Source organism: Streptomyces sp. CB02959, from assembly GCF_002803155.1.
Taxonomy (GTDB): Bacteria; Actinomycetota; Actinomycetes; order Streptomycetales; family Streptomycetaceae; genus Streptomyces.
In genome coordinates this window covers 57,672-98,791 of sequence record NZ_NNBP01000035.1, presented here as the reverse complement: position 1 = coordinate 98,791, position 41,120 = coordinate 57,672, and the positions used below count along the sequence as shown (strand labels likewise).

Genomic DNA, 41,120 nt, shown 5'->3' with positions numbered 1-41,120 from the left:
TGGTTGCTGGTTGCTGGTTGCAGCCTCGTGGTTGCTGGCCGGTGGTCGGTGGCCGGTGGCCGGTGGCCGGTGGCCGCAGTCTGCCGTCTGCCGTCTGCCGTCTGCCGTCTGCCGTCTGCCCGGAGGCTGGGGGCTGGCGGGCTGGGGGCGGGCGGGGCTCGGCGCCTGCTCTCGGCGTGGTGGGGGGGAGGGCCTTGGTGGTGGGGTGGGGTGGGGCGGGGGGCGGGGCCCCGCAGGTGGGAGTGTGACGACCGGGCCCAGGGGTTGTCCGATCCCTGATCCGCTGGACCGGCGGGCCTAGGTGCTCCAGCCGCTCTTCTCGTGGGTGGGTATCGGATAGGGGCGGTGCGCGTCCTGCGGGCGGGTGGGTGGCCCGTGTTCGGCACACCCTCGCCCGAGCGGCCGCCCACGCTCAGAACCGGGGAGGGGGAGGGAGAGGTGGCGGGGGTGGGGGTGGTGGCCTCGGGCTTTGCGGTTCGGCATGGCTACCGGGCTTCCGTACGGGGGCGGGAAGGCCCACGCTAGGAGCGCTTCCGGCGTACGGCCTGCTGTGCGGCGCATCGGGGTGGGACCGGACCCGAGGCAAGGGAGCCGAGGCATGGGGCCCGAAGTGCGGGAGCCGAGGCATGGGGCCGAGGCGCGGGGGCCGACTTGTCGGACCGACGTGTGGGACCTGGCCAGTGTGTGCGGCGAGGTGTGGGGTGGTCGCTGGCCGGGGCCCGGTGCGGCACCTGGGCGGGTGCGGGCTGGGTTGTGGTGTGCCGGGTGCGGGGCCTGCCTGCGCGTAATGCGGCCCGGTGCTGCGGCGTCCCGGATGCGGTGCGTGGCGGCGTCGGTGAGGTGCCTGGCAGCGTTACGGCGGGGTGCTGTTGCCGGGTGTGGCGGCGGGCGGTGCAGTAGTGCTCGTGGTCGGGCCGGGCCAGCCGGGCAGCACATGCGCTCGGGCGGCACTCGCCGTAAGTGAGTGCCCCAGCAGGTAGGTGCCCCCGCAGGTACCTGCCCCCGTAGCCAGCGGTTCCCGCGCGTGCGCGCCCCCGCGCTAGAGGCTCCCTTATGTAGGGGCTCCGGCAGGTAGGGGATCCGGCGGGTGGGGTGCTTGTGGGCGGGGAGTTGCCCGTGGGTCAGTCGGTGGCGAGGGCCTCGTGCCACCACTTGTCGCGGCCGGGCTTCCAGGAGACCGGGCGGGAGCAGCGGTTCACTACGAGGACGGTGTGCGGCAGGCTGCTCGCGTCCATGGCGGCGCTCCGCGCCAGCGCGTGGTCCAGTACCGGCTTCACCGGCCGCACGGACCCGTCCCAGAACGCCGCGTCCGCCGTGATCAGCACCCGGATCCCCGACTCGCGTATGCGTGCGGCCAGTTCAGGGACGGTCAGCGAGACCGGCAGCGTGGCGCGTATCGCGTCCAGTCGGCCGCAGGCGAGCGTGGCGATCACCGACTCGGGCACCAGCGGCAGGTGCACCGCGACCCGGTCTCCGGCGCGCACCCCGAAGCGGGTGAGTGCGGCCGCCGCCCGTTCGGCCTGGTCCAGGAGCATGCCGTGCGTCAGCTCCTCCAGACGGCCCGGCTCCCCGCTCCAGGTGAGGGCGATCTGCGACGCATCCGGCTCTTGCACTTCCCGGGCGTCATCTGCATGCTCTGAGATCACACGGCGCAACATGCTCACAAGCATGGAGATCGGCGATCAACGATCGCTGAACGTCCGCTGTACGGGCCCACGGGGACCGTGCGGCTCCATGGGGCGGCGTCGGCCCCTTCTCGCACCCCGCACGGTAGCGCGGCACGTTCTCGCCCCGCCTCTTCCTGCCCCGGTCCGGTGCACTTCATCCCTCCCTCTTCTCCCTTCCTTTGTTCGAGTTGAGAGGCGGGTTGCCGCAACCATGTCCGTATCTGCGATGAACGGGCTTTCCCCCCAGGGCCGTTGGGCGCAGGCCGCGCTGGCCGTCGGGGCGTTCTGCGTCCAGTTGGATTCCTTCGCGCTCAATCCGGTGCTGCCCGTCGTCCGGGCCGATCTGCACGGTTCCCCGGCCGCGGCGCCGTGGGTGGTCAGTGGCTATCTGCTCGCCGCCGGGGCGCTGATGCCGGTGGCCGGGCGGCTGGCCGACCTTTGCGGGCGGCGGCGGATGCTGGCCGTCGGAGCAGTGCTCTTCGGGGTGAGCGCCGCTCTGTGTGCGGTGGCTCCGTCGCTGCCCTTCCTGGTGGCGGCACGGGTGGCGCAGGGGGCGGGCGGCGCGTTGATCATGCCCGCGGGGCTGGCGCTGCTCACCAACGCCTGCCCGCCGGGCCACGGGCGGCGGGCGACCGGGCGGGCGCTGGGCCTGGCCGGGCTGGCCACCGTGTGCGGCCCGTTCCTCGGTGGCGTACTGGCCCGGTCGGCGTCCTGGCGGGCCGTGTTCTGGATGACGGTGCCGCTGGCCGCGGCCGCGGTGTGGTGCGCTCGCCGGGCGGCCGAGTCCCGCGACCCGGCCGCCGCGGAGCTCCCCCTGGACGTGGCCGGTGCGGTGACCGCGACCGGAGCCCTGGTGTGCCTGGCGCGGTGGCTGGACCACGTCACCATCTGGGCCTGGGCGGCGGGTGCGCTGCTGCTGGGCGCACTGTTCGCACGGGCCGAACGGCGCGCCCCGGCCCCGCTGGTGGACCTCGCGCTCTTCCGCAACCTGCCCTACGTGACGCTGACCGCCGCCGGGGCGGTCGCCAACGCGGCGACGGTGGCCCTGCTGTACGTGGTCCCGCTGACGCTCCAACAGGGTTACGGGTGGACGGTGTTGGAGGCGGGGGTGGCGTTCCTAGTTCCGGCCGCCGCGTTGGCCGTCGGGGGCCCGGTGGCCGGGCGGGTCCGCCCGAGGGCGGCCGTACCGGTGATGGCGGCGTGCCTGGCCGGCGCCGGGGGCGCGCTGTGGGCGGCCGGGGCCGTTACCGGGGCGGCCGCTCTGCTGGCGGCCTCGACGGGCGCCGCGGCGGCACTCGGGGTGGCGGGCGGGCTGGCCCTTACGGGGACCCAGGCCGTGGTCCGGCGGGAGCGCGCGGGGGAGGCTTCGGGCGTCACCAAGTCCGTCCTGACCGTTACGGCGGGGCTGGGGTTGGCCCTTACGGGCGCGGGCGCCACGTCGGGGCCCGGAACTACCGGAAGTTCAGCGGGTTCGGGGAGTTCGGGGAGTTCGGGGAGTTCGGGGAGTCTCGTGGGTGCCGTGGGGTCGGTGGGGGTTTTGGGGCTCGATGGCTCTGTGCGGACGGCCGGTGGTGGAGTGCTGCCGTCGCTGGCGCTGCCTGCGGTGGGGTGTTTGGCGGGGGCGATTCTGGCGGCGGTGGTGGCGCTGCTGGTGGGGGCGGTGAGGCGTCGGTGACGGCCGCCGGACGGGCCGCGGACGCCCACGAAGAGACGAGGGGAACGCGGAAAGGGGTGGGGGGAGGGCCGGGGCCCTCCCCCCGGGGTCAGGCGGCGGCGGGTTCCTGGTAGCCGCCAGAGACGTCGCTCACGTCGACGAAGCCGTGGGCCTCCAGGAGTGCCGCCGCGATCATCGAGCGGTTGCCGCTGCGGCAGTAGAGGACGACCGGGCGGGCCGGGTCCAGTTCGTCGAGGCGGTCGAGGAGCGCGGCCAGCGGGATGTTGCGGGCGCCGGGCAGGGCGCCCGCCGCGTACTCGGCCGGATTGCGCACGTCGATCAGCTGAGGGCCGTCCACCGGGTCCAGCGGCAGCCGTTCGAGCAGGTCGGACAAGGGGAAGCGGTTGCTGCGGCGGGTGAGTTCCGGGGCGCCCGCCAGAACGCGGGCCGGGTCGGGGAGGTGGCCGAGCACCCGGTCGTAGCCGATGCGGGCGAGCCGGAGGCGGGCCTCGTGCTCCGCCCCTGGGTCGGCGAGGAGGACGATCGGGGTGCCGGGGGCCACCACGCTGCCGGCGTACTCCGCGAACCGGGTGGCCAGGCCGACATGCAGGGAACCGGCCAGGTGGGCGCGGGCGTAGTCGGCGGCCGGGCGGCAGTCGAGCAGTGCGGCGCCCTGCTGGTCGCGGGCCGTGAGCACCTCGTCCAGGGTGAGCGGGGCCGGCGGCGCGGCGTCCCGTAGGGGGTGGCCGTCGCGGTTGAGGGCCGCGTCGTGGGCGAAGTAGCCGGGGGCAGCCGGCTGTTCGGCGGTGACCAGCCGGACGAAGGCGTCCTGCGTCATGGGCTGGAGCGCGTAGTTGAGGCGGCGCTGGTCGCCGATGGTGGAGCTGGTCTCGGTGGAGATGCTGCGGCCGCAGGCCGAGCCGGCGCCGTGAGCGGGAAAGATCCGGGTCGCGTCCGGGAGGGGCAGCAGTTTGGAGTGCAGGGAGCGGTAGAGGCGTGCCGCCATGTCCTGCGGGGTGTGGCCGGCGGCGGAGAGCAGGTCGGGGCGGCCGACGTCGCCGACGAAGAGGGTGTCGCCGGTCAGGACGCCGAACGGCACGTCGTCGTCGGGGTTCTCCCGGATGACCAGGCAGATGGATTCCAGGGTGTGGCCGGGGGTGGCGAGGACGGTGAGGGTGACCCCGGATTCCGGCCCTGATTCCATCCCTGATCCCGCACCTGATGCTGCACCGGTTTCCGGCCCTGATGTCGGCCCTGGCGCTGTCCCGGACGGCTCTCCGGGCCCGGTGGCACCCAGGCAGATGCGTTCGCCGTCACGTAACCGCCGTATGGGGAAGCCGGTTTCGGCGGCCGCGCCGAAGGCGACCTCGGCGCCGGTCGCCCGCGCCGTCTCCAGGTGCCCGGAGAGGAAGTCGGCGTGAATGTGCGTCTCGATGACGAGTTCGATGCGCAGGCCGGCCGCTTCGGCGTCGGCCAGGTACTCGTCGATGTCGCGGCGCGGGTCGACGAGGACGGCGCGCCCGCTGTCCTGATCGCCGATCAGGTACGACGCCTGGGACAGGCAGTCGAGGTAGTACTGCGCGAAGTGCACGGTCGGGCCTCCAGGGGTGCGCGGCGCCCGTGCGCGGCGGTCGGCTCGCTCGGGCTGGGAGCGTGGACGGCTGAATGCACCGTGAATGCCGCTCCGTTGTGCGGATGCACGGATGTACGTACATTAGGTATCCGGTGGGCGGGGGACAAGCCGAGCCCCCTCCCCGCAGGCCGGACACAGGCCGAACGCAGGTCGAAGGCAGGTCGAAGGCAGGCCGGAGGCAGGTCGAAGGCAGGCCGGTTGTCGGCCGACGACAGGCCGGATGACGGACGAGAGGACCGAGATGACGCCGCCCCAGCCCGAACCACCGGGTGCGCACGGCCGGACGACCCCACCCGGCCGGACGGCCCCGCACCACGACGGCGTTGGCGACGGCAGCGGCAGCGGCAGCGGCAGCGGCAGTACGCACGGACCGCGCACGTTGGACCGCGGTTCCCCGCTGCCCCTGTGGGCGCAGCTGTTGGACGATCTGCGCCGCCGGATGGAATCCGGCGCGTTCACCGACGAGTTCCCGGCCGAGCACCGGCTGACGGGCGAGTACGAGGTCAGCCGGCACACCGTCCGGGAGGCGCTGCGCAAACTGCGCGCCGACGGCCTGGTGATCGCCGAACGCGGCCGCGCCAGCCGCCTCGACACCCGCCGCATACAGCAGCCGCTCGGCTCCCTCTACAGCCTCTTCCGCGATCTGGAGGGGCAGGGCGTGGAGCAGCGCAGCGAGGTGCTGCGGCTGGAGCGGACCGCGGACGCGACGGTCGCCGGACACCTGGGGCTGGTCCTGGACGCACCGCTGGTCGTCCTGGAGCGGCTGCGGCTCGCGGACGGCGAACCGCTCGCCCACGACACCGCCTACCTCCCGGCCGACCTCGCCGAGCCCCTGCTGGAGGCCGACTTCGGGCACACCTCCCTCTACGGTGAACTGTCCTGGCGCTGCGGGGTGAAGGTCACCGGTGGGCGGGAGCGGATCGCTCCGTTCCTCCCGGACATCCGGCAGGCGTGGCTGCTCGGACTGGCCGACCGGGAGGCGGCGTTCGCCATCGAACGGGTCGGACGGGCCGGGGACCGGCCGGTGGAGTGGCGCGAGACGGTGGTCCGCGGCGACCGCTTCGCGTTCGTCGCCGAATGGTCCGACGCCAGCCGGGCGGTCGCCCTCGCTCCGCGCGCCGCGGCGCCGTCCGCCTGACGGGCCGCCGTGTCCGTCCTCATAGCCGCGGCGGCACTGCCCTGCGGGTTGCTGATCGGTCTGCTGCTGGGCGCACTCGGCGGTGGCGGTTCGGTGCTGGCGGTGCCGGCCCTGGTCTATCTGATGGGCCAGTCGCCGCACGAGGCGACCGCGGGCGCCCTGGTGGTGGTCGCGGTCGGCGCGGTCAGCGGGCTGCTCTGCCACGCCCGGGCCGGCCGGGTCCGCTGGGCCGCCGGTGCGACGTTCGGGGCGCTGGGCACGGCCGGCAGCTTCGCCGGCTCCCGCTGGAGCGCGGCCCTGGACCCGGGGGTCCTGATGGCGGCGTTCTCGGTGCTGATGCTCGTGGTGGCGGCGGGGATGGTGACGCGCGGCACCCGGAAGAGCGAGCGGGCCGACGCGGAGGCCGGGTCCGAGAACCGGTCGGAGAACGCTTCGAAGAACCGGTCGGAGAACGGATCCGAGACCACGGCGAAGGAATCGCCACCCCGGGCGCACCCGGCACGCCTACGGGATGCGGTCTGCCTGAGGGAGGCGACCCGCTTGCGGCAAGCGGTCCGCCGATCCTCCTCAGGAAGACCCACCGGCCCGCACATATCCCGCACCTCCCCGGCCCCCCGCCCCCGCCCGCTCCGCACCATCGTGACCGCCTCCGCCGTAGGGCTGCTCACCGGCTTCTTCGGGGTGGGTGGCGGCTTCGTCGTCGTACCGGCGCTCACCCTGGTCCTCGGCCTGGAGATGCCCATCGCCGTCGGCACCTCGCTGCTGGTGATCCTGATCAACTCCGGTGTGGCACTGGCGACCCGGGCCGGTACCGGATCCCTGGACTGGCCGCTGCTGGCCACCCTCGCGGCCTGTGCCGCGGTCGGCAGCCACCTCGGCAACCGGCTCGCCGGCCACCTGCGCCCGCGGACCCTCACCACCTCCTTCGCCGCCCTGGTCGCCGTCCTGGCGCTGGCGATGGCGGCCACCACACTGACCGGCCTGTGAGGCCGCCACCCGAGCCCCCCGACGCCCCACCGCCCACGCCCGCCGGTTCACCCCGCACCCCCGACCCCCATGAGCCACCCACCACTCCCCACCGCTCCCCGCTACTCCCCACCACTCCCAACAGTCAGGAGACGCGCATGACCCCGCCCGCAGCCGCCCCGGACCCCGCGCCCGCCACCTCCCCCGTCCACCACCAGGTCCTGATAGTCGGCGGCGGCACCGCGGGCATCACCGTCGCCGCCCGGTTACGCCGCGCCGGCCTCCGCGACATCGCGCTGCTGGAGCCCGCCGAGACGCACTGGTACCAGCCGCTGTGGACCCTGGTCGGCGGCGGCCAGGCGCCGCTGCGGGCCGCGCTGCGCCCCGAGGCCGAGGTCATCCCGCCCGGCGTGCGCTGGCTCCGGGAGCGCGCCACCGCCGTCGATCCGGTGGCCCGTACGGTCACCACCGCCACCGGCCGGGTGTTCTCCTACGGGCGGCTGGTCCTGGCGCCCGGTCTGCGGCTCGACTGGGACGGCGTGCCGGGGCTGGCGTCGGCCGTCGGCCACGACGGGGTGAGCAGCAACTACCGGGCCGACCTCGCCCCGTACACCTGGGATCTGATCCGCCGGACGCGGCGCGGCACGGCGGTGTTCACCATGCCGTCCGGGCCGGTCAAGTGCGGTGGCGCGCCGCAGAAGATCGCGTATCTGGCGGCGGACTACTGGCGCAAGCGCGGCGTCCTGGGCAACATCCGCACCATCCTCGCCCTCCCGGAGCCGTCCCTCTTCAAGGTGCCGGTCTTCGCCCGGGCCCTGGAGGGGACCGCCCGCCGCTACGGCATCGAGGTGCGCCTCCAGACCGAACTGACCGCGCTGGACGGCCCGGAGCGCGCGGCCGTCCTCACCGACCACGCCACCGGCCGCGCCGAGACCGTCCGCTACGACCTGCTGCACGCGGTACCGCCGCAGCGCGCACCGCAGTGGCTCGCCGACGGCCCGTTGGCCGATCCGGGCTCTCCCCACGGGTACGTCAAGACGGACCCGCACACGCTCCAGAACCCGGATTTCCCCGAGGTGTTCGCCCTGGGGGACGTGGCCCACCTCCCCACGTCCAAGACGGGCGCCGCGATCCGCAAGCAGGCCCCGGTGCTCGTCGCCAACCTGCTCGCCGGGCTCCGCGGCCGCCCCGCCGCCGCCCGCTACGACGGCTACACCTCCTGCCCCCTGGTCACCGCCCGGCACAAGATGCTGCTGGCCGAGTTCGACTACGACCTCCGCCCCGCCCCCTCGTTCCCCTTCCTCGACACCACCCGGGAACGCACCGACATGTGGTTCCTCAAGCGCTACGGCCTGCCGCAGCTCTATTTCCAGGGGATGTTGAAGGGGCGGGCCTAGAGCCTGTCCGGCCCTGGTCCACCGGACCGGGACCGACCGCGGCGGCGGTCCGGCCGCGGCCCCGCTCCGGGGCCGCGGCCGGCGTCGTCCCCGGGGCCGGGGCGCCCCGCCTACGCCACCTCGCCCCCTTCCACCACATCCGCCACCACGCACGCCACGTTGTCCGGGGCGCCGGCCTCGTGGGTGAGGCGGACCAGTGCGGCGGCGGCCTGCTGGGGCGTGGCCGCGCCGGCGAGCGCCTCCTCGATCGCCTCGGGCGGGACGACACCGGTCAGGCCGTCGGTGCACAGCAGGTAGCGCTCACCGGGGCGGACGTCGAGCAGCTGGAGGTCCGGGGCGAAGTCGGTGCCGCCGTCCAGGGACCGCAGCAGCAGGGCGCGTTGGGGGTGCGACGGCGCCTCCTCCGGGGTGAGCCGGCCCTCGTCGATGAGGGACTGCACCAGGCTGTGGTCGTGGGTGAGGCGGATCAGCCCGGAGTCCCGCAGCACGTACGCCCGCGAGTCCCCGACGTGCAGCAGCGCCAGCCGGGAACCGGAGCGCAGCAGGGCGGTGAGGGTGCTGCCGGTCGACTCGTCGGCCCGCGGCGCGGTCCGGTGGGCGTGCAGCGCCGCCTCCTCCAGTACGGCCGGCAGGTCGGCCGAGGTCAGGTCCTGGTCCTCCAGGGCCTTCAGCGCCTCGATGGCGGAGGTGGCGGCCGGTCCCCCACGGGGGCCGTAGCCGTCGGCGACCGCCAGGAGGCGCGGGCCGGCATGGGCCGCGTCCTGGTTGGCGGGCCGGACCAGTCCCCGGTCGGTCAGGGCGGCGCAGCGCATCGTCAACGGGGTCGCGGGGTCCAGGGGTTGGGTCATCGCGGTGTCCTTCCGCTCCAGTTGGTCGACGAGGAAGGCGGCCAGGTCCCGGCGGGCGGCGACCTCGGCCTCGGCCTGCGCCCAGTACGCGGCGACCGCTCGGGCCGCGGCGTCCGGCGCCAGCCCGCACACCTCGCGGATGCGGGCCAGCGGCATCCCGAGCCGCCGCAGCCAGGCGACCAGCCGGGCGCGCTCCAGTTGGGCCGGGGCGTAGTGCCGGTATCCGCTGTACGGGTCGACGTGGGCGGGGGTCAGCAGACCGAGCTCGTCGTACAGGCGCAGCGCCTTCGGCGAGAGCCGGGACGCCCGTGCGAACGCCCCGATCGTCAGCGACTCCCCGTCCACCCAGTGCTCCTCTGCACTCCGTCGCCCCGCCCGGCACCCGCCGGGCGGCGTCCGTCCTCCTCGTACCGGGCGCCTCGCCCGGCCCCGCCGATGCTGGGCCTTCCCCCAGGGGCAAGGTCAACGGACCGGAGCGGCCCCCGCTACACCCCGGCCAGCCGGGTCAGCGCCGCGGCCGTCAGCGCCTGCACGCCGGTGGTCAGGGTCGGCCGGGCGACCGGCACGAACCGCGGCGAGTGGTTGGAGGGGATGTCCTGGGCCAGCCGGCCGGCGGCCAGTGCAGTGCGGAACTCGTCCGGGTCCCAGCCGCCCAGCCACCAGTAGTACAGCGGCGCCTCGGCGGCGCTCGCCAGCAGGCCCGCGTCCTCACTGCCGGTCGCCGGTTCGTAGGCGAAGACCCGCTGCTCGCCGAAGAGCCGGGTGAAGCCCTCGTTGACCTCCGTCAGCACCGCCGTGTCGTTGACCGTCACCGGGAAGGAGTCGAGCACCTTCGTCTCCGGCTCCCGCGGCGCGTCGGACGCGGCCGCCTCGGCCCGCGCGATCCGCTCGACGGCGGCCAGCACGGCGGTCCGCACGTTCTGGTCGAAGCTGCGGACGCTGAGCCGTACGACGGCCCGGTCCGGGATCACGTTGGCGGTGTCCCCGGCGTGGAACGAGCCGACCGTGACCACCGCCTGCTCCTTCGCCGCGATCTCCCGCGACACCACCGACTGGACCCGCTGCACGAACGCCGCCGCCATCAGGATCGGGTCCACCGTCGTCTCCGGCCGCGACCCGTGGCCGCCGGTCCCGTGGAAGGTGACCTCCAACGTGTCCGCGGCGGCCATACAGGCGCCCGGGCAGTACGCGATCAGCCCCGCGCCGAACGGGGCGACGTGCTGCGCCAGCACCACATCGGGCACCGGCACCAGCTGCTTGCTGTACAGGCCGTCGTCGAGCATGGCGCGGGCGCCGCTACCGGCCTCCTCGGCCGGCTGGAACAGCACGACCAGCGTGCCCGACCAGCGGTCGCGCCCCTCGGAGAGCAGGTCCGCGGCGCCCAGCAGGCAGGTCACATGGACGTCGTGCCCGCAGGCGTGCATCCGCCCCGGGACGGTGGAGGCGTACGGCACCCCGGAGTTCTCGGTGACCGGCAGCGCGTCCATGTCGGCCCGCAGCAGGACCACCGGGCCCGGTCCGTTGCGCAGCACACCGGTGACGCCGGTGACGCCGATGCCGGTCGTGACGTCGTAGCCGTACGCGGTCAGGCGGCGGGTCACCTCGGCGGCGGTGCGGGTCTCCTGAAAGGCAAGTTCGGGGTGGCGGTGCAGGTCTTCGTAGAGCGCCACGAGGTCCGCGAGGCGGGCGTCGAGCGGTTCCAGGACGGATGCGGGGAAGGGAAGGTCACGGTCGCTCATACGCGCATTCGACCATGCACGGCCGCCGCCGTCTGCCCCCCGGCGCACCCGATCGCACCACGGGCCGCGACCGTGCTCCCTGGCCGGTACGCAGCGGGTCGCCACCCCTCCCCCCGTGACACCACCGCCCCCGCCTGCAACCGTGGATCACCGTGCCTGCGACGTGGCGCAGGGACGACCAAGCCGACGACCGGAGGCTGACGTTGGCCACTTCATCCACCCGTCCGGCGGACGAGCCCGGCGACCTCGCGACCCACCTCATGGAACAGGCCCTGGGCCACCTCTTCTCCGCCGCGCTGCGCACCGCCGCCCACTACCGCATCGCCGACCGGCTCACCGCGGGCCCGCGCACCCCCGAACAACTGGCCGCCGCCACCGACACCCACGCCCCGCACCTGCGCCGCGTCCTGCGGTACCTCGCCGCCCGCGGCATCTTCCGCGAGGACGCCTCGGGCGCGTACCAGCTGACGCCGGCCGCCCGGCAGCTGCGCACCGACGTGCCCGACTCGCTGCACCCCGCCGTCATGATGCTGACCGACGACCTGTTCCTGCGGACCTCCGCCGGCCTGACCGAGGCGGTGCGGCACGGCGGCGCGGCCTTCGAGCGGCTGTTCGGCGCACCTCTCTTCGCCCACCTGGAGTCGGATCCGGCCAAGCGGGAGCTCTTCGACGACGGCATGGCGTCGCTGGCCGCCCCGGTGGACGACGCGGTGGCGGCCGCCTACCCGTTCCCCGGGACCGGCACCGTCGTCGACGTCGGCGGCGGCCGGGGCGGACTGCTGCGCGCGGTGCTGCGCCGCCACCCGCAGGCGACCGGCGTCCTCTTCGACCTGGCGCCGCCGCTGGCCCACCACCTCCTGGACACCGACGACCTGAAGGGCCGCTGGCGCACCCAGGAGGGCGACTTCTTCGCCGCCGTCCCGGAGGGCGGCGACGTCTACGTCCTCAAACACGTCCTGCACGACTGGCCGGACGAGGACTGCCGCCGCATCCTGCGCAGCTGCCGCACGGCGATGGCGGCCGGCCGCCGCCTGCTGGTCGTCGACTCCGTCCTGCCGCCGGGGAACGCGCCGCACTTCGGCAAAACGATGGACGTCGCGATGCTGGCGGTCCTCGACGGCCGGGAACGCAACGCGGACGACTTCGCGGCGCTGCTGTCGGCGAGCGACTTCCGGCTGACGCGGGTGCTGCCGACGGGCGGCTTCCCGTCGATCGTGGAAGCGGTGGCCGACTAGGTCGCATCGTCACCGGCGTGCGTGTCGTGGGCCCGGTGGGCGTGCGCCCCCGACACGCCGCGGCCCCGGCGCCGCCGCTGCCCCCCCGGCCCCCGCGCTCTACTGAGTGCCACCCCACCAGCGGTCGACGAGAGGGGCTGGGGCACCGTGCCGGTTCTGATGCGTGCGCGCAGTCGTGCGGAGGCGCACCGCGCCGCCACTCCACTGGAGCTGTTCTTCGACCTCTGCTTCGTCGTGGCGGTCGCCCAGGCCGGCCGCCAACTGGTGCACGCCCTCGCCGAGGGCCATCCGGGGCACGGCGTCACCGGCTATCTGATGCTGTTCTTCGCCATCTGGTGGGCGTGGGTCAACTTCAGCTGGTTCTCGTCGGCGTACGACACCGACGACGCGCTGTACCGCGTGGTGACCCTCGTTCAGATCGCCGGCGTCCTCATCCTGGCCGCGGGCGTGCCGCGGGCCTTCACCGCCGGGGACTTCCGCATCGTCTGGTTCGGCTATCTGGTGATGCGGCTGGCGCTGGTCAGCCAGTGGCTGCGGGCCGCCCACGGCACCCGGGGCACCGAACGGCGGACCGCGCTCCACTACGCCCTGGGGGTGACCGTCTGCCAGGTCGGCTGGCTGGCGCTGCTGTTCCTGCCCGCGGCCGACGCCCCGTGGGTGTTCATCGTCATGGGCCTGCTGGAGCTGTCGGTCCCGGCGGTCGCCGAACGGGACCGCCGGACCAGCTGGCACCCGCACCACATCGCCGAACGCTACGGCCTGTTCACCATCATCGTGCTGGGCGAGACGGTCTCCGCGGCGACCGTGGCGGTGCAGTCGGCGCTGGACGAGCACCACGACCTGGCCACCCTGCTGCCGATCGCGGCCGGCGGCCTGCTGCTGGTCTTCGCCGCGTACTGGATCTACTTCGCGGTCCCCATCCACCTCCACCTGCGCACCAGCCGCCAGGCGTTCCTGTGGGGCTACGGGCACTACCTGGTGTTCGGCTCGGCCGCGGCGATCGGTGCGGGCATCGAGATCGCAGTGGAGGAGTCGGCCGGCCGGGCCCACCTCTCGGCGTACGCGGCGGCGGCCTGCGCCACGGTGCCGGCCGCGCTCTACCTGTTCACCGTGTGGCTGATCCACTCCCGCCACCAGAAGCGCGGACCGGCCCAGCAGCTGGTCCTGCCGGTCGCCGCCGCACTGGTCCTGGCCTGCACGTTCGCTGGATCGGCGGCGGTGCCGGCGGCGGGCCTGGTGGCGGCGCTGACGGTCGCGGTGGGCGTCACCCTGACAGCCCGCCAGGGCACCGCCCTGGAGGAGGAGTAGCGGCCGCCGGTCGGCCCATCCCGGTTACGGGTGTGAGCGGCGCCCGGCCCGCGCCCCGTCCCCCATTAGCGTGCCGAACGGCCGTACGCGCGCCCGTCCCGCCCGCCCGACCGACCGCCCGCCAGGCGGCCCTGAGCACCCGCTCACCGAGGGCGGCATTCCCGTCCAACTCGGCTGGCACAGACCAGACTTGGGGCACATTCCGGCCAACTTCGGGCGCCCCTGACGCCCCCTCCGGAGCCGCCCGCACACCCCGTCCACCCGGCCAATCCCCGCAATCCCCGCAATCCCCTACCAAAGGTCCACCCGATGTGCGCCGCCGCCCTCGGGCCCTCTACCGTTCACCACAGCCCGCGGAAGCGGCTCCGCCGGAACGCGGTAGGGTGCAGATTGCCCTTTTTATGCCCGGGGGTCCGGCACATTCGCGGTGTCCCACGGGCCGTCCACCCGCCCGTAGCTGAGGAGACGCCAGACATGGCAGCCCGCCACGCTCAGTCCCGTGCGCGCAGGAGACTGTCCCGGCGCAGCAAGGCCGTCAGCGGCCTCGCGCTCTCCACCCTGGTCGGCACCGCCCTCTGGGCCTGGCCGGCATCGGGCGACGACCACAACGGCCGGCCGGACGCCAAGAGCGGTTCGGCCCGGACGGTGTCCAGCCCGAACACCCCCGCGCCCGCACAGGCCGCACCGGAGGCCGCCCGCGGCCTGCGCGCCATCCCCGAGCTCGGCGACGCCGCCCGAAAGCGCATACCGGCCAACGCCCGCCAGGTCCTCGTCGTCACCGGCAAGGGCCCCGACTCGTACGAGTCCAAGGTCGTCCTCTACACCCGCGCGGAAGGGTCGGACCTCTGGCAGGCCGGCCCCGGCTGGGCCGCGCACAACGCCGCCCACGGATGGACCACCCGCCACCACTACGGCGACCTGCGCTCCCCCCAGGGCGTCTACGCCCTCACCGACGCCGGCGGCCGCCTGCCCGCCCCCGACGGCACCAAGCTCCCCTACGACCACAACAGCAGCTTCGTCGCCCATGGCACCGGCGTCGAGGGCGAGCCGCTGGCCGGCGCCTTCGACTACGTCATCGCCATCAACTACAACCGCGTCCCGGGCACGTCCCCGCTGGACGGCCAGCGGCCGCTCGGCGACGAAAAGGGCGGCGGCGTCTGGCTGCACGTGGACCACGACGGCCCCACCCAGGGCTGCGTCAGCCTCAAGCCCCAGGTGATGCGCGAACTGCTGCGCACCCTCGACCCGGAACTCCACCCGGTCGTCGTGATGGGTCCGGCCGGCAACTGAGCGGCATCCGCGTGGTACGCATGGCCCCATGACTGACGCGCGGCAACACCAGCGGCACCAGGGGGGCGAGGACACCCCTCACCCCTCGGGCCCGCACGACGCCCTGACCGACGTCCCCGGCCTGCGGGTCGGCCACGCCCAGCGCATCGGCGACGGCTGGCTCACCGGCACCACCGTCGTCCTCGCCCCCGAAGGCGGCGCCGTCGCCGCGGTCGACGTACGCGGCGGCGGTCCGGGCACCCGGGAGACCGACGCCCTCGACGCCCGCAACCTCGTCCAGCGCGTCGAGGCCGTCGTCCTGACCGGCGGCTCCGCGTTCGGGCTCGACGCCGCGTCTGGTGTCGTCGCCTGGCTGGAGGAGCAGGGCCGCGGCTTCCGGGTCGGCCCGGATCCGGCCCAGGTCGTCCCCGTCGTCCCCGCCGCCGCCCTCTTCGACCTGGGCCGCGGCGGCGACTGGCGGGCCCGCCCGGACGCCGCCCTGGGCCGCGCGGCCGTCGAGGCCGCCGCCCGGACCACCCCCGGTTCACCCGTACCCCAGGGCAACGTCGGCGCCGGCACCGGCTCGGTCGTCGGCGGTTTCAAGGGCGCCGTCGGCACCGCCAGCGCGGTCCTGCCGTCCGGCATAACCGTCGCCGCGCTCGCCGCCGTCAACGCCGCGGGCTCCTTCGCCGACCCGCACACCGGCGCCCTGCACGGCGCCCGCGGCCCGCTCCCGGACCCCGAGGTCCACGCGGCCGCCCGGCGCCGCCTCGCGCAGGCCCGGGAGATCTCCGCGGCCCGGTCCGCCGCGTCGGTCCACCCGCCCCTGAACACCACCCTCGCGGTGGTGGCCACGGACGCCGACCTCACCCGCTCCCAGGCCCACAAGCTCGCCGGCACCGCCCACGACGGCCTGGCCCGCGCCGTCCGCCCCGCCCACCTCCTCAACGACGGCGACACGGTCTTCGCGCTGGCCACCGGCGCCCGCCCGCTCGCCACCGCGGAGGCCCTGGCCGACCCCGTCTTCAGCGTCCACCTGCAAGCCGGCGCCCTGAACGACATCCTCGCCACCGGCGCCGACGTCCTGGCCCGGGCCATCGCCAAGGCTGCCCGCGCCGCCACCACGGTGGACGGCCCCGGCGGCGTCTTCCCCTCGTACCCGGACCTGTACGGCCCGGCCGACAGCGGGCGGACAGACTCATAGGGCCGGACGACCGGCCCTAAACGCCCACCGCCCCCAGCAACGTCCCGGCCACGTACGTGACGCCCATGGCCAACGCGCCGCCCGCCACGTTCCGCAGCACCGACGGCCCCACCGGAGCCGGCCCCAGGCGTGCGCTGGTCCAGCCGCACAGGGCCAGCGCCGCGAGCACCGCGACCACCGTGATCCACAGTCGCGCGCCCGCCGACGGCAGCACGATGGCCAGCAGCGGCAGCAGCGCGCCCGCCGTGAAGGCGAGGAAGCTGGCGCCCGCCGCGTGCCAGGGGTTGGTGAGCTCGTCGGGGTCGATGCCCAGTTCCACCTCGGCGTGGGCGCGCAGCGCGTCGTGCTCGGTCAGTTGCTCGGCGACTTCCCGGGCCAGTTCGGAGCCGATTCCCTTGCCTTCCAGCAGTTCCGTCAGTTCCTGGAGTTCGGCCTGCGGTTCGGTGGCCAGTTCGCGTTTCTCCAGGGCCAGTGCGGCCTTCTCGGAGTCGCGTTGGGTGGAGACCGACACGTACTCGCCGGCCGCCATGGACATCGATCCGGCCAGCAGTCCGGCGAGCCCGGCGGTGAGCAGGGTGGCCCGCGAGTCGGTGGCGCCGGCCACGCCGACGACCAGTCCGGCGGTGGAGACCACCCCGTCGTTGGCCCCGAGGACCGCCGCCCGCAGCCAGTTGAGGCGGCTGCCCAGTCCGGCGCCGTGCGCCTCGTCGTGCTCCGGTGTCTGAAGAGTCACCGGTCGAGCGTCTCATCCGGGTCCGGCCGCCGGGGTTCTGCCTCGCCCGATGCCCGCGCGTCGGGCCGAAGCGGCCGGTGGTAGAAACGGCTGTATGTCCGCATCGCCGCCCCCCACACCGCCGCCGTCCCGGTCCGGCCGGCGCGCTGCCGCGCCGTCGGGTACGGAGCCGCCGCCTCCGCCGCCGCCCACGTTGGTGCAGCCGGGGCCTCCGCAGCCCGCGACCGCACGTCAGGAACCCGCACGCCGGGAGCCGGTACGGCGTCGCCGGCTGTGGTGGCACCGGTTGATATTCGGGCTCTGGTACCGGCCGGTCGAGGTGTTCGACGAGGCGCGGGACCGCAGCGCGTGGGGTGCGGCGGTGCTGCTGTGCCTGATCAGCGGTGGGATCGGGATCGTGTCGGTGGACGCGTTCCGGGCCCAGTGGACGGCGAACCGTACGGCGGGGCTGCAGTTGGCCGGGATGGCCGAGGCGGGGGTGCTGCTCGCCAGTCTGGGGCTGGGGGCGGTCACGCATGCGATAGCGCGGACGCTCGGCGGCAACGGGCGGTTCGCGCCGACCGCGAGCCTGTTCGTGGTGGTCTTCTGGGTGACGGATCTGCCCCGGTTGGCCATCGCGGGCTGGCTGCCGACGAGTTCCACGTTCGTCCAGGCCGCCACGTGGACGACCTGGGGGTTCGGCTACTTCCTCGCGGTGCTGCTGATACGCGGTCAGCACCACCTGCCGACCCGAAAGGCGGCGGCCTCGGTATCGGTCCAGATGCTGGCGGCACTGGCGTTGCTGAAGCTGGGGCCGGTGAACTGAGCCGGGCGCGCCCCTTTGCCGGTGCACCCGGCGGTCCGACGGTGGGTCAACTACGGCTGGTGAGCTGCCTTACGAGGTCGTCGAAGGCTCGGCGTTCGGCGGGGGTGAGGTCCACGTTCTCGGAGGCGGGGCCGCCGGGGCCGGTCTGGCGCGGGACCGCGTCGAGGCGGGCCCGGGAGCGGGGCGGCCGCTGCCGGGAGGAGGCGGCGGCCCCGGGGTTCCCGCGCCGGGTGAGTCTGATCAGGCCGACTGCCCAGAGGACGACGACGACCAGCAGAATGCCTAGGCCGATCTGCTGGAGAATCGAAACGGAGGGGAGCATGCTGTTCCTCCCGAACAAGTGGGCGCTGGGCAAGCCCCCAGTAGACACCACGCGCCACGGCTTCCAACAGGGGATCTTGGGTCGTAAATCGTGAAGTGACACATCTCCTATGACATTTCCCCGCATTTCCGGCACCATACGCGTATCGCCCGTCCGTCTTGCGGTGCGCCCGCGGCCCTCCCGCAGTGGCGCGCCACCGGCCGCACCGGCGCACTGCCGCGCCTCCCGTTGGACACCGCGGCGACTTCCCTCCACCGCGGGCGGTCGCGAACGATGGCGGCACCCCGTCCGCGACGTGAGGAGTGCACCCGTGCCCCGACAGCACCACCGGACCGCCCCCCGCGCCCTCGACGGCGTCCTCGTGGCCGACTTCAGCCGGGTGCTGGCCGGCCCGCTCGCCGCCGCCACGCTCGCCGACCTGGGGGCCGAGGTCATCAAGGTCGAGCGGCCGGGCACCGGCGACGACACCCGCTCCTGGGGGCCGCCGTTCGCCGCCGGGGGCACCGCGGCGTACTTCGACGCCGCGAACCGCTCCAAGCGCGGCCTGGCGCTGGACCTGGGCGATCCGGAGGAAGCGGCCGCGGCCCGGGAATTGGCCCGGCGGGCGGACGTCCTGATCGAGAACTTCCGCCCCGGGTCGCTCGCCAAGTACGGCCTGGACCCGGCGGCCACCCTGGCGGCCAACCCGGGGCTGGTGCACTGCACCATCACCGGCTTCGGCTCCGGCGCGGGGGCGGCGCTGCCCGGGTACGACTTCGTGGTCCAGGCGGTGGGCGGACTGATGAGCATCACCGGCGAGCCCGGCGGGGCGCCGCTGAAGGCGGGGGTGGCGCTGGTGGACGTGCTGACCGCGAAGGACGCCGCGACGGGCATCCTCGCGGCGCTGCGGCACCGCGACCGGACCGGCGCGGGGCAGCTGGTGGAGGTCAATCTGCTCTCGTCGCTCCTGGGGTCGCTGGTGAACCAGGCGTCCGGCTACCTGGCCACCGGGCGGGATCCGGAGCCGATGGGCAATCGCCATCCGAGCATCGCCCCGTACGAGACGTTGGCGTGCCGGGGCGGGCTGCTGGCCGTGGCGGTGGGGAACGACCGTCAGTTCCGGGCACTGGCGGGGGCGCTGGGGGTGCCGGAGCTGGCGGAGGACGCGCGGTTCCGGCGGAACCAGGACCGGGTGCAAAACCGTACAGATCTCATCAAAATACTGGAAAGCCGGCTGGCCGCCGACACGCCGCGGGACTGGACCGAGCGGCTGACGGCGGCGTCGGTGCCGTGCGGGCCGGTCAACAGCCTCTCCGAGGCGCTGGAGTTGGCGGCGCGGCTCGGTCTGGACCCGATCGCCCAGGTCGGCGCGGGGCGGATCCCCCAAGTCACCAGCCCGTTGCGGCTGTCGGGCACGCCGGTGGCCCAACCCGTCGCGCCGCCCCGCCTGGACGAAGACGGCACGGCACTGCGAACCTGGCTGTCGGGGCCGGGCGACCGACCCCTGCCGCCGCGAATGTGACCTTCGTCACAACATGGTCCCACCCGCAACCAAATCCGCCCGTAGGTGCTGTTTACCAGCACGGAATCACAACACCCCTGTATGGAGCAGCTCGTGACATCGCCGGACAACCCCGCGCCCGCCCAGTCCCGCACCGCCCACCAGCCGCTTCAGACCGAGGCGCGGGATTCCGCCGCACCCCGCCGCACCCGCCGGATGCGGCGCACGCTGGCGGTCACCGCCCTGCTCGCCGCGGGCGCACTGTCCCTGACCGCGTGCGGGGGCGACGCCGAGGCGGGCGGCCAAGGCGACGGCAAGAACGGCCAGGCCGGCGCGGACGCCGCGGCCGCCAAGGACGCCTCCGACGCCAAGATCCAGGTCACGTCGAAGGACGGCGCCACCGACGCCAGCATCAACGACACCGGGGTGAAGGTCACCGGCGGCAAGTTGACGGACGTGAAGCTCACCGCCGTCGACACCGGCAAGGACGTCTCCGGCGCCATATCGTCGGACGGCTCCTCGTGGAAGCCCGGCGCGCAGCTGGACCGCGGCACCAAGTACAAGCTCGTGGCGAACGCCAAGGACGCCAAGGGCCGCCCGGCGACCGAGAATGCGACCTTCTCCACGGTCTCGTCGGCCAACAGCTTCATCGGCTCGTTCACGCCCGACAACGGCAAGACCGTCGGCGTCGGCATGCCGGTGTCCTTCAACTTCGACAAGCCGATCGCCAACCAGAAGGACGTCCGGTCCCACATCACGGTGACCTCCAGCAGCGGCCAGCAGGTCGTCGGCCACTGGTTCGGCAACCAGCGCCTGGACTTCCGGCCGCAGGACTACTGGAAGGCCGGCTCCAAGATCACCATGAAGATCGACCTGGACGGCGTGAAGGGCGGTCCGGGCATCACCGGCGTGCAGTCCAAGACGGTGAACTTCACCATCGGGCGCTCGCAGGTCTCCACGGTCGACATGAACACCCAGACCATGACCGTCAAGCAGGACGGCAAGGTCCTCAAGTCCATCCCGATCTCCGGCGGCAGCCCCGACCACCCGACCTACAACGGCCAGATGGTGATCTCGGAGAAGTTCGAGCAGACCCGGATGGACGGTTCGACGGTCGGCTTCGGCGGCGAGTACGACATCAAGGACGTGCCGCACGCCATGCGCCTGTCGTCGTCCGGCACCTTCATACACGGCAACTACTGGGGCAACTCGTCGATCTTCGGCCGCACCGGCACCAGCCACGGCTGCGTCGGCCTGGAGGACAACAAGGGCGGCGGTGGCGACACCCCGGCCAAGTGGTTCTACAGCAACTCGCTGATCGGCGACGTGGTGATCGTGAAGAACTCCCCGGACAAGACCGTCAAGCCCGACAACGGCCTCAACGGCTGGAACATGTCCTGGTCGGAGTGGACCGCGGGCAGCGCCTCCTGACGCCCGGCCGCACCCGCTGAACCATCCGCACGAGGCGGTGACCGCTCCTCCCAGGAGGGCGGTCACCGCCTCGTCGTGCACCGGGCGGGACTACGCCCGCCGCTCCCGGGCGTGCAGCAGTTCCACCACTCCCGCGAAGCTCTCCTGGCCGTGGCCGTCCGCCACCCGGCGCTTCATCAGCTCCCACAGCGGGCCGAACAGTTCCGTGCTGACGCCCTGCGCCCGGCTGACGTCGCCGATCGCGTCGTGCGAGACCTGCATGGCGAGGTTGGAGCCGGTGGCGCCGTAGTCCCCGGAGTCCACCTGCGCCGCCATTTCCGGCAATTGGTTCTCGGCCATCGCCCGCAGCCACGGCACCAGCAGATCCCGGGTGAATGCGGTGACGTCCCCGTCCGCCGAACGCAATAGCGCGGCCGCGTGCAGAAAACCGCCGAACATGCCGTACATTCCGCCCAGCAGAGCGAGGTCGTTGAGCGGCGCCAGCCCCGGATCCGTGCCCAGATAAACGCTCCTCGCAAAGGTGTCCAGCGCCCCGCGGGAAGCCTCGAAAGCGTCCTTCGCGCCGCTGTAGAGCACAAAGGCCGACGGCGTTCCGATGATGTCCGGAACGGCCATGATGCCGCCGTCGAGATAATCCGCGCCGAGGTCGGAAACCCGGTCCGCCAGCGCCCGCGCCTCGGCCGGCGAACCATTGGTCACATTGACCACGACCCGGCCCTTCAGCGCCGCACCGGCGCCGTCGGCCGCCAGCAGCGGCGCCACGTCGGCGTAGTCCAGGATGCAGACGATCACGACCTCGCCCGCCGCGATCGCCCCGGCCGGGGATTCCGCGCGCCGGGCGCCCTTTTCCACCAGCCCGTCGGCTTTGTGCGCCGTACGGTTCCACACGGTCACCGGAGAACCGGCCGCCAGGAGGGCCGTCGCCAGTGCCGTTCCCATATCGCCCAGACCCAGTACCGCGACACTCGGCCGCGTCGTTTCCCGGACCGTGTGCGCCACCGAATCCGCCACCGAATTTTCTGCCGTGTTCTCTGCCGCGTTCTCTGCTGAATTCTCCACTGCCATAACGGAACTGCGCTCCCGCCTCATTCACACCGATCTCTTGTCGATCAGTCTTGGCGGGAGCGCAGTTCCGGACAAGTACCCACTCTTTAGTGCGTGGTTACCTCGCGGTGCGTGCTCACCTGGGGGTGCGCGGCGTCGGCCGCCGGTCCGCCCGTGCCCGGTGCCTCCGCCGCCGGCGTCCGGAAGCGCTTGAGGAGGACGACCAGGGCGGCGCCGACCGCGGTGCCGGCGGCGATGGCCAGGAGGTAGAGCAGCGGCTGTCCGATCAGCGGGACGACGAAGACGCCGCCGTGCGGGGCGCGGAGGGTGCAGCCGAAGGCCATCGACAGGCCGCCGGTGACCGCGCCGCCGGCCATCGCGGAGGGAATGACCCGCAGCGGGTCGGCGGCGGCGAACGGGATGGCGCCCTCGGTGATGAAGGACGCGCCCAGCACCCAGGCGGCCTTGCCGTTCTCCCGTTCGGCCCGGGTGAAGAGGCGGCCCCGTACGGTCGTGGCGAGCGCCATCGCCAGCGGCGGGACCATTCCGGCCGCCATCACCGCGGCCATCACCTTCAGACTGCCCGGATTGGGGTTGGCCAGGCCGCCGACGGCGAAGGCGTAGGCGACCTTGTTGAGCGGTCCGCCCAGGTCGAAGCACATCATCAGGCCCAGGAGCACGCCGAGTATCACGGCGTTGGCGCCGGAGAGGCCGGACAGCCAGCCGGTGAGGGCCTTCTGGAGCGCGGCGATCGGCTTGCCGACCACCAGGAACATCAGGAAGCCGACCACCGCCGAGGAGACCAGCGGGATGACCACCACCGGCATGATGCCCCGCAGCACCGGCGGCACGTCGATCCGCTGGATCGCCCGCACCACCGCGCCCGCCAGCAGACCGGCGATCAGCCCGCCCAGGAAGCCGGCGTTGACGGTGAGCGCGACGGCCCCGCCGACGAAGCCGGGCACCAGGCCGGGCCGGTCCGCCATCCCGTACGCGATGAAGCCGGCCAGGACCGGGACAAGGAAGCCGAAGGCGGTGCTGCCGATCTGGAAGAGCAGCGCCGCCCAGCTGGCCGACTCGGTCCACAGGAAGTGGTCGGCGACCGACGGCGCCTTGTCGACCGTGTAGCCGCCGATCGCGAAGGCCAGGGCGATCAGCAGACCGCCCGCGGCGACGAACGGCACCATGTGGCTCACCCCGGTCATCAACCAGGTGCGGAGCCGGGTGGCATAGCCGTCGGTGGTCTCGGCGCCCCTGTCCATGGGGGCGGTGGCGGGTGCCGGTGCGGCGGCGGTTCCGCCCCGGGCGGCCTTCTCCCGCACCTCGGCGATGAGTTCGGCGGGGCGGTTGACGCCGGCCTTCACCCCGACGTCGACGAGCGGCTTGCCGGCGAACCGCTCCCGGTCCCGCACCTCGACGTCATGGGCGAAGATCACGCCGTCGGCCGCCGCGACCAGCTGCGGGTCGAGCCGTTGGAAGCCGGCCGATCCCTGGGTCTCCACGGTGAGTTCGACACCGGCCGCCCGCGCGGCCTTCTCCAGGGACTCGGCGGCCATGTAGGTGTGCGCGATGCCGGTGGGGCAGGAGGTGACGGCGACGATGCGGAAGGGGGCGGGCGTCGCGGACTCGGGGGCGGTGGGCTCGGGGGTGGGGGCTGCGGCTTCGGGCTCGGGCGCGGACTCGGGCTCAGGGGCGTCCGCAGGGCGCGGAGTCTCCGGTTCCGGTTCCTCGCCCCGGATGAGCGCCGCCGCCCGCGCCGGCGCGGTCTCCGACCGCAGCGCGCCGGTGAACGTCTCGTCCATCAACTGGCGCGCGAGCGACGACAGGATCGACAGATGGTCCGCGTCGCCGCCCGTAGGGGCCGCGATCAGGAAGATCAGGTCGGCCGGGCCGTCCGCGGCGCCGAAGTCGATGCCGGCCGCGCTGCGCCCGAAGGCCAGCGTCGGCTCCGTGACGTGCGCGCTGCGGCAGTGCGGGATGCCGATGCCGCCGTCCAGGCCGGTCGGCATCTGGGCCTCGCGGGCGGCCACGTCCGCCAGGAAGCCCTCCAGGTCGGTGACCCGCCCGGCGGCGGCCATCCGCTCCGCCAGCGCCCGGGCGGCGGCGTCCTTCGTTGCGGCGGACAGGTCGAGGTCGACCAGATCCGCGGTGATCAGCTCACTCATCGCGGGCTCCCTTGCGCGCGGTACCGCCGTGCGGGCGGTGGGGACGGGGTGCGGGGGGATCGGGTACCGGCTCCGTCAACGCCCGGCCGAGCGGCACCCCGGCGGTCACCGCGACCCGCTCCGGGGCCAGGTCCGCGGGCGTCGGCATCAGGCTGCCGGGCAGTTGTACGGCCGCCGCGCCGTGCGCCACCGCCGCCGCCAGCGCCGCGGCGCCGGTGCCGCCCGCGGCGAGGAAACCGGCGAGCGAGGCATCCCCGGCGCCGACGTTGCTGCGTACGGTGGCGACCGGGGCACTGCCGAAGCGGGCGCCGTCCGCGTCCACCAGGAGCTGCCCGTCCGCGCCCAGCGACGCCAGGACGGCCCGGGCGCCCCAGGAGCGCAGTTCCTCGGCGGCCTCGACCGCGTCGCCGACGGTCACCAGGGGGCGGCCGACGGCCTGGGCCAGTTCCTCGGCGTTCGGTTTGACGACGTCGGGGCGTTCGCGGAGTGCCGCGGCCAGTGACGGGCCCGAGGTGTCCAGGGCGATCCGGGCGCCGGCGCGGTGCGCCCGGGCGACCAGCTCGGCGTACCACTCGGGTGCCAGGCCGCGCGGCAGGCTGCCGCAGCAGGCGATCCAGTCGGCGCCGGCGGAGCGCTCACCGACCGCGGCCAGCAGCGCCTCGGACTCGTCGGCGGTCAGTTCGGGACCGGCCGCGTTGATCTTCGTGAGGGTGCCGTCGGGTTCGGCGACGGCGATGTTGGAACGGGTCTGCCCGGCGACCGGGACGCCCGCCACGTCGATGCCCTCGTCCCGCAGCAGCCCGGCCAGCGCCGCGCCCGCGGGGCCGCCCAACGGCAGGACGGCGAGGGTGCGGTGGCCGGCGGCGGCGACCGCCCGGGAGACGTTGACGCCCTTGCCGCCGGGGTCGACCCGGTCGGCGGTGGCCCGTAGGACGGCGCCGCGCTCCAGCACCGGGATCTCGTAGGTGCGGTCCAGGCTGGGGTTGGGGGTGACGGTGAGGATGATCATGGGTGTACCGGTCCGGCGGTGAGGGGGGTGCGGGCGCCTCGGCGGGTCCGCGGGCGGGCCCCGGCGGCCGGGCCGGTCGCGGTGAGCCCGGTGGCGCCCAGGGGGATGAGGGTCGCGGTGGCGCCCGTGGGGACGGGGCTGTTGGCGGCGCCCAGGGGGACGGGGGTCGCGGTGGGCGGCGTCATGCGCGGATCACTTCCGTGCCGGCGCGTTCGATGGCGAGGGCGTCCTCGGGGCTCAGCCCGGTGTCGGTGATCAGCAGGTCGACGTCCGAGAGGTCGCCGAAGCGGGCGAAGTGCTGCTGCCCGAACTTGGCGGAGTCGGCGAGCAGCACCACTCGGCGGGCGGCGGCGATCAACGCCCGCTTGACCGCGGCCTCGGCGAGGTCGGGGGTGGTCAACCCGCCTTCCAGGGAGAAGCCGTTGGTCGCCAGGAAGAGCACGTCGGCGTTGATCTCCCGGTAGGCGCGCAGCGCCCAGTCGTCGACCGCGGCCCGCGTACGGTGCCGGATCCGGCCGCCCACGAGGTGGAGGGTGAGGCCGGGGTGGTCGGCCAACCGCGCGGCGACCGGCAGGCCGTGGGTGACCACGGTCAGCTCGGCCTCCAGCGGGATCTCGGCGGCGAGCCGGGCGGCGGTGGTGCCGGCGTCGAGGATCACACTGCCGGGCCCCTCGCCGCCGGGCAGTTCGGCGAGCGCGGCCCGCGCGATGCGCTGCTTCTCGTCGGCGGCGACCGCGTCCCGCTCGGCGAGGTCGGGCTCGAAGTCCAGCCGGCCGGCCGGGATGGCGCCGCCGTGCACCCTGCGGACCAGACCGGCACGGTCCAGCGCCTTCAGATCGCGCCGGACGGTCTCGGCGGTGACCTGGAACTCCTCGGCGAGGGAGAGCACATCGACCCGCCCGCTCTCACGGGCGAGCCGCAGGATTTCTTGCTGGCGCTCGGGTGCGTACATCTGTGTCTGTGTCCGTTCCATGCCCGAACCTGTGGTTTCACCGGGATGCTACGCCCGGTGTTCCACCAAGTAAACAGATACGGGCATCCAGTCGGACCCAAACGGGCATGGCGCCCACACCCGTCAGCGCGACGCGCCCCCCTCCCCTCCCCGGCGGAACCGCCCGCAGACACAAAGCAGACACAAAGGAGCCCCGACGCCACTACGGCACCGGGGCTCGCCCCACATGGGTTCAGGTTCACTGCACGATCGACATCACCGCGCGAACCGCATCGCTTCACGCTCGACACCACGGCATGATCGGCATCGCTTCAGGATCGGCTGGACGCTCGCATCACGGCACGCTCGGCACCACGGCACGCTCGCCGATATCACCGCACGCCTGCGACATCGCCGCACACACGCCACGCATCCCCGCGCCGTCCGCCCCGCACCGGGACGGGCGCCCGCCTCATGGGCGCACCCGGCACGGGCCGCCACCGGGGAGGGGACGCGGCTCAGGCCGCCGCGTCGAACCCGGTATCCCGCGCCATCCGCTTCAGCTCCAGCAGCGCGTGCTTCTCGATCTGGCGGATCCGCTCACGGGTCAGACCGTGCTGCTTGCCGACCTCGGTCAGCGTCCGCTCGCGGCCGTCCTCGATGCCGTAGCGGGACCTGATGATCGACGCGGTGCGCTGGTCGAGGCGGTCGATCAGGTCCTCCAGCTCCTCGCTGCGCAGCAGCGTGAGCACCGACTGCTCGGGCGAGGCCGCGGAGGTGTCCTCCAGCAGGTCGCCGAACTGGGTGTCGCCGTCGTCGTCGACCGACATGTTCAGGCTGACCGGGTCGCGGGCCCAGTCCAGGACGTCGGTGACCCGGGAGGCCGTGGAACCCAGCTCGCCGGCGACCTCCTCCGGCTCCGGGTCGCGACCGTTCTCGCGGTTGAACTCGCGCTGCACCCGGCGGATCCGGCCGAGCTCCTCGACGAGGTGGACGGGGAGCCGGATGGTGCGGGACTGGTCGGCGATGGAGCGGGTGATGGCCTGGCGGATCCACCACGTCGCGTAGGTCGAGAACTTGAAGCCCTTGGCGTAGTCGAACTTCTCGACGGCGCGCACCAGGCCGGCGTTGCCCTCCTGGATCAGGTCGAGCAGCGGGAGGCCGGAGCGCGGGTAGCGGCGGGCCACGGCGACGACCAGGCGCAGGTTGGACCGGATGAAGACGTCCTTGGCCCGTTCGCCTGCGGCGGCCAGCGCTTCGAGCTCTTCACGGTCGGCGCCTACGGCGTTGCCGTCGGTGATCTCGCCATCCAGGATCTGCTGGGCGTACACGCCCGCCTCGATGGTCTGCGACAGCTCCACCTCCTTGGCCGCGTCGAGCAGCGGCGTGCGCGCGATCTCGTCGAGGTACATGCCGACCAGGTCGCGGTCGGCGATGTCTCCGCCTGCTGCGCGAACGCTGTTGGCCTGGCCAGAGCCGGTGGTGCTGGCCTGACGACGGGCGACGGCACGGGTTGCCATGCGGGTGCTCCCTTTGCGCTGAGTCGGTCGCGGGACAGTGGGGCGGGTCGTCGGTCTGTGGACCTCCAAGGGGACCGAACCGGCTGACCCGTCCGAAGGAAACAACGGCTGGAATCCGGACAGAATTCCCAAGCCGCGCCCCGATTTTTCTGATCATGCAGTACCCTGCGCCGTCACGAGGGAGGACAGATGTCGACTGAACGCGGGGAAGTGCAGGTCAGAGCGGGCGCCGAGACGGACCTCACAGCCCTTACGGATCTTTACAATCACTACATCCGTGAGACGGCCATCACATTCGACACGGAGCCCTTCAGCCCCGCACAACGTCGCCCGTGGTTGCTCTCCCACCCCAAAGACGGCCCGCACCGCCTTCTGGTTGCGCAGTCCGCAGGAGAGGGGGACGGCTCCCTCCTCGGCTACGCCACCAGCAGCGCCTTCCGCCCCAAGGGCGCGTACGCGACCTCCGTGGAAACGACCGTGTACTGCGCGCCGGAAGCCGCCGGCCGGGGCGTCGGCACGCTCCTGTACCGGGCGCTCTTCGCGGCGCTGGCCGACGAGGACGTGCACCGCGCCTACGCCGGGATCACCCAGCCCAACGAGGCGTCCGTCCGCCTGCACGCCCGCTTCGGCTTCCGCCCCCTCGGCACGTTCACCGAGGTGGGCCGGAAGTTCGGTCGCTACTGGGACGTCGCCTGGTACCAGAAGGACCTGCGGTAGCCGCCCGGCGCCGCCGGCCGCTCCGGTTGCCGGTGCCGGCGCCCGGGTGTCGCCTGGACTGGAAGAGGGGCGAACGAGAGGAGCCCGTCATGGACCAGCACGCGCACGGCGACCGGCCCGCCCGCCGGGGCGGTCCGCCCGAAGACCGGGCCGCCCGCTCACACGGCACCGTCGAACCGGAACACGGCGCGTCGGCCTCCGGTCCCGCGGAGCGCTCGGCGGCCGACATGGTGCGCCGCATCCCGCTCTCCGTGGCGCTCCCGGTGATCGCGGCGCTCTGCTTCGGCTGCTACACGATCTGGATGCACCACGCGGGCGGGGCCAAGGGCGGCCAGGCCGCCCTCCTCGGACTGATCGCGGCCGTGGTCACCGGGATCCTGGGCGTGACGCTGGTGCACTTCCAATCGACCATGATCACCGAGACCCGCGCGCTGGCGTACGGCGCGCTCTTCGGGGCGTCGATGGGCTGGCTCTACTCCCTCGGCGGCAGCGCGCCGTCGGTGCTGAAGTCGACGGTGTGGGGTCTGGTCATGGGCATCTTGATGTTCATCGCCTCGCTCTACGTCTTCCGCACCCACCGCGAGCGCGAACCGCACGGCCTGCACCGCCCCCGCAAGCCGCACGAGGCCGGACACCACCTCCACGCCGCACACTGAGCACGGCGGCCACGCGCACCGAGCGCACCAGGGGCAACGGGAGCGGCGGGGGCCCCGGGGGAGCGAGGGGAGTGTCGCGAGCGGCGGGCGCGCCAGGAGACGCCAATCGGCTTGACCTCAGCCGCACTTGAGGTTCTAGCGTCCTCCCCATGGCACCCACCCAGAAGCCCTCCCAGTCCCCCGCGCACGCGCCGGAGCCCGCCGACGCGTCGCCGTCGCCGGCCCCGCCACCGGTCCCGTCCACCGGCCCGGTCTTCACCCCGAAGGAGCGCGCCTACCTCGCCGACCAGCCACTGGCCCGTCTGGCGACCACGGGCCCGAACGGCGGGCCGCAGGTACGCCCGGTCGGCTTCGTCCTCAACGACGACGACACCCTCGACATCGGCGGGCCGGCGCGCCCGCAACGTCGGCTGATCCGCACGCCCACCGCAGACCGCCCGCCGCAAACCGCAAACCACCCCCGGCTCACCGCTCACCGCTCACGGCTCCCGGCTCACGCGTCCAGGACTTCCGGGTCCTCCGATGTCCGCCGTATCGTGCGCAGCGGTCGGCCCGGCCGCCAGATCTCCAGCTTCATGAACGGCGCCTCGACGGACGTCCGCACCACCTCCGTCAGCAGCGCCCGGAAGAGGTGGAACGGCTCCGGCGGCTTCGCCTCCGCCGCGTAACGCGCCTTCAGCCCCGGCTCGGTCACCTCGACCGCCCGCCCGGAGACCCGTATGTCGCCCCCGGCCAGGTCCGCCCCCGGGCCGGGGTTGACGTGCAACCCGAAGCGGGGGTCCCGCCGCAGGTCCAGCACCTTGCGCGAGCCCGCCATCATGCCCAGCCACAGCTCGCCGTGACGGAAGTCCGCCTCCAGTCCGGTCAACCGCGGCGCACCGTCCTTGCGCAGCGTGGCCAGGACATGGTGCCGGTACAGCCCGAACCGCTCCCGCACCGCCGCGGCGAACTCCGGCACCTCCGCCTCCACGGTCGCCCAGCCGACCGCGTCACCCCCGCTCGCCGATCCGTCCCCGACCCGTCGCCCGTTCGCTCTCGTCATGCCGTCCAGGCTCCCGCCCATACCCGACACCCCCCGTCCGGATTTCCGATCCCGTCCTCGCCCGCACCCCTCGATCCCGCACCAACGCCCACGCCCCCGCCCACTTCCGACTACTTCCGACCGCTTCCGCACGCCTCCCTCCGCACCCAACGCCCCACCGCACCGCCTGACTTCAGCGTGCCACCCGCCACTGACAACGCCCGGCACCCGGCCCCGCGACAGCGGCCCCGCCGCCCACCGCCCACCGCTTGTGGCGCCGCGCCCTACGCCTGCCGCCGTAAGACCAACGCCGTAGTCCCGCAGGCCCGTTGAGGATCCGTCCGCGGCCCGTTACCCGGCTCCGGAGAGCGGTCCTAGCCTCGGGCCATGGATACGACGAGCGGCACACTCGACGAAGCCCTGGAGCGCCTCCACACCACCGGCCCCGAGTTCAACGGGTACCTCAGCAACCACGGCCCGATGGCCGTGGAGGCCCTGATCCGGCACGGCCAGGCACGCACCGTCCACCGCTGGCTCGACGTCTACGCCACCCGCCTGGAGGACGTACCGAGCACACGGACCGCGATCACCGACGCCAACTGGCAGGAGGCGCTGGGCGATCCGCGCCGGGTCACCGACTGGACCGCGTACCTGACCCGCCAGGTCGCCGAACGCCCCTGGCGCGAGGTGCTCGCCGAGTGGTGGCCCCGGCTGCTGCCCGGTATCGCGGGCGCCGCCACCCACCCGGTGATCCGCGTCGGCCACGCCGTACGCACCCTTCTGGAACAGGGCGAAGAGGAGCCGCGGATCGCCGAGTTGGCGCACGCCATCGGCTACTGGGCGGCCCGCCACACCACCCTGCCGGTGTCCGTGCGCCCCAGCGGCGCCACCGCCCCCGACGACGCGCTGGCCGCCCTCCCGCACGTCGCCGACCAGCGGGCGTCGGCCGTCGACGGACTGGCCCAGCTCCCCGGCACCGCGGGCTGGCTGACCGCCGCCGAGTCGCTGCACGCGCCGCAGAGCCCCGACGACGCCCGCGACCAGCTGGCCGCGCTGGTGCGGGCCGCCACCCACCGCTACCTCGACTACGGCCACGGCAACGCGGTCATGCTGGTCCACGCGGCCACCGCGCCCAACGCCGTCCTGCGCACCCTCCCGGCACTCCCCCGCGAGCTGTGGGCGGCCTCGCTCGGGGCGGCCTGGACGGCGAGCGCCGCGCTCACCTCCGTCTACAGCCCCGACGAGCCGCTGCCGGCCCTCAAGGCCGGGCCGCTCACCCCGGAGGAGGTCTTCGAGCGGGCCGCCGCGCACGGCGACGCGCACGCGATCAAACTGACCGACACCGCTCTCGACGTCGCGTCCCGGACCGCGGACGGCGACGACCGCGCGCTGCTGGCCGCACTCCGCTCCCTGGACCTGATCACGCCGGGCGAGGACTGATCAACGCCGGAAGGACACCCCGAGCTCCAACGGGCGGCCGGGAGGCCCTCTCCGGGGACGCAGCCGTGGGTGCCCGGCCGGGCACCCACCAGGCACTCGCCGGGGCATCGCCACAACGACAGCACGCCCGACCGAAGCCCGACCTGGCCGAGAAATGGCGTCGACATTAACGACATAACGGTGTAACGGCGTCACACTGGCGTTAAGCCGATGCCGCGCGACGATGCCCGCCACCCCGCGCGGTCCACGCCCATGTCAGACCCGGATTCCCCGCATCCGGATCTCCCGCACATCGAACGCCCGTCGACACCGGGCCGCCCCGACCGCTCCCGACCGGAAGGGCCATTCTCAGCCGGACCAGTATTGTTAAATGTTCAATAAATCTCCGGGCGGTGAGAGAGTGGATGGCATGAGCAACGAACCCGCGACCGAGCCGCGCTGGCTCGACGACGAGGAGCAGCACGCCTGGCAGGCATACCTCCACGCCACCACGCTCCTGGAGGACCACCTCGACCGCCAGCTTCAGCGTGACGCCGGGATGCCGCACGTCTACTACGGCCTGCTCGTCCAACTCTCCCGCGCGCCGCGGCGCCGGATGCGGATGACCGAGCTGGCCCAGAACGCCAAGATCACCCGATCCCGCCTCTCCCACGCCGTCGCCCGCCTGGAGAAGAACGGCTGGGTCCGGCGCGAGAACTGCCCGTCCGACAAGCGGGGCCAGAACGCCTACCTCACGGACGAGGGGCTGCGGATACTGGAGAAGGCCGCGCCCGGACACGTCAACGCGGTCCGGGCCGCGATCTTCGACCGCCTCACCCCGGAGCAGATCGGCCAACTCGACGAGATCTGCTGCGTGATCGCCGACGGCCTCCAACCGCAGGGCGCCGACCTCCCCTGGCTCCGCTGACGCTTCAGCGGAACGAAGGGAGGCCGACGCAGCGCCACGCCTTCGGGTGGTTTCGCGTCAGGAAAGGGCAAGGGGGCGCGGCGGCCGCACCGGCCGCCGCGCCCCCTTGCCACCGCCCACTACTACGGCCTCAGTGCACCAGCACCGGCACCTGCGCCGCCTCCTCGGCACCGGCACCAGCGCCCGCGCCGCCGTCCGACGAGGCCGCCGACGAACCGCCGCCCGGCCGCCCGGTGTTGATGAAGGTGAACGCGATCACCGCCGCCAGGGCCAGGATGCCCACCGCCCACCAGATGGCGGAGGTGTAGCCGTGCACCATCGACTGGAGCTTGAGCAGGTCCGCCGAGCGCGCGCCGGCCGCGTGCGAGGTGGCGTACGCGGTGGTGGCGCTGGCCGCGATGGTGTTCAGCAGGGCGGTACCGATCGCGCCGCCGACCTGCTGCGAGGTGTTGACCATCGCGGAGGCGACGCCGGCGTCCCGCGGCTGGACCCCGTGCGTGGCCAGCGACATGGCCGGCATGAACGCCGTACCCATCCCCAGGCCCATCAGCACGAAGCCGGGCAGGATCAGCGCCGGGTAGGACGTGGTCAGGTCGATCTGGGTCAGCACGAGCATGCCGAGCGCGGCGACCGTGAAGCCGGGCGCCATCAGCAGCCGCGGCCGCACCCGGGTCATCAGCCGGGCGCCGATCTGCGTCGAGCCGGTGATCATGCCCGCGACCATCGGAAGGAAGGCCAGACCGGTCGTCACCGGCGTGTACCCCTTCACGATCTGCAGGTAGTAGGTCAGGAACAGGAAGAGACCGAACATCCCGATCACGGCCAGGCCCAGCGACGCGTAGACACCCGCGCGGTTCCGGTCGGCGACCACCCGCAGCGGCAGCAGCGGCGCCGCCACCTTGGACTCGACCAGCACGAACGTCAGCAGCAGCACGGCCGCCGCGGCGAACAGGCCCAGCGTCGGGCCGGCCAGCCAGCCGTCGGACTCGGCCCGGGTGAACCCGTAGACCAGCGAGACCAGGCCGAGCGTCGCCAGGATCACGCCGGGCACGTCCAGCCGGGAGGAGTTGCGGCCCTCCGCGGGCTCGCGGATGACCAGCACCGCACCGGTCGCGGCGATCACGGCGAACGGGATGTTGACGAAGAACGTCCAGCGCCAGTTCATGTACTCGGTCAGCACACCGCCGAGGATCAGCCCGACCGCGCCACCGCCACCGGCGATCGCACCGAAGATGCCGAACGCCTTGGCGCGCTCCCGGGCCTCGGTGAAGGTCACCGCCAGCAGTGACAGCGCGGAGGGCGCGAGCAGCGCGCCGAAGACGCCCTGGAGCGCCCGCGCGCCCAGCAGCATCCCCTCGTTGACCGCCGCGCCACCGACCGCGGAGGCCGCCGCGAAGCCGATCAGGCCGATGATGAAGGTCCGGCGCCGGCCCCACAGGTCGGCGATCCGCCCACCGAAGAGCAGCAGTCCGCCGAAGGCCAGCGCATAGGCCGTGATGACCCACTGCCGGTTGGCGTCGCTGATCCCCAGGTCGGTCTGGGCGGAGGGTAGCGCGATGTTCACGATCGTCGAGTCGAGGACGACCATCAATTGCGCGAGGGCGATGAATATCAGCGCTTTCCAGCGCTGTGAATCGACGGACGGGGCGGTTTCAGGCATGGCGAGGTCCACCTAGTGGTGCGTAAGGGAACGGAGAAGAAGACCGGGACGGAGAAGAAGAGCGGAACGGAGAAGAAGAGCGGAAAGGAGAAGAGGCGCGGGACGGAGCAGAAGAGCGGAGCAGAGAAGGAACGCGGGACGGATACGGACGGGAATCAGAAAGCAGGCACCCACAAGGGGCGCACCGAGGAGAACGCCGCGAAGGAGAACACCGGGGACGCGAGGCGCGCCGGGCCGGACGCCCCCGCCCCGCCCCTCACGCGCCGCCGCGGCTCACGAGCAGCGGTGCCTCAGGTCCTCCAACGTGACGGCGGAACCGGGAAGTTCGGACCGGCCGGGGGCCCGCAGACCGTCCAGGAACAGCTGCAGATGCCGGTGCACGAACTTGTCGAAGTCGATACAGCCACTGCCCGGCAGCGGGCGCGTGAGCTGGGTGAGCGCGACCATCAGGTCACCGACGGCGACGTCGGGACGCAGCTGGCCGCTGTCGCGTGCGGCACCCATGGCGGCCGCGATGGCCGCGTCCAGGCGCTCGCGCGCCGCGAGCAGATCGGGATGGGCCGGGTCGACACCGTCGGAGAGCAAGGGGCACAGCGCCCCGATCTGCTCCTCCACCGCGTCGTGGACGAAACGCCTCAGCGCTTCGAAGGCATCTGACTCCTCGGCGAGGGCGCGCTCCGCACGGTCCGCGAGACGGGACATGACGGAAAGCGTGACGTGGTGGATCAACTCCCGGCGATCCGTGAAGTGACGGTAGAGCGTCGCATTGCCGACACCCGCGCGTCGAGCGATTTCGTCGAACGGCACCTCGGCGCCGAATTCGACCATCGTCTCGCGTGCGGCCGCGATGATCCGCTCCCGGTTGCGTACCGCATCGGCCCGCAGTCGCGGCTGCACGATCTTCACCTGCTCCACTCCGGTCACGTCGGCACACTCCCTCCGCACTCACCACACTCGCAGAACCGGGGAACCACTCCCCGCTTCGCCCAACACCAGCTAAACGGGGACCGGCTCCCCGGATATTTCCCCTCCGCGGTGTGACGTGGGACACGGGCCCGGCCGCCATCCCTCCGCACCACACCACCCCTCCATTTGACGCACCCCCACGCGCGAGCGACCATCCCCCGCCGCAGGCTGAACACCATGAGGCAGAAGGCAGCCGCCCAATGACCCGGAAGGCCCGGCCACGCCGCGGCCCGCACCCCACGGTCACCGGCCCTCACACCAGAACAACCGGCAAGCGCCGCACCAGCGCCGGCACCGGCACCGGCACCGGCAAGACCGAGGCAGCCCCATGCGTGCCCTGACGCACAAGATCTGTGTCGCCCTGGCCGCAGCCGCCACCTGCGCGACCGCCGCCTTCGCCCTGACCGCGCCCCCCGAGGCCACCGCCGCACCACCACCCCCCACCCCCGCCCCGCACGCGACACCCCCCAAGCCACCCCAGCCGCCCACACCGCCCCAGCCACCCCAGCCACCCCAGCCGCCCGCGCCACCCACACCGCCCAAGGCCCCCGTACCACCGCCTCCCGGCATCAAGCCCGCTCCACGACCCCCCAGAGCCCCCGCCGGCGTCCCTCCCGGCGCGCCCCCCAGCGGCCCGTGCGCCCTCCCCGGCCTCAGCGACGACGTCGCGGAATCCGCCCCCACCCCCGCCGGCTTCGCCCGCGCCGCCGGCACCGTGCGGGCCCTCACCCTCTTCGTGGACTTCCCGGACGCCCCCGCCGCGCTCTCCCCCATGGCGCGCTTCGCCGAGTTCTTCCCGGCCGTGACCGACTACTTCCGCACCAGCTCGTACGGACGGCTCTCCTACGTCCCCAAGCCGCTCTTCCGCTGGATCCGCATGTCACACCCCCTGGCGGCGTACGGCATCGACCGCGGCGCGAGCTTCGACCCGTCCTCGGACGGCGGCTACCACGCCCTCTCCCGGGAGCTCCTGCACGCCGTCGACCCGCTCGTGAACCTCCGCGACTACGACATCGTCAACGTCATCACGTCCCCGAACGCGGGGCCGCCCGCCACCCACACGGTCCTGTCGGTCACCTTCAGCGGCGCCGACCTCGGCCTGAAGAGCGGCCGCGGGGCACCGTTCCAGAACGTCTCGTTCATCTGGAGCCGGCAGACCGGCCTGAGCGCCTACCGGGTCCTCAACCACGAGAACGCGCACTCCTTCGGCCTGCCCGACCTCTACTACACGGACGATCGCAGCGGTTCGACCCCGGTGGGCCACTGGGACCCGATGGACGAGGACTGGGGACCGACCAACGACTTCCTCGGCTGGCACAAGTGGAAGATGGGCTGGCTCGCCCCCGGCCAGGTGCACTGCACACCGGCCGGCGGGATGCCCACCGAGCACGTCCTCACCCCGATCTCCACGCCCGGCGGCACCAAGATCGTCGTCATCCCGACGGGTCCGCACACCGCCTTCGTCGTCGAGGCCCGCGCCAGCGGCCTCCTGGACCCGATCGTCTGCCGCCCCGGCGTCCTCGTCTACCACGTGGCCACCGACGTCCCCTCCGGCCGCGCCCCCATCCGGGTCGTCGACGCCACCCCGCACAGCCGCGGCTGCTACGCCGACGCCCACTACGTCGAAGCCGACCTGACGGACGCCACCTTCCGCCCCGGCGAGACCTACACCGACCACACGAGCGGCGTCACCGTCACCGTCCTCACCGAGAACACCGACGGCACCTACCGCGTCCGCACCACCCCCGCCCACCCCCGAACCCCTTGACGCCCCGCATTCCCCCCCGCTCCCCCTGCTCCCCCCACTCCCCTCACTCCCCGGAAACCCCACCCTCCGCCCGCCAGTGCCGCCGCCCGATGCTGATCAACCGCAACTGCCGCCGAGCCCGCCACACCACCCGTTCGGCCGCCCCCTCGCCCTCTTCCTCCCGGGCGTCGAGCAACTCCGCGGCGGTCGTCACCAGCCGGTCGACGTACAACTCGGCCAGCATCCGCACGTCCTCGTCCCGCCAGCCCTCCGACACCGGCTGGGTCTTGAGCGCCTCGGCGACCTCCTCCGCGAACCGGTCCAGCTGCCCCGCGATGGCGTGCCGCACGGCCCGCACCCCACCGCGCCGCTCCCGGGCCACGAACCGTACGTGCGCGGGGTGTTCGCGTACGTGCCGCTCGACGACCGCGACCGTCCGGTCTATCCGCTCCTCCGCCGCATCCTGTTCGGCGAGGATCGCGCGCACCATCACGTGCAGGCTGCCCAGCGCCTCCTCGACGAGCGCGACGCCCAGCTCGCCCAGATCCCGGAAGTGCCGGTAGAACGCGGTCGGGGCGATGCCCACCACCCGCGTCACCTCACGCAGCCCCAGGCTGCTCAGGCTCTGCTCCTCCAGCAGCCCGAGCGCCGCGTCCAGCAGCGCCTGACGGGTCTTCTGCTTCTGCGCCTGACGGACTCCACCCACACTGTGACTCATGTCATCCAGTAAACAACCGTTCTCCGAACCAATCCACTCCCCTCCGGTCGTACACTGAAGAAGTCAGTGAACAACTGTCCTCTCAACCCCATTCGGCCGGCTCCCCCGCGGAACCCCGCACCGGGCCTCCCCCCACCGGAGCCGGCCCCGGAAAGGCAGACCATGCTCTTCCTCGTCGCAGCCCTCCTCTTGATGGGGATCGCGCTGGGCACCGCGGCGCACCTCCCCGTCCCGGTCACCCTCATCGCCGCCGCGGTCATCACCGCCTGGCTCGTCGTCTTCACCGTGCGCGAACGCCGCCACCACACCGAGGGGACCCCCCGATGACCACCCTCACCACCGCCCCGGCGACCACGGCGACCACCGCGACCACCGCGACCGCGACGCAGCGCCCCTCCGCCGCCCGCTCCTCCAAGGCCGACGGCATGGCAGTCGCCTCGTTCGTCCTCGGCCTCGTGGGCACCCTGGTCCTCAACATCGTCCTGGGCCCCTGCGCACTGGTCCTCGGCACCCTCGCCCTCACCCGCGGCACCACCCGCCGGGGCCGCGCCCTCCTGGGCCTCGCCCTCGGCGCCGCCGACCTGCTGCTGCTCGCCGCCCTCACCGCCACCGACGGCACCCTCAGCTGGCACCTGGGCTGACCCGCCACACCGGCACGCCTCCACCCCGACACCCACCCGGCCCCGACCCACCATCCGCTACGCTTATCGCCGGATCGGATCACCCCGATCCGGCCGCCTCCGTAGCTCAGGGGATAGAGCACCGCTCTCCTAAAGCGGGTGTCGCAGGTTCGAATCCTGCCGGGGGCACCAGTTCAGAAGGGGGCCACCTCCGAATTTTCGGAGGTGGCCCCCTTCTGGCATCCAGAACCGACATCAACGGCGACGGTCCATCACGCCCGGGGCACCCCTCCCTCAACGGCCGGTCCATGCGGGACGACGCGGAGGCCGGCGCACGCGGCGACGCGAGTGAAGGAGCGATGGACGTCCCGCGGCTAGACGGAGTGACCGACGCGAGTCGCGAAGACGTAGCCGAACTCCCGCCCCCTCTGCCTGCGTTGGCTCGCGCGTCCACCTGCCGCCACCACAGCGGCGCCGCGTTGCGCCCCGTCGAGCCGCGTCGCGCGTCCACGGCTTCCGCTCCCGGGAGTCGGTGCGGAGCGGCTCGACGAGGTTCGCGACGTTGCGCGCGATCAGTCCCTCTCGGCAGGCCGAAGACAGCGCCGAGCGCATAACTCATCGCGATTCCTTGGCCGTTGCCGCCGTGAGCCTCGTGCTTGTCGTACGTGCTGAGCTTCCGCCGAGGCCCGATGACGTTGCCGGGCCGCCTCCGGGCAGCCCGGGAGCGCCCGTGAGTGATCACAGCAACTGAATTGCGCAGCCCTTCCGTACACCGGGGCGATACGGCCACACAATGCCGAATCGGACAAAAGTGATGGATGGCACATCAGTGAGAAGTCGCACAGGAGCAAGTGGTTGTTCTGCGCGTGGCTTCGGGGTGGAATCGCCGCATCTGTCGAGTGGGGGTCTCACCTTGCAAGGGGAACAATCATGCGCAGAGTTCATGCGCGGCGCCGCATCGCGGCCGCAGCGGTCGGGGTCGCCACCCTCGCCAATGTCGCACTAATAGCCCCGGTTCTGTCCGGTTCCGCGGTCGCCGCACCCGTGCATGCGGTGCAAGGAGCCAAACCCGTGCCGGCAATAGCCGGGGAGCAATCGAAGAACGCGGCCCACAGCTTGCTGACCACCGCGCAGTGCCAGGCGCAGTGGCAGGTCTCCTGTTACACCCCGAACCAGTACCGGCAGGCGTACAACCTGAACCCGCTGTACCGGGCGGGAATCACCGGCAAGGGGCGCACGATCGTGATCGTGGATTCCTTCGGCTCGCCGACCATCCAGCATGATCTGGATGTCTACAGCGCCCGGTTCGGCATGAAGAGCACCCACGTCGACATCGTCAAGTGGGGTACCGTCCCGCGCTTCGACTCCACCAACCCCGACCACATGGGCTGGGCCGGGGAGACCACCCTTGACGTGGAGATGGCGCACGCCGTCGCCCCGGACGCGCACATCGTCCTGGTGGAGTCCGGGGCCAACCAGAACGGGGACGGCACCACCGGCCTGCGAGAGATGATGGACGCCGAGAAGTCGCTCATCGACCGCGGTGTGGGCGATGTGATCAGCCAGAGTTTCGGCGCGACGGAGAACACCTTCCCCGGCTTCCGCAAGGGCGACTTCTCCAGCATCGAGAACCTGCGGTACGCCTTCAAGGACGCGGCCAAGCACAAGGTGACCGTCCTCGCCGCCTCCGGCGACGGCGGAGCCACCAACACCAACGCGAACGGCAACGGCGACTACCCGTACCGGGTCAACGCCTGGCCGTCCTCCGACCCGCTGGCCGTCTCGGTCGGCGGCACCCAGCTGCACCTGGACGCCAAGGGTGACCGCATCGCGCCGGACAGTGTCTTCAACGACGAGGGCGCGAGCGGCGGCGGCCCGTCCCATGTCTTCGCCCGCCCCTCGTACCAGACCGGGGTCGAGCAGGTGGTCGGCGGCCACCGCGGCACCCCCGATGTTTCGATGTCCGCCGCGATGAAGGGCGGCGCATGGGTGTACTCCAGCTACGACCCGAAGCGGGTCGGCTGGGACCTCTTCGTCGGCACCAGCGAGGCCAGCCCGCTCTTCGCGGGCATCGTGGCCCTGGCCGACCAGGTCGCCGGACACCGGCTGGGTGACATCCACCAGGCGCTGTACGCACTGTCCGCGCAGTCCTCGCGGAACCCGTCCACCGGAATCGTGGACGTGAAGGACGGCACGAACAACAGTTTCGCGGGCGTCACCGGCTATACCGCGGCGAAGGGCTACGACATGGCGACCGGCGTCGGCACGATCGACGCGGCCCGCTTCGTCCCCGCCCTCGCCAAGGCGGGCTGAGCGCATTCCCGCCCCCGAGGAAGGAGCGGGCGCCTGTCGCAGACCGCCGGGCGCCTCGTGCTCAGCAGGTGAAGACCGCGGCATGGGTCGTACGCGCGAGCGGCGGACGCATGCGCGATGCGGGACGGGTGAACGTGCACGGCCACCGCCCACGGGCTCCACAAGGCGCATACTGGGGGCGATGACAAAGCCCGCTGCACCGAAGCGTCATTTGCCCACCAGCCCCTTCAAGGCCCCGGTCACACCGGCCCTGAAGCACTTCTCCGTGGGCGACCAGGTCACCCACGACATGTACGGCCTCGGCCGGGTAATCAGCGTCGAAGAAGGAATCGCGACACTCGTGGATTTCGGCTCGACGCGCATGCGGATCCTGAGCCCCTACGCCAAGATGACCAAGCTCTAGGACCGCTGTACCCGGACATGGCACACCAGGCCCCACCAGGGGCTTGCACCGAAAGGGAGACCTCTCATCGACCCGACATCACTGTTCTCCGCCCCGGAAGGGCCGCCCCGCTACGCCACCGCGGCATCGCCGCCTCCGGCGACGAACCCCTTCCAGGCCCCCGACTTCGGGGAAGACCAGACCCCCCTGCCCGACGAGGCGCAGGGACCCGCCTCGGGCCCGCGCGCCGCACGCCCCAGGGCCGCCTAGCTCGCACGAGCGCGCTGGTCCCGCCAATCGGGGCCACGCCACCGGCGCCGCGCCGGGCCCGGCACCGGGGTCCGGCATCCGGGGCTCCTGCGTCCGGCGCAACATCACGATCCGGCGGGGGCTGCGCGTGTACGCGTGGCCCCGGCATACCCCGCTGCCCCGGCACCCCGGCACTGCGGGGTTCTCGTGCTGACCAGCGGATACC

General features: G+C 73.0%; 36 protein-coding genes, 1 tRNA gene and 1 pseudogene. 22 read left to right on the top strand and 16 right to left on the bottom strand.

Annotated features, from left to right (window positions below; all coding sequences use genetic code 11):
- Positions 1 to 1,121: 1,121 nt before the first annotated feature.
- On the bottom strand, positions 1,122 to 1,613 hold the full coding sequence (locus CG747_RS39580; protein WP_100606719.1) for an AMP-binding protein: 492 nt from the start codon (positions 1,611 to 1,613) through the stop codon (positions 1,122 to 1,124).
- A 280-nt stretch (positions 1,614 to 1,893) separates the two neighbouring features.
- Here CG747_RS39580 and CG747_RS39575 point away from each other — a divergent pair, with 280 nt between their 5' ends.
- Positions 1,894 to 3,342 (top strand): MFS transporter, encoded by a 1,449-nt coding sequence (locus CG747_RS39575; protein ID WP_257981034.1) that lies wholly within the window; start codon positions 1,894 to 1,896, stop codon positions 3,340 to 3,342.
- Between the two features lie 88 nt (positions 3,343 to 3,430).
- Here CG747_RS39575 and CG747_RS39570 read toward each other — a convergent pair whose 3' ends face one another.
- Entirely contained in the window at positions 3,431 to 4,912 is a 1,482-nt protein-coding gene (locus CG747_RS39570; protein ID WP_100606718.1) for an MBL fold metallo-hydrolase, read from the bottom strand.
- A 283-nt stretch (positions 4,913 to 5,195) separates the two neighbouring features.
- Here CG747_RS39570 and CG747_RS39565 point away from each other — a divergent pair, with 283 nt between their 5' ends.
- The 3 genes from CG747_RS39565 to CG747_RS39555 all read left to right on the top strand — a co-directional run bounded on the left by CG747_RS39565 (position 5,196) and on the right by CG747_RS39555 (position 8,455).
- Positions 5,196 to 6,092 carry a GntR family transcriptional regulator gene (locus CG747_RS39565; protein ID WP_180985910.1) on the top strand — a complete coding sequence of 299 codons (897 nt, stop codon included), beginning with the start codon at positions 5,196 to 5,198 and terminating at the stop codon, positions 6,090 to 6,092.
- A gap of 9 nt (positions 6,093 to 6,101) precedes the next feature.
- Positions 6,102 to 7,079 (top strand): sulfite exporter TauE/SafE family protein, encoded by a 978-nt coding sequence (locus CG747_RS39560; RefSeq protein ID WP_219621608.1) that lies wholly within the window; start codon positions 6,102 to 6,104, stop codon positions 7,077 to 7,079.
- Between the two features lie 137 nt (positions 7,080 to 7,216).
- Positions 7,217 to 8,455 (top strand): FAD/NAD(P)-binding oxidoreductase, encoded by a 1,239-nt coding sequence (locus CG747_RS39555; RefSeq protein ID WP_100606717.1) that lies wholly within the window; start codon positions 7,217 to 7,219, stop codon positions 8,453 to 8,455.
- Positions 8,456 to 8,565: 110 nt separating this feature from the next.
- Here CG747_RS39555 and CG747_RS39550 read toward each other — a convergent pair whose 3' ends face one another.
- Together CG747_RS39550 and CG747_RS39545 are read right to left on the bottom strand one after the other, a co-directional pair.
- Positions 8,566 to 9,648: a MerR family transcriptional regulator gene (locus CG747_RS39550; protein WP_100606716.1), complete on the bottom strand. Its 1,083-nt coding sequence runs from the start codon at positions 9,646 to 9,648 to the stop codon at positions 8,566 to 8,568.
- A gap of 140 nt (positions 9,649 to 9,788) precedes the next feature.
- A complete protein-coding gene (locus tag CG747_RS39545; RefSeq protein WP_100606715.1) occupies positions 9,789 to 11,042 on the bottom strand; it encodes an amidohydrolase in 1,254 nt (417 codons plus the stop codon).
- 203 nt (positions 11,043 to 11,245) lie between these two features.
- Here CG747_RS39545 and CG747_RS39540 point away from each other — a divergent pair, with 203 nt between their 5' ends.
- From CG747_RS39540 to CG747_RS39525, 4 genes are all read left to right on the top strand, one after another.
- Positions 11,246 to 12,277 carry a methyltransferase gene (locus CG747_RS39540; RefSeq protein WP_100606714.1) on the top strand — a complete coding sequence of 344 codons (1,032 nt, stop codon included), beginning with the start codon at positions 11,246 to 11,248 and terminating at the stop codon, positions 12,275 to 12,277.
- A gap of 159 nt (positions 12,278 to 12,436) precedes the next feature.
- On the top strand, positions 12,437 to 13,585 hold the full coding sequence (locus CG747_RS39535; RefSeq protein ID WP_257981032.1) for a low temperature requirement protein A: 1,149 nt from the start codon (positions 12,437 to 12,439) through the stop codon (positions 13,583 to 13,585).
- A gap of 474 nt (positions 13,586 to 14,059) precedes the next feature.
- A complete protein-coding gene (locus CG747_RS39530; protein ID WP_100606712.1) occupies positions 14,060 to 14,875 on the top strand; it encodes a L,D-transpeptidase family protein in 816 nt (271 codons plus the stop codon).
- A gap of 28 nt (positions 14,876 to 14,903) precedes the next feature.
- On the top strand, positions 14,904 to 16,058 hold the full coding sequence (locus CG747_RS39525) for a P1 family peptidase (RefSeq protein WP_100606711.1): 1,155 nt from the start codon (positions 14,904 to 14,906) through the stop codon (positions 16,056 to 16,058).
- Positions 16,059 to 16,074: 16 nt separating this feature from the next.
- Here CG747_RS39525 and CG747_RS39520 read toward each other — a convergent pair whose 3' ends face one another.
- Positions 16,075 to 16,791 (bottom strand): VIT family protein, encoded by a 717-nt coding sequence (locus tag CG747_RS39520; RefSeq protein ID WP_100606710.1) that lies wholly within the window; start codon positions 16,789 to 16,791, stop codon positions 16,075 to 16,077.
- 286 nt (positions 16,792 to 17,077) lie between these two features.
- Between CG747_RS39520 and CG747_RS39515 the strand changes: the two genes are divergently transcribed.
- On the top strand, positions 17,078 to 17,596 hold the full coding sequence (locus CG747_RS39515; RefSeq protein ID WP_257981031.1) for a YIP1 family protein: 519 nt from the start codon (positions 17,078 to 17,080) through the stop codon (positions 17,594 to 17,596).
- Between the two features lie 46 nt (positions 17,597 to 17,642).
- On the opposite strand, the gene CG747_RS39510 is transcribed toward CG747_RS39515, so the two are convergent.
- Positions 17,643 to 17,918 (bottom strand): hypothetical protein, encoded by a 276-nt coding sequence (locus CG747_RS39510; RefSeq protein ID WP_100606727.1) that lies wholly within the window; start codon positions 17,916 to 17,918, stop codon positions 17,643 to 17,645.
- Positions 17,919 to 18,228: 310 nt separating this feature from the next.
- Here CG747_RS39510 and CG747_RS39505 point away from each other — a divergent pair, with 310 nt between their 5' ends.
- Complete coding sequence (locus CG747_RS39505) at positions 18,229 to 19,419, top strand: CaiB/BaiF CoA-transferase family protein (protein WP_100606709.1); 1,191 nt, start codon at positions 18,229 to 18,231, stop codon at positions 19,417 to 19,419.
- Positions 19,420 to 19,500: 81 nt separating this feature from the next.
- The gene (locus CG747_RS39500) at positions 19,501 to 20,829 is read left to right on the top strand and encodes an Ig-like domain-containing protein (RefSeq protein ID WP_100606708.1); all 1,329 of its coding nucleotides are present in this window, start codon (positions 19,501 to 19,503) and stop codon (positions 20,827 to 20,829) included.
- 90 nt (positions 20,830 to 20,919) lie between these two features.
- Here CG747_RS39500 and CG747_RS39495 read toward each other — a convergent pair whose 3' ends face one another.
- The 6 genes from CG747_RS39495 to CG747_RS39470 form a co-directional block, all read right to left on the bottom strand.
- Complete coding sequence (locus CG747_RS39495) at positions 20,920 to 21,894, bottom strand: NAD(P)-dependent oxidoreductase (protein WP_100606707.1); 975 nt, start codon at positions 21,892 to 21,894, stop codon at positions 20,920 to 20,922.
- 86 nt (positions 21,895 to 21,980) lie between these two features.
- Positions 21,981 to 24,038, bottom strand: a complete 2,058-nt coding sequence (locus tag CG747_RS39490; protein WP_100606706.1) for a fructose-specific PTS transporter subunit EIIC — start codon at positions 24,036 to 24,038, stop codon at positions 21,981 to 21,983.
- The gene (pfkB, locus tag CG747_RS39485; protein WP_257981038.1) at positions 24,031 to 25,044 is read right to left on the bottom strand and encodes a 1-phosphofructokinase; all 1,014 of its coding nucleotides are present in this window, start codon (positions 25,042 to 25,044) and stop codon (positions 24,031 to 24,033) included. The genes CG747_RS39490 and pfkB overlap by 8 nt, the downstream gene beginning before the upstream one ends.
- A complete protein-coding gene (locus CG747_RS39480; protein ID WP_100606704.1) occupies positions 25,044 to 25,232 on the bottom strand; it encodes a hypothetical protein in 189 nt (62 codons plus the stop codon). The genes pfkB and CG747_RS39480 overlap by 1 nt, the downstream gene beginning before the upstream one ends.
- The gene (locus CG747_RS39475; protein ID WP_100606703.1) at positions 25,229 to 25,999 is read right to left on the bottom strand and encodes a DeoR/GlpR family DNA-binding transcription regulator; all 771 of its coding nucleotides are present in this window, start codon (positions 25,997 to 25,999) and stop codon (positions 25,229 to 25,231) included. Before CG747_RS39475 ends, CG747_RS39480 begins: the two co-directional genes overlap by 4 nt.
- Positions 26,000 to 26,496: 497 nt before the next feature.
- Entirely contained in the window at positions 26,497 to 27,498 is a 1,002-nt protein-coding gene (locus CG747_RS39470) for an RNA polymerase sigma factor RpoD/SigA (protein ID WP_100606702.1), read from the bottom strand.
- Between the two features lie 189 nt (positions 27,499 to 27,687).
- Between CG747_RS39470 and CG747_RS39465 the strand changes: the two genes are divergently transcribed.
- The 3 genes and pseudogenes from CG747_RS39465 to CG747_RS50205 all read left to right on the top strand — a co-directional run.
- Entirely contained in the window at positions 27,688 to 28,215 is a 528-nt protein-coding gene (locus CG747_RS39465) for a GNAT family N-acetyltransferase (protein WP_100606701.1), read from the top strand.
- Between the two features lie 89 nt (positions 28,216 to 28,304).
- Positions 28,305 to 28,871: a hypothetical protein gene (locus CG747_RS39460; protein WP_100606700.1), complete on the top strand. Its 567-nt coding sequence runs from the start codon at positions 28,305 to 28,307 to the stop codon at positions 28,869 to 28,871.
- A gap of 149 nt (positions 28,872 to 29,020) precedes the next feature.
- Positions 29,021 to 29,260, top strand: a pseudogene (locus CG747_RS50205) (pyridoxamine 5'-phosphate oxidase family protein); the annotation flags it as partial.
- Positions 29,261 to 29,364: 104 nt separating this feature from the next.
- Here the strand turns inward: CG747_RS50205 and CG747_RS39445 are convergent.
- Positions 29,365 to 29,913, bottom strand: coding sequence for a pyridoxamine 5'-phosphate oxidase family protein (locus tag CG747_RS39445; RefSeq protein ID WP_100606726.1), 549 nt, complete (start codon positions 29,911 to 29,913; stop codon positions 29,365 to 29,367).
- A gap of 366 nt (positions 29,914 to 30,279) precedes the next feature.
- Between CG747_RS39445 and CG747_RS39440 the strand changes: the two genes are divergently transcribed.
- On the top strand, positions 30,280 to 31,332 hold the full coding sequence (locus tag CG747_RS39440; RefSeq protein WP_100606699.1) for a questin oxidase family protein: 1,053 nt from the start codon (positions 30,280 to 30,282) through the stop codon (positions 31,330 to 31,332).
- Between the two features lie 409 nt (positions 31,333 to 31,741).
- Positions 31,742 to 32,239, top strand: a complete 498-nt coding sequence (locus CG747_RS39435; protein ID WP_100606698.1) for a MarR family winged helix-turn-helix transcriptional regulator — start codon at positions 31,742 to 31,744, stop codon at positions 32,237 to 32,239.
- Positions 32,240 to 32,369: 130 nt separating this feature from the next.
- Here CG747_RS39435 and CG747_RS39430 read toward each other — a convergent pair whose 3' ends face one another.
- Positions 32,370 to 33,899, bottom strand: coding sequence for an MFS transporter (locus tag CG747_RS39430; RefSeq protein ID WP_100606697.1), 1,530 nt, complete (start codon positions 33,897 to 33,899; stop codon positions 32,370 to 32,372).
- Between the two features lie 273 nt (positions 33,900 to 34,172).
- On the bottom strand, positions 34,173 to 34,805 hold the full coding sequence (locus CG747_RS39425) for a TetR/AcrR family transcriptional regulator (RefSeq protein WP_374701877.1): 633 nt from the start codon (positions 34,803 to 34,805) through the stop codon (positions 34,173 to 34,175).
- A gap of 388 nt (positions 34,806 to 35,193) precedes the next feature.
- Here CG747_RS39425 and CG747_RS39420 point away from each other — a divergent pair, with 388 nt between their 5' ends.
- Positions 35,194 to 36,633, top strand: a complete 1,440-nt coding sequence (locus CG747_RS39420; RefSeq protein WP_100606695.1) for a M6 family metalloprotease domain-containing protein — start codon at positions 35,194 to 35,196, stop codon at positions 36,631 to 36,633.
- A gap of 43 nt (positions 36,634 to 36,676) precedes the next feature.
- Here CG747_RS39420 and CG747_RS39415 read toward each other — a convergent pair whose 3' ends face one another.
- A complete protein-coding gene (locus CG747_RS39415; protein WP_100606694.1) occupies positions 36,677 to 37,330 on the bottom strand; it encodes a TetR family transcriptional regulator in 654 nt (217 codons plus the stop codon).
- 162 nt (positions 37,331 to 37,492) lie between these two features.
- Between CG747_RS39415 and CG747_RS48495 the strand changes: the two genes are divergently transcribed.
- From CG747_RS48495 to CG747_RS39395, 5 genes are all read left to right on the top strand, one after another.
- Positions 37,493 to 37,657, top strand: a complete 165-nt coding sequence (locus CG747_RS48495) for a hypothetical protein (protein ID WP_180985909.1) — start codon at positions 37,493 to 37,495, stop codon at positions 37,655 to 37,657.
- Positions 37,654 to 37,971: a hypothetical protein gene (locus CG747_RS39410; protein ID WP_100606693.1), complete on the top strand. Its 318-nt coding sequence runs from the start codon at positions 37,654 to 37,656 to the stop codon at positions 37,969 to 37,971. The genes CG747_RS48495 and CG747_RS39410 overlap by 4 nt, the downstream gene beginning before the upstream one ends.
- A gap of 95 nt (positions 37,972 to 38,066) precedes the next feature.
- Positions 38,067 to 38,142: transfer RNA gene (locus CG747_RS39405), tRNA-Arg, on the top strand.
- A 738-nt stretch (positions 38,143 to 38,880) separates the two neighbouring features.
- Positions 38,881 to 40,263: a S8 family serine peptidase gene (locus tag CG747_RS39400; RefSeq protein WP_257981030.1), complete on the top strand. Its 1,383-nt coding sequence runs from the start codon at positions 38,881 to 38,883 to the stop codon at positions 40,261 to 40,263.
- 181 nt (positions 40,264 to 40,444) lie between these two features.
- Positions 40,445 to 40,666, top strand: coding sequence for a hypothetical protein (locus tag CG747_RS39395; protein WP_100606691.1), 222 nt, complete (start codon positions 40,445 to 40,447; stop codon positions 40,664 to 40,666).
- Positions 40,667 to 41,120: the final 454 nt, after the last annotated feature.

Bases quoted from the DNA above. Each gene is read 5' to 3' on its own strand.
- CG747_RS39445 (WP_100606726.1), bottom strand. From the start codon at position 29,913: ATGACGAGAGCGAACGGGCGACGGGTCGGGGACGGATCGGCGAGCGGG.
- CG747_RS39510 (WP_100606727.1), bottom strand. From the start codon at position 17,918: ATGCTCCCCTCCGTTTCGATTCTCCAGCAGATCGGCCTAGGCATTCTG.
- CG747_RS39535 (WP_257981032.1), top strand. From the start codon at position 12,437: ATGCGTGCGCGCAGTCGTGCGGAGGCGCACCGCGCCGCCACTCCACTG.
- CG747_RS39430 (WP_100606697.1), bottom strand. From the start codon at position 33,899: ATGCCTGAAACCGCCCCGTCCGTCGATTCACAGCGCTGGAAAGCGCTG.
- CG747_RS39410 (WP_100606693.1), top strand. From the start codon at position 37,654: ATGACCACCCTCACCACCGCCCCGGCGACCACGGCGACCACCGCGACC.
- CG747_RS39495 (WP_100606707.1), bottom strand. From the start codon at position 21,894: ATGGCAGTGGAGAATTCAGCAGAGAACGCGGCAGAGAACACGGCAGAA.
- CG747_RS39480 (WP_100606704.1), bottom strand. From the start codon at position 25,232: ATGACGCCGCCCACCGCGACCCCCGTCCCCCTGGGCGCCGCCAACAGC.
- CG747_RS39500 (WP_100606708.1), top strand. From the start codon at position 19,501: ATGGAGCAGCTCGTGACATCGCCGGACAACCCCGCGCCCGCCCAGTCC.
- CG747_RS39575 (WP_257981034.1), top strand. From the start codon at position 1,894: ATGAACGGGCTTTCCCCCCAGGGCCGTTGGGCGCAGGCCGCGCTGGCC.
- CG747_RS39465 (WP_100606701.1), top strand. From the start codon at position 27,688: ATGTCGACTGAACGCGGGGAAGTGCAGGTCAGAGCGGGCGCCGAGACG.
- CG747_RS39530 (WP_100606712.1), top strand. From the start codon at position 14,060: ATGGCAGCCCGCCACGCTCAGTCCCGTGCGCGCAGGAGACTGTCCCGG.
- CG747_RS39460 (WP_100606700.1), top strand. From the start codon at position 28,305: ATGGACCAGCACGCGCACGGCGACCGGCCCGCCCGCCGGGGCGGTCCG.
- CG747_RS39440 (WP_100606699.1), top strand. From the start codon at position 30,280: ATGGATACGACGAGCGGCACACTCGACGAAGCCCTGGAGCGCCTCCAC.
- CG747_RS39435 (WP_100606698.1), top strand. From the start codon at position 31,742: ATGAGCAACGAACCCGCGACCGAGCCGCGCTGGCTCGACGACGAGGAG.
- CG747_RS39490 (WP_100606706.1), bottom strand. From the start codon at position 24,038: ATGAGTGAGCTGATCACCGCGGATCTGGTCGACCTCGACCTGTCCGCC.
- CG747_RS39555 (WP_100606717.1), top strand. From the start codon at position 7,217: ATGACCCCGCCCGCAGCCGCCCCGGACCCCGCGCCCGCCACCTCCCCC.
- CG747_RS48495 (WP_180985909.1), top strand. From the start codon at position 37,493: ATGCTCTTCCTCGTCGCAGCCCTCCTCTTGATGGGGATCGCGCTGGGC.
- CG747_RS39420 (WP_100606695.1), top strand. From the start codon at position 35,194: ATGCGTGCCCTGACGCACAAGATCTGTGTCGCCCTGGCCGCAGCCGCC.
- CG747_RS39395 (WP_100606691.1), top strand. From the start codon at position 40,445: ATGACAAAGCCCGCTGCACCGAAGCGTCATTTGCCCACCAGCCCCTTC.
- CG747_RS39525 (WP_100606711.1), top strand. From the start codon at position 14,904: ATGACTGACGCGCGGCAACACCAGCGGCACCAGGGGGGCGAGGACACC.
- CG747_RS39475 (WP_100606703.1), bottom strand. From the start codon at position 25,999: ATGTACGCACCCGAGCGCCAGCAAGAAATCCTGCGGCTCGCCCGTGAG.
- CG747_RS39400 (WP_257981030.1), top strand. From the start codon at position 38,881: ATGCGCAGAGTTCATGCGCGGCGCCGCATCGCGGCCGCAGCGGTCGGG.
- CG747_RS39470 (WP_100606702.1), bottom strand. From the start codon at position 27,498: ATGGCAACCCGTGCCGTCGCCCGTCGTCAGGCCAGCACCACCGGCTCT.
- CG747_RS39545 (WP_100606715.1), bottom strand. From the start codon at position 11,042: ATGAGCGACCGTGACCTTCCCTTCCCCGCATCCGTCCTGGAACCGCTC.
- CG747_RS39565 (WP_180985910.1), top strand. From the start codon at position 5,196: ATGACGCCGCCCCAGCCCGAACCACCGGGTGCGCACGGCCGGACGACC.
- CG747_RS39415 (WP_100606694.1), bottom strand. From the start codon at position 37,330: ATGAGTCACAGTGTGGGTGGAGTCCGTCAGGCGCAGAAGCAGAAGACC.